The sequence below is a fragment of the Corallococcus sp. AB038B genome (assembly GCF_003668955.1).
Taxonomy (GTDB): domain Bacteria; phylum Myxococcota; class Myxococcia; order Myxococcales; family Myxococcaceae; genus Corallococcus; species Corallococcus exiguus.
Genome location: NZ_RAWO01000004.1, coordinates 513599 through 571203, shown reverse-complemented (window position 1 = coordinate 571203; position 57605 = coordinate 513599). Strand labels below are relative to the sequence as shown.

Sequence of the window (57605 nt, the reverse complement as noted above, 5' to 3'; positions counted from 1 at the left end):
GCTCGCCCGTCGTGCTCAACGGGCATGAGGGGAGCGTGAACTCCGCCACGTTCAGCCCGGATGGCCAGTGGGTGGTGACGGCTTCCGAGGACAAGACGGCGCGGGTGTGGAAGGCGGATGGGACGGGCTCTCCCGTCGTCCTCAATGGCCATACAGACCCCATCACCTCCGCGGAGTTCAGCCCGGATGGCCAGTGGGTGGTGACCTCGTCCTTCGACGGGACCGCAAGGGTGTGGAGGGCGGATGGAAGGGGCCCCTCCCGGATGCTCCAGGGGCACCAGGGCTGGGTCGCGGACGCGCGCTTCAGTCGGGACGGGCAGCGGATCATCACCGCGTCCAGCGATGGAGCCCTCCGGGTCTGGAAGGCGGGCGGGCCGGAGCTTCCCGTGGTGTTCCAGGGCCCCGGAGAGGCGGCCGACTCAGTCCGGTCCGCGAGGTTCAGCCCGGATGGGCAGCGGGTCGTCACGGCGGGTGCCGACGGAGCGACGCGCATCTGGCGCACGGAGGGGACGGGAGCCCCCGTGGTGCTCGATGGGCGCGCGGGCCCCGTCGTGTCCGCCGCGTTCAGCCCGGATGGACACCAGTTGGTGACTGTCTTCGAGAACGGGAGTGCGCGGGTGTGGCGGACGGATGGGATGGGCCCTCCGGTGATGCTGAAGGATCCGCTCAGGCCCATCGGGTCCGCGGAGTTCAGTCCGGATGGCCAGTCGGTGTTGGCCACGTCCGGGGGCGAGCCCCAGGTGTGGAGGGCGGACGGGAGCGGGACACCGCGGGTGCTGAAGTCCGACGATGCACGCTCCGCCCGGTTCAGCCGCGACGGTCAGTGGGTCGTGTCCGCGTTTGTCCGGGTCCCGAAGGTGCAGAGGACGGATGGAACCGGCACGCCCGTGATGCTCCAGGGCCATGAGCGCCGCGTCCTCTCCGCCGAGTTCAGCCAGGACAGCCACCAGGTGGTGACGGCGTCCGAGGACCAGACCGCGCGGGTGTGGAAGGCGGACGGGACGGGCACCCCGGTCGTGCTCAAGGGTCATGGGGGTGACGTCTATTCCGCGAGCTTCAGCCCGGATGGTTTGTGGGTGGTGACGGCGTCCGCGGACAAGACCGCGCGGGTGTGGAGGGCGGACGGAACGGGCACGCCGGTCGTGCTCAAGGGACACCTGAACGTCGTCAATTCCGCGAGCTTCAGCCCGGATGGGCTGTGGGTGGTGACGACCTCGGTTGATCAAACCGCGCGGGTGTGGAGGGCAGACGGAACGGGTGTGCCCCTGGTGCTCCAGGGCTGTGAGTCGGAGGTCGCATCCGCCGAGTTCAGTCCGGTCGGGCAGCAGGTCCTGACGGTGTGCGCCGATGGACAGGCACAGCTCTGGCCCCTGGATGTCTCGGAGCTCCAGCGGCGGCTTCGGGCCGTCAACAAGGACTGCCTTCCTCCGGACGTCCGTCGCAGCTACCTGGATGAAACCGAGGAGCAGGCGCGCAGCGGCTATGCGGAATGTGAGCGGGTCCAGGGACGGGATCCGCTCGTGACGCCGCCCCCGACGCTACGGCTGCTGCCCTGAAAGCCTTGCAGCGGGGTCTCCGAGCAGCACATAGCCGCGCAAGTCATTGCGTTGCATCCACTGATAACCCTGTCGCTTCGGGTCGACAGGATCCGGAGTGCCATACACCTGCGCGTCCTGCCGCGCCCGGTAGCCCGCCAGCAGCGCGTCGTTGACGCCCCGGTACGCGCTCATCAGCGCGTCCAGGGCAACACCCGCGCGGCTGCCGTTGGACAGGATCTGGAGCGCGGAGAGGACACGCGACGCACGGCTGCGCGTCATGTCCTCCGAGTCCAGGAACCCGAGCGTCCACGCCAGGTCGCTGTGGCCGATGATGCCCAGCGGTCCGCGCGGATTCGCCAGCAGGGTCTGGGGCAGCGCCGCCACGAAGGGACGCTCCCCTGCCCTGGGCAGGCTGTGCAGCACGGAGTCAGGACGGCCCGCGAACCCTCCAGCCGCGGCGATCTGCGCAAGCCATGCATGGAACGCGCTGTCCGGTGGAGTCGCCGCGCCGAAGCACGCCACGCTGAACCACATGCCTCCGGGCAGGAAGGGCGTGTCCCTCAGCATTGCTCCCGTGAGCGGTGGGCCTCCGCCCAGCGTCAGCGCGCCCTGCAGGGCCCGCTGCTCCTGGGCAGAAGCCCAGCCCTTCGAGGGCCGCCCCAACCCATGCGCCACCGTGAGCATCACCGCCGAGCGCGCAGCAGCCGCGGCCTCCAGGAGCGCGTCCGCGTCCGCGTAGTCATAGGGAACCTCCTGGACCTTCAACGCGGGCCGCTTCTGCCTCCACCGCGTCTCCATGACCTGCCGGCAGGGCTCCACCAGCAGCTGGTGTCCCGAGCTCGTGGCCGTCGTCCCGTCCCTCGCCGTGTACAGGAGCATGTCGGGGGCCTCCGGAGGCGCGCCCTGCTTCTCGGCCGCGATCACCTTCCCCGCATAGGACGTGTAGCCCGCGAGGTCCGGTTCCCCGTCGGGCAGCCCCACGTGAAGCCGTCCCACGAACGCGCCATGCGCGAGCACGTGCTGCAGCTCCATGGACACGTCGGGCAGGTCCCCGAGCAGCAGCAGGTACCTGGGACGCTCCTCCTCGGGGACGTCCTCGGCCCGGTGCACCGTCTCCTTCCAGCGCACCGCCGCGTTCGCGTCCATGCCGGGAGGAACGCGGTAGCGCATCACGGCGGCGCCCTGCTCCTGCTCGCGGTGCTGGATGAGCGGCTCGATGGCGCGAAGCATGGCGTCGCCTGCCGTGCCCAGGGGCGCGATGACACCCCAGCGCTGCGCGGGCAGGTCATTCGGGTTCGCGTCGGGCCGCTCCAGCGTCATGCCCTCGGCACGGCGCGGAAGCGGCGCGGGCCTGGGAGCATCCCGGGTGGATTCCGCGGGAAGCCCTTCCTCCAGCACCGGTCGGCGGTCGTCAGCGCGCGCGAGCAGGAGCTGGAGTGATTCATCCTTCACGGGCTCGGGCATCTTTCGGCTCCCGGTGGGACCTGCGTTCTATTGATTCACGGCCTGCGGACGCGGCGGGGTACGGCCTTTTTTCGTCCAGATTCCGGAGACTGGTCCAGGAATTGGAAAACGGGCCCATCCTCGCTCGCCCCCCTCCCTTCCAATCCCTTGCAATGACTGGAATGGGCGTATGACACCCGGCGCGGCACAACAGCTGCACTGTTGTTGTGCATGCACGGTAAAATCCTCCTCCTCGATTCGAAGCCCCCGGTTCGCGGGGCAACGGCGCGTCACCTGACGGCCGCGGGCTTCACCGTCCTCACCGCTCGCACGGATTCCCAGGCTCGCGGCCTGCTGGACACGAATCTGTTCGACGCGATCCTCATCGACCACCCCTTCGGCCGGCCCGGCATGGAAGAAGGTCTGCGCTTCGCGCGCGACCTGCGCCTGCAGGACGCGCACATTCCCATCCTGTTGATGACGGCGCTGCCCCTGGACGAGGTACGGCACTCGGCGTGGAGCAGTGGCATCACCAAGCTGCTGCCCAAGCCGCAGCTGATGCCGGTGCTCATCCTCCACCTGTCCGCGCTCGTTCCCGCCGCGGCCAACGAGGACCGGCCCCAGCCCATCCCCATGCGGTGAGCCTCCGGGCTGCCGTCATTGCCTGATTCAGTCCGAAATCTGGAAAGTGGATCCGCAAGCTGGACAAACGCGCGCGGCGGACCTGCTTCCGCCGGGCCAAGTCGTTGTAATGACTTCCTTCCTCTATCCTCGGGGCACTGGCCCCTCACTTGCTCATGCCTTCGTGTGTGCCCCGGAACCTGCTGATCGTCGATGATGAAACGGTCCTGTGCTGGGTCCTGGGCCGCTTCTTCGCCAGCGCCGGCTACAAGGTCGACTCCGCCACGGACCTGAATGAGGCCCTGGAGCACATGAAGCGCAGCCGGTACGACCTGGTCATCAGCGACCTGCGCCTGAGCGGAACGCAGTCCGAGGAAGGGCTCATCATCGCGGAGCGGGTGCGCGAGTCCTCGCCCGCCACGCGCATGGTGCTGCTGACGGCGTTCGCGACGCCAGAGCTGGGGACGCGTGCGCAGGCGCTGGGTGTGGACCTGGTGCTGAGCAAGCCCCAGCCGCTGCCGGACCTGGCGGAGCACGTCTCGCAATTGCTGGAAGCACCGCGCTAGGAAAGCGCCCGGTCGCCGTCCAGTAGAGGTCCATGAACATTCCCGCCGCCGTCGCCCCCGTGTCGCGCCGGGGGTTCCCGGCTTCTGTCGCCGCTGTCCTGTGCCTGGGGCTGTGGCTGTTGCCGTCCGCCGCGTTCGCGGACGACGCACCGGACTTCACCCAGACGGTGTTGAGCGTCCGGGTGGTGACGCCCCGTCCCATGGGCCAGCGTCGTGCCGCTCCTGCCCGCCGTCGTGGGCGTGGTGCTGGTAACGCTGGCGGAGGCCGTGTCGCGCACCGAGGAACTCCAACGGCAGAGCGGCGCCCTCAAGCGCCTTTTCGGCCGGTTTCCCCGGGAGACGGCCCTCGCGCATTCCGAAGCGCGCGGCGCGGGTGCGGCCCCGGGCGAGGCGGCGCCCAAGGCGTCCCGCTCGCTGCCGGGCGGGCCCCGGTCCTGACGCGAGCGCCCGGGCATCGTGGGAAACCACTAGCGCCTCGCACCGCCGGCCCATGGACGGGCGGCCCTGACTTGGACAACGGGCCAGGGTACGTAAGGGCAAGACGCGTGGCAGCATGAGTGGACCGACATGCCCCGCTACGCCCTCATCGCCGAACCGGATCGCCATCGTGCCGCGGGCCTGCTCGCGCTCGCGCAGCAAGAGGGACTGGAGGGGGTGGTCGCGCGGGATGGCGCGGAGGCCCAGGAGCTGGTGCGCCAGCGCGGCTCGCCCACGCTGCTGGTGACGGACCTGGCGCTGCCCCGGGTGGACGGGTTCGCGCTGCTGGCGTGGCTGCGGGGCCGCTCGGATGCGCGCCACACGGCGGTGATGGTGGTGACGGCGTTCGACGAGCTGCGCGTACGCGCCTGGCAGCTCAAGGACGCCTTGGGCATCCACGCACTGCTCAGCCGGCGCGCGGGTCCAGAGGCGATGCGCGACGGCGTGCGGCGCGCGCTCGCGGGCCAGCTCGCGGGCCACGGCCTGCTGGAACTCAACGCGGAGGAAGAGAAGCGGCGGCTCGCGCGCATCGACGATTTGAAGCTGGTGGACCCCGACCTGCCCGACAAGGAGCTCCAGGAGCTGGTGACGGAGGTGGCGCAGGCCTTCGGGGTGCCCGTCGCGCTGCTGACGCTGGTGCTGGGCGACAAGCAGTGGTTCAAGGCGCACGTGGGGCTGCCCCCGGCGCTCGCGAAGGACCGGGGCACGCCGCGCGACTGGTCCTTCTGCCACCACGTGGTGCAGGGCCGCGAGGCCCTGGTGGTGCCGGACGCCGCACGCCACCCGGTGTTCCGGGACAACCCGCTGGTGCGCGAAGGCATCGTCGGCAGCTACGCGGGCGCGCCGCTCATCACCTCCACCGGGGACGTGCTGGGCTCGCTGTGCGTCATCGACACGCGTCCGATGATGCTGGGCCCGGAGGACCTGGCGGCGCTGCGCGAGCTGGCGGGCCGCGTGGCGGAGAACCTGGAGCACACCGCGGTGCGGGGACGGGCGCCCCCCGCCTTGCCACATCCCCGAGGTGCGGCGGAGCCGGTGCTCAACGAGGCGGCGGCGCTGGCGCTGGTGCGCGAGGCAGTGAGCGCCTTGGAAGTACCGGTGCTGGTGGTGGCGCCGGGCCGCAAGCCCTTCGCCGCCAACGCGGCGCTGGCGGAGCTCCTGGGGCTGCCGGAAGAGCGGCTGGCGGGCATGGCCTTCGATTCGCTGTGCCAGTACATCGCGAGCCTGACCGCGGACTCCGGCGGCACGCTGCGTCAGCTGGAACTGGCGGCGGAGAGCTCGCGCGGGCTGCACCTGACCCTGTCGCTGGAGCGGCCCCGGCCGCGCGTGGTGCGCTGGGTGGCGAGGCCCTTCCTGGTGCCCGGTGGCATCGCGCAGCTCCTGTCGCTGATGGACCTGGGCATCGGCGCGGACCTGAAGGGCACGCGCGAGCGGCTGTTGCGCCAGGACGCGCTCACGGGGCTGGACACCCGGCGCGTGGGCGAGGAGCGGCTGGCCAAGGAGATTGGCCGCTGCCGCCGGGAGGGCCTGCCCACCAGCCTGCTCCTGGTGGACCTGATGGAGCTGGGCGCCATCAACCGCACGCGTGGCTACGACGCGGGCGACGCGGCGCTGCGCGAGCTGGCCCGGCACGCGGAAGGCCTCTGTCCTCCCCCGGGCTTCGTGGTGCGCTGGACGGGGGACACCCTCCTGCTCGCGCTGCCCGGGGCGGACGCCGTGGGCGCGGAGGCCTCGCGCCAGCAGCTCCATGACGTGCCCGGCCAGCCCGCGTGCGTGTCCATCGCCGTGACGGTGCGGGGCGAGGAGGATCCGCACGGCACCCTGGACCGCGCGCACGCCGCGCTCGTTCGAGCGAAGTCCGAGCGCAAGGCCGTCCCCCCGCACGCCTGAAGCCAGGCTGATGGGTGGGATGGCCTCCGCCTGGCGGTCCGGAGGGCCCGAGCGCCCGAGCGGTGCGTCAATGGCGTGAAAACCCCGAGGGCCCTGGCTATCGAAGGGCTTTTCCGCCCCCCGTGGCGCGAGGGTCCCCCCGATGATCCCCTTCTCCGTCCTCGACCTGTCCCCCGTCATCTCCGGGGGCGACGCCGGCCTCGCCCTCCACAACAGCCTGGACCTGGCCCGCCACGCGGAAGCCCTGGGCTACAAGCGCTTCTGGCTGGCCGAGCACCACAACATGACGGGCATCGCCAGCGCGGCCACGTCGGTGGTCATCGGGTACGTGGCGGGGGGCACGAAGACGATTCGCGTGGGCGCGGGCGGCGTCATGTTGCCCAACCACGCGCCGCTCATCATCGCGGAGCAGTTCGGCACCCTGGAGACGCTCTATCCCGGCCGCATCGACCTGGGCCTGGGCCGCGCGCCGGGGACGGATCAGCGCACCTCCGCCGCCCTGCGCCGGGGCCTGGGGGGCGCGGACAGCTTCCCCCAGGACGTGGTGGAGCTGCAGAACTACTTCAAGGACCCGGTGCCGGGGCAGGCCGTGCGCGCGGTGCCGGGCGCGGGCCTGCATGTGCCGCTGTGGCTGTTGGGCTCCAGCACCTTCAGCGCGCAGCTGGCCGCGGCCCTGGGGTTGCCCTTCGCGTTCGCGTCGCACTTCGCGCCCGCGCAGATGATGAGCGCACTGCATCTGTACCGCACGCAGTTCCGCCCGTCGGACGTGCTCCAGAAGCCGTACGCGATGATTGGCGTGAACGTCTTCGCCGCGGACACGGACCAGGAGGGGCAGCGCCTCTTCACGTCGCTGCTCCAGGCCTTCATCAACCTGCGCCGGGGCCGGCCGGGCCCGCTCCTGCCGCCGGTGGACAGCATGGACGGTCAGCTCAACGAGATGGAGCTGGCGGAGATCGAACACATGCTGGCGTGCACCGTGGTGGGCTCGCCGGACAGCGTGCGCGACGGCCTCCAGTCCCTCATCGAGCAGACCGGGGCCGACGAGCTGATGGTGACCGCGCAGATCTTCGACCACGCGGCGCGCCTGCGCTCCTACGAGATCGTCTCGCAGGTGCGCGAGCAGCTCACGGCCGCTGACACGCGGCCCGCACCGTCCCCGCAAGCCGCGCGATGAGCTGGGGGTCGTGGCTGCCGAAGACGCGGCGCGAGCCGCCCGGCAGCCCCAGCACCAGGTAGTGGGTGTCCTCCACGACGAGCAGCGCGGCCATGGACGCGAAGAGGCCCAGGGCGGTGAGGATGAGCCCCGCCTCGTAGGCGCCCTTCAGCGCCGTCACGCTGACGGACAGCCAGGACAACAGCGGCAACCCCAGCGCCCCGGCCAGGCCCACCGCGAGCAGGTAGGGCCACACCTTCGGGGTGCGGCGCGCGGTCTCCACCTGGAGCACGTCGCGCAGCGCCCAGCTCTGGCCGCCCACGACGAGCCGCTCGGCGGTGACGCGGACCTGGCCGGCCTGGAAGAGGGAGCGCTCCCCCGAGTCCAACACCGGAGCCACCGGGCGGCGCTCCACTTCACGCAAGGGGACAACGGGACGCAGCACGGTGACGACGGCCATCGGTTCACCCATGGGGGGTCTCCAACAGAGGAAAGTGCGAGCGCAGGAGGGCGCGAAGCTCATCGAGTGGGCTGCCCAGCGCGAAACATGCCCGGGCCCCCTGACACAGGGCGCGGGACACCAGGCGCTCGTCCGCGAAGGGCAGCAGGACGACAACGGGCGCGGTGGCGGCGCAGTCCCGAGCGCGCGTCATCACCGGGAGGATGGCCTCCCCGCGCTCCACGTGCGCCAGCACCAGGTCCGGCCGGGCCGCGTCCCCCGCGTCCAGGAACAGGGCGATGCCCAGGTCGCCCAGCACGTCCGCCAGCAGCGAGGCCAGGGACTCATCCGCACCGAGCAGCAAGGCCCGGGTTGTGCGCAGGGACACCACGGTCCCACGTCACAGCAAGCTACATGCCGGAACCACCGTCCCCCGGGGCCACCGAGTGATCACCCGTGGACCGTGGCAATCCGCCAGCCCCCCGTGGCGGATTGCCACGCGGGCCTAGTTCAGGGGGCTCGTGCCTGGAGCGTCGTGCGGCGGCGGGAGGACGTCCCAGGAGGAAGAGCCCGCCCGCGGCAGCTCGAACCAGAACGTGCTCCCCTTCCCGCACGTGGACGTGACACCCACCCGGCCCCCGTGCCCTTCCACCAGCTTCTTGACGGTCGCGAGCCCCAGCCCGAGCCCTTCGGCGATGGCGCTGCTTCCCTTGACGCGGAAGTACGGCTCGAACAGGGAGGGCAGGAGCTCCGGCGTGATGCCCGGCCCCGTGTCGCTGACGCTGGTGCGAATGAAGGCCCCCGTGTCCTCCACGCGGAGGGTGACCCGCCGGGTCGTCGCATCGCCCATGTACTTGATGGCGTTGCGGATCAGGTTGCCGAGCAGGCTCAGGTAGACGCCGGTGCTGCAAGCCACCAGGACCGGCGGAACGGGCTCGTGACGCAGCTCGATGCCGGACTGCTCCGTCTCCGCCGTGAAGCCGCCCAGCAGGTCGGCGATGATCGCCCGGGGTTCGGCCCGGGCACCGGGATCCGGCCGGGCTCCGGAGCGGGCGAAGTCCAGGAGCGCGCCGGTGATGGCATCCGCCCGTGAGAGGCTCCGGATGATGCGCTTGAAGGGCGCGCGAGAGGATTCCTCGGGCGTCTTGCGCAAGCCGAGCTCGGCGGCCATCCGGGCCGAGGACAGCGGGTTGCGGATGTCGTGCGCGACGCGGCCCGCGAACTGCTCCAGCTCCTCCGCTCGCGCTTCGACGAACTTCGTGTACGCGTCCGCGAGCGCGCGGCGTCCTTGCAGCTCGCGATGGAGCAACCACGCCACCACCCCGGCCAGGATGCCGCACACCGCGTGGAGGCTCGTGCTCAGCCACACGGCTTCGCGGCGCGCTTCACGGATGCGCTCCGCCAGCTCCCGTCCCCTGACCGCGTTCCATTCGATGGAGCGCGTGATGTTCTCCAAGAGGTGCCGGGCCGGGGGCTCGACGTCCTGTTCGAACAGCGCCCCCTCCGCCCCCTCCCGCCTGGCAACCGCGTCCGCGCGGGCCTGCGTGACCGCGGCTTCGAAGCGCGACCACGACTCCTGCACGTCCTGCCTCACTGCCTGCTCGCCCGGGAGCGGCGTGAGGTCCAGGTACTCGCCAATGCCCGCCCTCGCCTCCGACAAGGCCGTCTCCAGCTCCCGGTCCAGCGCCCCCCGGTGCGTAGGCTCGTTGATGAACCGGGCAAGGACCAGCTCGGCCTCCAGCACGGACCTGCGGACGAGCGCGAGGTGCTCGATGCTCGGCGCCGAGTTGTAGATGATCTCCTTGGAGAGATCGCTGATGACCGCGGACGATCGCTGGACGATCAGGGTGGTCACGAAGAAGCTGCCCACGACGGCGGCGAAGGCGACGAGGAGCAGCTTCCACGACACTTCGGTCCCGGCGGGGCGTGGCGTGGGCATGCCCATTCCATGGTCTCCCGCTGCCCCCGAGGCAACGCGGCGGAGGCTGTCCCCCGGACGTTCGTGCGGCCGCCCGGATGTCAGCCCGCGCGAGGAGAAAGCCCGCTCACCGCTCCCGCTCGCGACGGTGGATGGTGGACACATCGATGCCCAGCAGCTCCGCGGCCCGGGTCTTGTTCCCGCCGCAGTGCTGGACCATCCAGTGGATGTACTCCCCCTCCAGCTTGCGCAGGGTCCACACGCCCTCCCGAGCCTGGGCGAAGGGAGTGGCCTCCTCCGCCGAGGGCACCGGCGCATGAGGCCGCAAATCCTCCAGCGTCACCGTCTCCCGGGGGACGAGCACCACCAGCCGCTCCACCAGGTTCTCCAGCTCGCGCACATTGCCCGGCCAGGGCATGGCGCCCAGCGCGGCCACCACCTCTGGTGACAGCGACGTCACGCGGGAGCGAGGGTTGCGCGCGCGGGAGCGGGCGGTGAAGTGCTCCACCAGCTGCGGGATGTCCTCCCGGCGCTCCTTCAGTGACGGCACCCGCAGCGTGACGACGTTGAGCCGGTAGAAGAGGTCCGCGCGGAAACGCCCTTCCCGCACGCGCGCCTCCAGGTCCTGGTGCGTGGCGGCCACCACGCGTACGTCCACGGTGCGGCTGGCGTCCGAGCCCACCGCGCGCACCTCGCCGTCCTCCAGGATGCGCAACAGCCGCGCCTGAAGCTCCGTGGGCATGTCGCCAATCTCGTCCAGGAACAGCGTGCCGCCGTGCGCCTCCACGAACAGGCCGCGCCGCACGGACGTGGCCCCGGTGAAGGCGCCCTTTACATGGCCGAACAGCTCGCTCTCCAGCAGCGGTCCCGGCAGCGCGGTGCAGTTGACGGCCACGAAGGGGTTGGACGCGCGCGGGCCCTCGACGTGGAGCGCGCGGGCCACCAGCTCCTTGCCGCTGCCGCTCTCGCCCCGGAGCAGCACCGGGGCCGCCGCGTGGGCTACCCGGTCGATGAGCTCGTACAGCCCGCGCATGGGCGCGCTCTTGCCCACCAGCGCGCCCAGGCCGGAGCGCTCCTGCGACGCCTGCTTCAGCGCCCGGTGCTCCGCGCGCAGCCGGCGGTCCTCCAGCGCGCGGCCCAGGTACAGCCGCACCTCGTCCAGGCGGAAGGGCTTGGTGAAGTAGTGGTACGCGCCCCGGCGCATCGCCTCCACCGCGCTCTCCACGCCGCCGAAGGCCGTCATCAGCAGCACGGGCAGCTCCGGGTCCACCGCGCGGGCGGCGTCCAGCACGTCCAGGCCGTCCACCTTCTCCATGCGCAGGTCGGTCAGCACCGCGTCGTACACGCGCGAGCGGATGAGCGTCAGCGCCTCCTGGCCTCCGGTGGCCAGGTCCACCGTCCAGCCCGCGTCGGCCAGCGGCTCCTGGAGCATGCGCCCCATCTCCACGTGGTCGTCCACCACGAGGATGCGCGCGTCAGACGGCAAGTCGCTCGGCATTTCGTTCCTCTGGGACAGCGCGAGCCACCGGCCACAGCACGGTGACGCGGGTGCCCTGCCCCGGCGTGCTCTCCAGCTCCACCCGTCCGCCGTGGTTGCGCACGACGTGGGCCACCATCGTCAGCCCCAGCCCCGTGCCCTGCCCGCGCTTCTTCGTCGTGAAGAACGGGTCGAACACCTGGTTGAGGCGCTCCTTCGGAATCCCGCACCCGTCGTCGCGCACGGTGAGCGCGACCAGGCCCCACGTGCCTTCCTCCGGGCCCGCCAGCGCGGAGGCGGAGACCTCCACCGTGCCGCCCTCGCTGCATGCATCGCAGGCGTTGAGCGTGAGGTTGAGCAGCACCTGCTGGAGCTGATCCGAGTCCGCCGCCAGCGCCGGCACCGACTCCGGCACGTCCACGCTCAAGCTCACCCGCCGCCGCTCCGCCTCCACCTGCAACAGTTCGTGCACGCTCCGGGCAAGCGGCCCCAGCGCCACCGGCCGCACCATCGCGGGCTGCAGGCGGGAGAAGTCCAACAGCTGTCGCAGCGTGCGGCTCACCCGGTCGATCTGCTCGACGATGACGCCCAGCCCCGGCCCTTGAGGATGCGTGGGGCCCAGCTTGCTCTGCACGTACTCCGCCCGGCCGCGCACCACGCCCAGCGGCGTGCCGATTTCGTGCGCGATGCCCGCTGCCAACACGCCCACCGTGGCCAGCTTCTCCGCGCGCAACAGCTGCGTCTCCAGCGCGCGCACGTCACTTAGGTCCTCCACCACCAGGAGCGCGCGCGTCTCCTCCTTCGGGTCCTCCGCGGTCAGCGGCACCGCGTGCAGGTTGTACGTGCCCTCCTCGCCAAAGAGCGCCAGCGGTTCGCCCAGCAGGCTGAGTGGCCGATCCTCCTGTCGAGCGGACGCCACCAGCGCGGACAGCCGCTGCACCACCGGCGCCGGTGCGCTGGGGAACGCGGACGCCAGCGGCGCGCCCGTCACGTTGCCGGGCACGCGCGAGCGCAGGGCCTGGTTGACGGCGCTGATCCGCCCGTCCTCCGTCAGCGCGAGGACGCCCGTGGGCAGATGGTCCAATATCTTCCGCGTCCGGTCATGGAGCGCGGCGAGCTGGGCCGCGTGCCTGCGGCTCTCCATCAGCGCCACCGCGCGCCGCCGCGCCAGCACCACGTACACCGCGAAGGCCACCAGGAAGAACGCCACCAGCGCGCCCGCGCCCAACAGCCGCACCACCAGCGACTGCTCGTGCGAACGCAGCGCCGCGGTGGACACCAGCGTCGCCACCGCCCAGTGACTGCCGCCGCGCATACGGATGGGCGTGTAGACGGCCACCACCTCCGAGCGCCCCAGCCCCAGCCGCTCCGCTTCCTGTTCGGACAGGGGCAGCATGCCGCGCGCGCCGGCCTTCAGCCGGGACACCAGGAACGCGAAGCCCGGCACGCCCGAGTCCTTCTGGCTCGCGCGGCCGAACCACTCCGTCAGGGCCGGGTCGCTCGCGGGCGTGGGCTGGCCGTGCGTGCCCACGAGCAGCATCCGCGCCTCCAGGTCCGACGTGACGATGCGCAGCGGCGCGAAGAACGACTCCGTGTCCACCAGCACCGCCACCGCGCCCTCGGGCTTGCCGTCCGTCGCGGGCAGCGCCGTGGCCAGGATGCGCAGCCAGCCACCGTTGGCCGCGTCCAGGCTGGGCGACGTGGTGAGGTCGCCCGGCGGACGCTGCAACGCGCGGCGCGCCGTGTCGGCCATCTCCGCCACCAGCCCCTCGCGCGACACCTGCGCGTCCGGCTTGCGATCCAACAGCAGCAGCCGCTCCGCGCCGTCGCCGTCGTACGCCGCGATGGCCTTGTACTGGCCCACCGCTTCCAGCAGCGCGCGCAGCTCCCGCCGGTGCTCCGCCAGGGTCCCCGGCTGAGACATCAGCTCGCCGGCGAAGCGCAGGTTCTTGCCCACCTCCTCCAGCGAGTCCGTGACGCCGCCCACGGCCTCGTCCAACTGCTTCTGCCGGTCCCCCGCGAACTGCTCCACCAGGGTCGTCCGGCTGCGCTTCACGAGGGTCCAGACCCCCACCCCCACGCTCGCCAGCGCGGCGCACAAGAGGAGGATGGGCAGGAGCGTGGACCGCATGGGAGGCCCGCAACCTAACCCGTTGGGTGGTCCCAAGTCCTTGTTTCCAAAAGCCTTTATCCCACCAGCCCTCCGGTACTTGCCCGTTGACGGGCCGCGTCGCCGAGTGCTACCTACCGGTCGGTAGGTGAAGTGACCTACCGGTCGGTAGGTGGTTTCAGCCCGGCAGGAGCAGGCAGGCCGGCAAGGGAAGGCACGCATGACACCCACGGGGCGCAAACCGGACGAGGGCGAGCGGTACAGGGCCATCCTGGAGACGGCGGCGCGGCTCATCTGCGAGCGCGGCTACGAGGGCACGTCGATGCAGGAGATCGCCGCCGCGTGCCGGATGACCAAGGCGGGGCTCTACCACCACATCCAGAACAAAGAGCAGCTGCTCTTCGCCATCATGAACTACGGGATGGACGTGTTCGAGGAGCAGGTCCTCGGGCCCGTTCAGGACGTGGCGGATCCGGTGGAGCGGCTGCGCCAGTGCATGCGGCAGAACATCCACCTGGTGACGAGCGGCCGCAGCAAGGAGGTCATCATCATCCTCCACGAGCACGCCACGCTCACCGGTGAAGCGCGCGAGTACATCGACCGGCGCAAGAAGCGCTACGTGCGCTTCCTGGAGGACGCGTTCGCGGAGGCCAACCGCCTGGGCCGCCTGCGCGGCGTGGTGGACCCCACGGTGGCGGCGTTCTCGTTCCTGGGGATGATCCTCTGGGTCTACAAGTGGTTCAAGCCGGACGGGCGCCTCACCGAGGAGCAGATCGCCGACGGCATGGTGGAGCTGCTCTTTCCCTCCGCCGCTTCGGCCGTGAGCGCCCCGGCCCCTTCGGCTGAAGACGCGCCCGCGCTGCGCATGGTGCCGCGCGCCGCTTCCGGTTCCAGCTCCGGTTCTGGAGGAGAGCCCCAGTGAACCGCGCCCGTTGGAGTTCCCTGTCGGAGGCGGTGGCCTCCATCCCGGACGGCGCGTCGATCGCGGCTGGCGGGTTCATGCTGGGCCGCGCGCCCATGGCGTTGGTGCTGGAGCTGGTGGCGCAGGAGAAGCGCGGCCTGCAGCTCATCTCGCTGCCCAACCCGCTGCCGGCGGAGTTCCTGGTCGCGGGCGGGTGCCTCAAGCGCGTGGAGCTGCCCTTCGGCGCGCTGGTGCTGGAGAACCGCGTGCGTCCCCTGCCCTGCCTCAAGCGGGCCATCGAGGCGGGCGAGATTGAGTGGCGCGAGCACGACGGCTACCGCGTGGTGCAGCGGCTGCGCGCGGCGTCCATGGGGCTGCCCTTCATCCCCGCGCCGGACTCGGACGTGTCGGAGCTGGCGGAGGTGGACGCGCCGCGCACGGTGGAGGATCCGTTCACGGGCCGCCGCGTGCCGGTGGAGCCCGCGTACTACCCGGACGTGGCGCTCATCCACGCCCGGGCCGCGGACGACAAGGGCAACCTGCTGATCGAGGACCCCACCACGGACCTGCTCGTCGCGGGCGCCGCGAAGCGGATCATCGCCACGGTGGAGGAGCGCGTGCCGAAGCTGTCGCGCGTCACCATCCCCGCCTTCCAGGTGGAGCGCGTGGTGCTCGCCCCCGGCGGTGCGCTGCCCACGGGCTGCCTGGGCCAGTACCCGCATGACGACGCGATGCTCGCGGCCTACCTCGCAGCGGCGGATGCGGGCGACGCGAAGGGCTTCCTCATGTCGCTGCGCGCGACGCGGAGCGCGGCATGACGACGACGACGACGGTGGACGCGACGCCCGCGGAGACGGTGGTGTCGCTGCTGGCGCGGGAGATTGAAGACGGCTCGGTGGTGGCCACGGGTGTGGCGTCGCCGCTGGTCATCCTGGCCATCGCGGTGGCCCGGGCCACGCATGCGCCGGGGCTGACGTACCTGGCGTGTGTCGGTTCGTTGGACCCTGAGCTGCCGGAGCTGTACCCGTCGTCCGAGGACCTGCGCTACCTGGACGGCCGGTCCGCGGAGGTGAGCATCGCGGACCTCTTCGACCACGCTCGGCGCGGCCGGGTGGACACGGTCTTCTTTGGCGCGGCGGAGGTGGATCCGGCGGGCCGCACCAACATGACGGCGTCCGGCAGCCTGGAGAAGCCGCGGACCAAGTTCCCTGGTGTCGCGGGCGCGGCCACGCTGCGCCAGTGGGTGAAGAACCCGGTGCTGCTGGTGCCCCGGCAGTCGCGCCGCAACCTCGTCCCGCAAGTCCAGGTGGCCACGACGCGCGACCCCAGCCGTCCGGTGCGGCTCATCTCCGACCTGGGGACGTATGAGCTGGGCGGGCCCCGTGGGGCGCGGCTGTTGGCGCGTCACCCGTGGGCCACGGTGGACGGCATCTCCGAGCGGACCGGCTTCGAGTTCGCGGTGCCTGACGCCCTGCCCGTCACCTCCCTTCCGGACGCGCGCACGGTGTCGGCCATCCGCGCGCTGGACCCCCGCAACCTGCGCGACGCGCTCGTCGGCGGCTGAAACACATCTCCCCCAATCTTCAAGCCACACGGAAAAGAGGCACCGCATGGAAGCCGTCGTTCTTCGCCAGTTCGGGAGTGCAGAGAACCTGCGTCTGGAGACCGTGCCGATTCCCCGGCCGGGCAAGGGCGAGGTGCTGCTGAAGGTCCACGCGTGCGGCGTCTGCTACCACGACGTCATCAACCGCCGAGGCAACCTGCCCCGCACGCACGTGCCCGCCATCCTGGGGCACGAGGCCGCGGGCGAGGTGGTGGAAGTGGGTCCGGACACGGTGGGCTGGAAGGTGGGCGACCGCGCGGCGACGCTGCAGCGCATGTCCTGCGGTGAGTGCGCGCTGTGCCTCGCCGGCCGCAACAGCCTGTGCAAGACGGACAACCGCTTCTTCGGCGAGGAGCTCCAGGGCGGCTACGCGCAGTTCATGGTGGCCCCGGTGCGAGGCCTGGGCCGCGTGCCGTCCGACCTGCCCTGGGCGGTGGCCGCGACGGTGTGCTGCACGCTGGGCACCGCCGTGCACACGCTGCGCACGCGGGCGAAGGTGAAGGCCGGTGAGACGGTCCTCATCACCGGCGCCAGCGGCGGCGTGGGCCTGGCGGCCGTGCAGTTGGCCAAGGTGGACGGGGCGCGCGTCATCGCCATCACGTCCGGCGAGGCGAAGGTCGCGGCCCTCAAGGAGGCTGGCGCGGACGAGGTGATTGTCTCGCGCGGCCTGGACTTCGGGTCGGAGGCGCGCAAGCGCACGCAGGGCCAGGGTGTGGACGTGGCGGTGGAGATCGTCGGCAGCGCCACCTTTGATCAGACGCTCAAGGCCATGGCGCCCGGTGGACGCGTGGTGGTGGTGGGCAACCTGGAGTCCGGGGTGGTGAACCTCAACCCGGGCCTGGTCATCGTGAAGGAGCTGGAGATTCTGGGCGCCTACGCGACGACGCGCGAGGAGCTGGACGAGTCGTTGCGGCTGACGGCCAAGGGCCTCATCCGTCCCTTCGTGTCGGAAGAGGTGGCGCTGGCGGACGCGGGCCGCGCGCACTTCCGGCTGGAGAACCGGGAAGTGGCGGGCCGGCTGGTGCTGGTGCCCCCCGCGGCGTGACGCCGTCTGGATTCGTGACCTTTTGATTTTGAGGAGTTCCCCATGAAGAAGCGGGTTGGAATCGAAGCGCTGGCGGTGGCGGTCCCCCGGCGGTACGTGGACATCGAGGACCTGGCGCGGGCGCGCGGCGTGGACCCGGCGAAGTTCACCGCGGGCCTGGGCGCGAAGGAGATGGCGGTCAACGACCCGGGTGAGGACTCCGTGTCGCTGGCGGCCACGGCGGCCGCGCGGCTCATCCAGCAGCAGGGCGTGGACACGTCCAAGCTGGGCATGCTGGTGGTGGGCACGGAGACGGGCGTGGACCACTCCAAGCCCATCGCGTCGCACGTGCACGGTCTGCTGAAGCTCCCGCGCGGCATGCGCACGTTCGACTCGCAGCACGCGTGCTACGGCGGCACGGCGGGTCTGATGGCGGCGGTGGAGTGGATTGCGTCCGGCGCGGGGGCGGGCCGCTCCGCGCTGGTGGTGTGCACGGACATCGCGCGCTACGGCCTGAAGACGGCGGGCGAGCCCACGCAGGGCGGCGGCGCGGTGGCGCTGCTGGTGTCGGAGACGCCGGACCTGCTGGCGGTGGACGTGGGGCTCAACGGCGTGAGCACCGCGGACGTGTACGACTTCTGGAGGCCGGTGGGCCGGCGCGAGGCGCTGGTGGACGGGCACTACTCCATCACCTGCTACCTGGACGCCATGGCGGGCGCGTACCGGGGCTGGCGCGAGCGCGCCATGGAGCAGGGGCTGGTGCGGTGGGATTCGAAGCTGCCCAGCGAGCAGTTGGCGCGCATCCTCTACCACGTGCCCTTCTGCAAGATGGCGCGCAAGGCGCACGCCCAGGTGCGGCTGTGCGACCTGGAGGATTCCGGCAACGGTCCGGCCACGCCCGAGGCGCGCGACGAGGCGGCGAAGTCGCAGGCCAGCTATGACGCGCAGGTGGCGAAGTCGCTGGGGCTGAACGCGCGGGTAGGCAACGTCTACACGGCGTCGCTGTACCTGGCGCTCGCGGGCCAGCTGCACGCGGAGGGCGCGGCGCTGGCGGGCCAGCGGATTGGCCTCTTGTCCTACGGCAGCGGTTCCTGCGCGGAGTTCTACACCGGTGTCGTGGGTGAGAAAGCCGCGGAGCGCATGGCCCGCGCGGACCTGGACACGGTGCTGGCGAAGCGCGAGCGCGTGTCGGTGGAGGAGTACGAGCGGCTGATGAACCTGCCCTACGACGCGCCGGAGGCGATTGCTCCGGAGCCGGGCACGTTCCGGCTGGCGGAGATCCACGAGTTCCGCCGCAAGTACGCGGGGGCGTAAGGCCGCGTCCGTTGATGTGAAGTCCCACGGGCGATGCGCGCTTCGCGGCGTGCATCGCCCGTCTGCTTTTCCTTGGCACGTTGCCGAACCGGCTTGATAGGGTTTGGGGACAGCGCAGAGGCCGGGCTGCCGACGCGGAGGTTGCCATTGAATGCGGAGCGATTGCGGCGGCTGTTCGCCAGGGCCTTGAAGGCATCGCTGGCCACCCCGCTTGTGCTTGCCGGATGCCACGGCGAACGGCACGTAAAGCCGGACGTGCCCGCTGGCCGGCTGGCGACGAACTACCGACGGATCCGGTGCGTGGAGGCTCCTCCGAGGGAGGGGTACCCCTTCTTCAACGCCGTCCCCGGGATCGACAGGGCGTGGATGGTGCCTGTGCCGGACTTCGTCGAGTTGAGGCGGCATTCGTACACCTGGGAGTTCGTCGCCGACACGTCACAGCCCCGGCGACCTGATGGAGGGCAGCCAGTCCGTGTCGAGCGGAAGCGAATCCCTGGCCTCCAGTCCGTCTTCACCACGGGAAACGCTTGCGAGACGGCCGTCAACAAGGAGGCCTGTGGGGAAGCCCTCCAGTCGCAGGACAACGGAGGCATGGAAGGCTTTGGAGGTGAGTGTCTTGGCGGCGCCCTTTCGACGTGTACTGCCCATTACGTGGTGACCACCCGGGGCGATGACGTGAGGAGCTACAGGACGAGGGATTCGATCAGGCAGGTGCTGGGCACCATCGACCGGGAGGAGGAGGCCGCACTCCTGGCCTTCGCGGCCGGCCACGCTGTCTGCCCCTCCACCGAGTTCCCGTCATCGGTCGGCGTCAATCCCGACGAGGGCTTCACGATCCTGGTGGAGCAGGGCCATGATTGTGACGAGAAGCAGGAATGGTTGTCTCGGAAGCCGGTGCGGATCTCGTCCTCGGGAGAAGTGGTCGAGTACAAATCCTTCAGGGTCAAGATCGGCGATACGGGCTGCTATCCCGGCAGAAGGCCCGTGGGACTCCAGGAGGCACGGGCTGAGGACTGCGAGGACGCCCGGGGCGCCTGGTTCGCCAATGCCGCCCGGCTGGAGGCCGCGTCCGTCCATGCCTTCCTCCGGATGCGCGAGGAGTTGGCGCTGTACGGCGCGGGCTCCGACTTGCAGGACGCGGCGCTCGCCAGCGCGGAGGACGAGGTCCGGCACGCGGAGGTGACCACCCGGATCGCGCTGCGCTTCGGGGCCGTGCCTCCCGTGCCCTCCGTGGCCGACGTGCCGTTGAGGTCCTTGCGCGAGGTGCTGCTCGACAACGCCGTGGAGGGGTGCGTGCGGGAGACCTACAGCGCGCTGCTGGCCCACCATCAGGCGCTGCACGCGGAGGACGCGGAAATCCGCGAGGCCATGGCGCGAATCGCCGAGGACGAGACGCGCCACGCGGGCCTGTCCTGGGACATTGACGCGTGGGCCGCGCCCAGGTTGTCCGACGCGGAACGCTCCGCCCTTCGGGAGGCCCGGCGCCAGGCGCTGGCCGTGCTGCGCGCGGAGATGGCCGTGCCGCTGGACGCACAACTGACCGCGGAGGCCGGGCTGCCTTCACCGGCGGTGGCACTGGCGCTGTTGGACTCGCTGGAGCAGGAACTCTGGGCCTGAGCCGGGCCATGTCCCAAACCACCGGGGTCGCGTGTCCAAGTGGAGCGGGCCCGGTGGCCGCGCATCGCCCTTGAGGGAACCATGAACGTGGATCGGCTGCGGCTTCTCTTCTCCCGTGCCCTGCGGGTGTCCCTGGCCACGCCCCTGTTGCTCACGGGATGCCAGGGAGAACCCGTCGTGGAGCCTCCGCCGAGGCCAGAGCCCACGAAGCCAGAGCCCTCGAAGCCAGGGCCCTCGAAGCCCGAGCCCATCGACCTGAGCCAACACTCGGACGTCTCCTGCGTGAACGGCTTGCCCGTCCTCACCGGATTGACGATTGCCCCGGCCCCGGATGTGCTCCAACTGCGAACCATCATCCACCGGTACCCTCCCTCTTCGCCCCCGGACGCCCAGCTCATTACGTCGGAGGGCGAACCCTGCGCGACGGCGGAGGATCCCCAGGCGTGCCTGGACCAGCTCGATGCGCTGAACATCGCTCAAGGCTTCCCGCGGATTTGTGGTTACAGCATCGAGTGCTTCAAGAGCTTCCTCGTCACGACCCGCGGCGACGAGGTGACGACGTACACGACCGCGGACGCCGTCCGAGCCCTGCTCGGCGGCATCGACACCCCGGAGGAGGCCGCGCTCCTGGCCTACGCCTCGGGCTACGCCCTGTGCAGCCACCCTGCCTACGAGCGCGGGAAGGTGCGGGCCCTCCCGGACGGGACCTTCAGCGTCGTCAGCATCCAAGACTACGACTGTGAAACGAACGTGTACGAGACCCGGCACGACCTGAAGGTCACGGCGTCCGGTGTCGTGACGGAGGAAGGCACGTTCCCCCTCAAGGAGGGCACGCCCGACTGCGTCGTCGGCCGCAGGCCCGTGGGACTCCAGCGCGGCCGGGCTGGGGACTGCGAGGACGCCAGGGGCGGTTACTTCGCGAACGCAGCTCGGCTGGAAGCCGCCGCCATCCATGCCTTCCTGCGCCTGCGCGACGAGCTGGCCCTCCATGGCGCGAGCAGCGAGTTGCAGGACGCGGCACTCGCCAGCGCGGCGGACGAGGTGCGGCACACCGAAGTCACGCTGCGGTTGGCCCACCGCTTCGGCGCCACGCCGGTGCCTCCGGCCGTCACCGCCCTGCCGCTGCGGACCTTGAGCGAAGTGCTGCTCGACAACACCGTGGAGGGCTGCGTGCGAGAGACCTACGGCGCGCTGGTGGCGCACCATCAGGCGCTGCACGCGCGCGACCCCGGGATCCGCGAGGCCATGGCGTGCATCGCCGACGACGAGACCCGGCACGCGGGCCTGTCTTGGGACATCGACGCGTGGGCTACGCCGGGCCTTTCCATCGAGGCGCAGGCCCGGCTGCGTGAGGCACGGAAGCAGGCGGTCACGGTGCTGCGCGCGGAGGTGGCCGTGCCGCTCGACCCGGAGCTCTCCGCCGACGCCGGGCTACCTTCTCCAGATGTCGCCGCGGCGCTGCTCGATTCGCTGGAGCAGTCGCTCTGGGCCTGAGGCGCTCACAACCCCAGGAAGGTGAGCACCGCCGCCAGGTCCTCGTCCGACAGGGCCTCCCGGCTGTAGAGCGGCATGGTGCCGCCGACGCCGAAGAAGTTGCCATGACGCAGCTTCTCGATGACCACCAGCCGTCGGGGAATGCCGGGGAAGAGCGCGTCGTAGTCGTCCGTCACCTCCGGCAACACCGACGCGAACGTCGTCAGCCGTCCCTCTCCAGTGTGCGTGGCTCCATGGCACGTCTGGCAGGCGGCGCGGTACACGGCGCCTCCCCTTCCGGCATCACCAGCCGGCACGTCCTGGATGTCCTTCACCACCGTGAAGGGCAGCGCGGGTGCGTCCGCGTCCGGGCTGATCCGCACCAGGTATTCGTACAGGGCCCGCGCCTTGGGATCCTCCCGCGTGAGGGGGGACACGCCGCGCATGAAGCCCAGGTAGCAGAAGTTCACCGCGCTCAGCAGGTCCGTCTCGTAGCCGCCCCACCACGTCTCGCGGAACGCCACGTTCTCCAGCGGGTAGCCCGCGAGCATCCGGTCCGGATCAGGCTTGGCGCTCGTGGCGTGGCAGGTCGCGCAGGAGAAGCTGTTGAACTGACTGTCCGACAACCGGGCGTCCTGGAACAACGTCTCACCGAACTCCGCCGCGGGCGTCGCGCCGCCACAGCCCGCCATCAGCGCGCCCAGCACCCAGAGCCACCTCATGGCCGGCTCCTCAGCAGCGCCACCGAGTCCGGGAAGAGCCCCACCTGGACTGTCTTCACCACCCGCCGCTCCTCCAGCGACACGACGTGGAGCGTGCCCGGCCCCACGTGGTCGCCCTCGCAGACCACGAGCGCATGGCGCTCATCCGGCGTCAGCATCAGCTGGTGCACGTTGAGGCAGCCGCTGGGCGACAGCGGAATCTCCCCGGGCACCGCCTCCGGATGGGCTGCATCGATGATGGCGATGGAGTCCACCGACTGGTACGGCATGTAGAGCGTGCGCCCGTCGGACGTGAAGGCACCGAACATCGGCGCACCCTGCAGCCACACCGTGCGCTGGGGATCCATCGTGAGCGTCACCGGATCCAGGTACTGCACCGCGCGGCTCGCGAGCGAGCTGACCCACACCGCCCCTGTCGTGGGCGACACCGTGAGCGCATAGGGCTGGTGAAGAGGCCGCACGGCCGTGCCGGTGTTGGCCGCCACCTTCACGCGGCGCACCGGGCGGTCCGCCTGCTCCAGGTCCACGATGGCGACCTCGTCCGACCAGCAGGCGACGTAGGCACGGCGTCCGTCCGGTGACAGGCGGACCGCGTGGGGCGCGGGACAGACGGGCACCATCGCCGTGCGCGTCATCGTCCGCGCGTCGAGGATGGCCATCCGTGAATCCATCTCCGCCTCCGTGCCTCCCCGCCGCGCCACCTCCGCGATCTTCAGCAGGTCGAAGTGCGTCTGGAAGAGCGTCCGCCCGTCCGCGCTGAGGATGACGTCGCCCGGGTTGGGATCCACGCGCGCGGAGCCCACGACGGCGTGGGTGGCCGCGTCCAGCTTGAGGCAGTAGCCATCCGCCTTCCCCGAACCATGCGTCCCGTGCGGTCCGGAGCCGGAGCCGGGCACGTAGTTGGAGATGCCCACGTAGTAGAAGTCACCCTCCGGCGAGACGGCCGAGTGGTGCGGCCCCTCCAGCTCCACCGGGTTGAGCCCCACCGGGACGCGCGCCAGCTCACCCCAGGTGGGAGACTCCATCCCGTCCAGGTCCAACAGGCTGAGGGTGTCCTCCAGGTTGTTGGTGATGATCAGCCGCCCGGCGGGCCCCACGGGCGGCAGCGGCGCGGACACCGGCCATGGCGCTTCGACGCCGTACTCCAGCTCCGGCACCTGGAGCGGCCCCGTGTCCGTCTCACCACAGGCCACCGACAGGGCGAGCAGCAGCCAGGACCGAGCCCCGACAGCGCGCTTCGTCCGAGGCAGTGAGACCGTCATGACCGGCGGCTCCGCGCCAGCGCGTCCCTTCGGGAACGGCGCCCCCACACCGTCGCGAGCACCAGGAGCGCGCCCGGCACCAGCCCCGGCGACGCGGCGCAACCATCCGGGGACGCTGGCGCCACGGGCTGCTCGGAAGGGCCGGCGTCCTGCGTGGGCCCCACGCCCCCGTCCGGAGTCGCGCCGTAGAGCTGCGCCAACTGCGGCCACAGCGCCGGACACCGCTGCTGCACGGGCGTCGCGGCGGGACACAGGTGCGCGCCCTGCACATCTCCGAGCTTGAACATCGGCTCCCAGGTCGTGCCCTCGTCCGCGCTCTTCGCCAACGCCCAGCCGCCCGTCCAGCCCGAACCACAGCCATAGAGCGTCCCGTTCCGCTTCAGCGCGCAGGCGTTCCCGCTCGGCTCCGCGAGCTCCGTGAAGGGCCCGTCGTCCTGCCCACGGAAGAGGCGGGTCGTCGTGGAGACCCAGACCGTGCTCCCGTCCGGAGACGCCTCCACGCTGGAGATGCGCTCGTAGGTGTCCATCACCGACGTCAGCGTGACGCCGCCGTCCGTGCTCTTGAGCAGCCAGTCGCGACCCTGGGCGGAGATCTTCGCCCACAGCACGTCCGGTGACGCGTCGCTCACGCGCAGCAGCACCAGGTCATACGGGAGCTTCAACGCGGTGAGTGGCTGGGGCAGCCGCGTCCAGACACGCCCGCCGTCATCGCTGCGCGCCAGGAACTGGCCTTCCGTGTCCTGGCCAGACGCGTAGAGGCGCAGCGGATCCGATGCGGCGATGCGGATGGACGAGTAGCGGGAGCCCGGCGTCGGCGCCAGCGCCTGCACCCAGGACTCTCCGCCGTCCTCGGAGCGGTACAGCCCGTTGTTCAGGGACGGCCGCCCCGTGCTGACGTACAGGAACCGCTCGTCCGTCGGGTGCACCGCCAGCCCGGTGACCCACGTGTCCTTGAAATACGCGTGCGGCGCCCACGAGCAGCCGCTGTCGTCGGAGCGGATCAGCGCGCTCCCCGTGGCGGCCATGATGGCCCCGCCAGACAGCCAGAAGTAGCGCTCCGGACGCCAGATGGCGATGCCCATGCCCTCCGGGCAGATCCACCGCCAGGTCGTCCCCTGGTCGCGGGAGATGAGCGCGCCGGAAGCGTCACCCATGATCCAGTCGTCCTCGTGCCCACGGCGCACGCTGATGCTGCTCGCCTCGTCGGGCATGCCCCAGTGCGCCCCGGCCGGAGCCGCCCACAACGACAGGAGCAGCGGCAGCCTCCAGGACAGGAGGATGGATGTCTTCTTCACGGTGAGGCTCCAGCGAGGAGAGGAAACAACGAGCGGCCGCTCCCGGATCCGCTCCGGGGCACGGCCGCTCGCATGGGGGGACCGACTAGTTGGGCGCGTTGCGGTACTCGAAGTCCTCGAGCGTCATCAGGTAGTCCTTCTTGTCCTCGCGGTACCGGAAGCAGTAGCGCGTCGGGTAGAGGCCGGAGGCCTCCATCGCCGGAGGCGCCTTGATGGGGCGGCAGTCATCGGCGGGCTTGCTCTTGGCGAAGCCGCCCTCGACGACGGTCTCGAAGTACGTGATGTGGCCGTCGTAGGCGCCGTAGACGAACGCCTGCGTGAAGGGCTCGCCGTTGAAGGGCGACTCGGCGATGTCCGCCAGGTGGTTGCCCATGCGCGCGGACACGCCCTTCTGGTTCTCGAAGCCCGTCGGGTAGAAGGGCGCCGGCGGATCCTTGATGGCCTTCGCGTAGTCGTTGCAGTCCGTGTAGACGCCGCACGGGCCGGTGCGGATGAAGTTACGCGTCACGAAGTCCTGCATGAAGAAGTGCAGGTCGAAGTGCCCCTTGTCGAACGCGCCGATGGGGCCGTGGCCCCGGCCCTGCCAGTTGAACATGATCCACTGGAAGGGGACGTCCTTCATCTTGGGGAACCAGAGCACGCGCTCGTGGCCGCCGTTGCACTCCTTCTCCGGGTCCGTCACGCCGTCGTTGTTCATGTCCCAGCACGTCTGCCCGTCGTTCGTCGGCAGGTGGGGCAGCATGGGCAGCGTGTCCATGGCGGCCTGGTCCACGGTGACGCCAATGGCCTTCACGGAGCCGTCCGCGTTCTTGTGGATGATGGACTGCACGTAACCGTCGCCAAACGACACGCGGTTCTCCATCAGGTCGCACGTGCCGCGGTACGCGCCGTCCTTCAACCGCTTGGACAGCTCCTTCTCGGAGACCTTCTGGACCTTGTTGTCGACACAGGCGTCGACGGTCTCCCCTTCATCGGAACAGCCGGCCATGCCCAGCAGGGCCGCACCCAGGATCCACGGACTCAGACGATGAAACACGGTTGCACTCCTTGTGAACGAAACGAGATGAACGAAGCAGAAGCCCTGGCTCAGGCGCGCAGGGCGGACGACAGCGAGCCCACGAGCGCATCGAGCCCGTGGCTGAACAGGGTGTAGTGATTGCCTTCCAGCTCCACGAGCTGGCCGCCCGAGGTGAGCCGCAGCCACGCCTCCGCGTTCTGCCGCGAGGCGCCTCCGGGCTGCGCGCCCCGGCAGAACCAGACGCGGCCGGCGTAGGGCCGGGCCTGGTACGCGGTGAGGGCGCGCATGTTCGCCTTGAACACCTCCGCGTGCGCCCCCAGCGTCGCGCGGTCGAGCTCCGGAGCAATGGCCTCCTGCGCCCGCAGGTCCTCCACCACGCGCTCCAGCACCGCGTCCGCGGGCAGGGCCCGCAGCGCGCCAGCGTCCACCGAAACGCGGCGGGCTGACAGGGCGCCCAGGTCCTCGGCGAAGCGCGCCATCAGCGCCGCCTCGTCCATGGCGTCCCCGCCCTGCCCCGCTGGCGGGACGAGCACGTCGATGAGCGCGAGCGTGGAGACGGTGTCCCCCGCCGCCTGGAGCTGGCGCGCCATCTCGTAGGCGACGACGCCGCCCATGGACCACCCGCCCAGGTGATACGGGCCGCGCGGCTGCACGTCGCGCAGCGCCTCCAGGTACGCGGCGGCCATGGCCTCGATGGACCGGGCCGGCGCGCCGGGCGGCACCTGGATCCCGAAGACGGGCTGATCCGTCCCCAGCTTCCGCGCCAGCTCCGCGTAGCAGAGGACGCTGCCTCCCACCGGGTGCACGAGGAAGAGCGGAGGACGCGTGCCCGCAGGCTGGATGGGCACCAGCGCGCCACGCCCCTCGCGCCGCGGCGCTTCCGGCCCGGCCAGGGACTCGGCGAGCAGCGCGATGGTGGGCATCTCGAAGAGGGTCGCCAGCGGCAGCTCCCGGCCCAGCTCCTGACGCAGCCGCGCCATCAGCCGCACCGCGAGCAGCGAGTTGCCTCCCACCTCGAAGAAGTTGTCGTGGACGCCCACGGGCCCCGGCAAGAGCCCTTCCCAGAGGCCGGCCAGCGTCTTCTCCAGCTCGGTGCGCGGCGGCACCTTGACGCCGGTCTGCTTCGGCTGCTGCGTGCCCTCCAGGGCCGGCAGCGCGCCGCGGTCCACCTTCCCGTTCGCGCTGAGCGGCAGCGAGTCCAGCGTCACGAAGGTCTGCGGCACCATGTACTCCGGCAGCTTCGTCCGCAGCGCCTCGCGCAGCGCGTCCAGCGCCGGGGGCGCCTCCGCGTCCAACACCACGTAGGCCACGAGCCGCTTGTTGCCCCGCTTCTCTCCCACGGCGGACGCGACGGCGGCGCGCACGCCCGGGTGCTGGAGCAGCGCGTTTTCAATCTCGCCCAGCTCGATGCGGAAGCCCTGGACCTTGACCTGGAAGTCCTCACGGCCCAGGAACTCGATGTCGCCGGACGGCAGGAAGCGGCCCAGGTCTCCCGTGCGGTACAGCCGCTCGCCCGTCAGCGGGTGGCGGATGAAGCTTCCGCGGGTCTTCTCCTCGTCCCGCCAGTAGCCGCGCGCGACGCCCACTCCGCCGATGAAGATCTGCCCCGTCACCCAGGTGGGGCACGGCATCAGCGCATCGTCGAGCACCAGCATCTGCTGGTTCAGCATCGCCTTGCCGTAGGGGATGCTGGGCCAGGCGGGGTCCACGTCGCCAATGGGGTACACGATGGACCAGATGGCCGCCTCGGTGGCGCCGCCCATGCTGTAGACGGCGGCATTCGGCGCCACTGCGTGGATGCGCTCCGGCAGCGACACCGGGATCCAGTCGCCGCTCATCATCACCGTCTTCAGCTGGGGCCACGTCTCGCCCAGGCCCGCCAGGTGGTCGGCCATCATCTCCATCAGCGCCGGGACGCTGTTCCACACCGTCACGCGGTGCTCGCGCACCAGGTGGAGCCAGCGGCCGGGCTCGCGCAGCTCGCCGGGCTCAGGGATGACCAGCGCGCCACCCGCGGCCAGCAGGCCGAAGACGTCCCACACCGACAGGTCGAAGTTCATCGCGGACAGCGCGAAGCCCCGGCTGTCCGCGCCGACGCCGTAGCGCGTGTTGACGTCCAGCAGCGTGTTGAGCGCCGACCGGTGTTCAATCATCACGCCCTTGGGGTGCCCCGTGGAGCCGGACGTGTAGATGACGTAGGCCAGGTCGTCCGGACGCTGCACGCTCGGCAGCGCGTCCGCGGACGGCCGCTGCGCCTCCGGTCCGTCGATGGCCAGCACCGCGCTGGGGTCCACGCCCGCCAGCTCCAGCTTCAGCCAGGACTGCGTGAGCACCTGCCGGGCTCCCGTGTTCTCCAGGAGGTAGCGCAGGCGCGCCGGAGGCAGGTGCGAGTCAATGGGCACATACGCGGCGCCGGACTTGAGGACGCCCAGCGCGGCGACGACCTGCTCCCAGCCCTTCTCCATCACCAGGGCCACGAGCGCGTTGGGCTTTGCCCCCTGCTCGCGCAGCCAGTGCGCGACGCGGTTGGAGGCGGCGTCCAGCTCCGCATAGGTGAGCGTGCGGCGCGAGGTGATGACCGCGGGCCGGTCCGGCTGGAGCGCGGCGGCCCTCACGAACGGCTCGTGCATCAGGCCCTGCGCCACGGGCGCGGCCGTCGCGTTGGCCTCCCGGCGGACGTCCAACTGCTCCGGAGGCACCAGCAACCGGGTGCGCTCCGTCCATGCCGCGGGCTCCGCCGCCAGCCGCGTCACCAGGCCCGAGTAGGCCTGGAACATGGCGTCGATCATCCCCGCCGGGAACAGCTCCTCCACCACGTCCCAGTTGAGGACGAGTCCACCGCCGTCCTCCACCACCTGGTGATCCAGGAACACCTGGGGCGTGCGGATGCTGCTGTGGATCTCCTCGCCGCCCGTGCCCATGGTGAGCAGGTGCTGGGCCAGGCCGGCCGGAGCGGCGTCGCCTTCGCGCGAGTGGAAGTTGATGGTGCTCGCGTAGACGACGGGCATGCGGGCGCGCCGCATGTCGCCGTCGCGCCGGTTGAGTTCACGCAGCACGCGCACGCCGCTGAACGACGCGTGGTCCAGGTCGTTCCACAGCTGCTGCTGGAGCCGCTGCGCTCGCGAGGAGATGGACTCCGCGCGCTCCACCTGCACCTCCAGCAGCGTGGTGGCGCTGAAGTTGCCGAGCACGCGGTCCACATGCGGGTGCAGCGGCACGCGGTTGAAGAACAGCACGTTGAGCGTGAAGGCGCGGCTGCGGCCCCAGGTGGCCAGGACCTCGGAGTAGGCCGCGCACATCACCATGGAGGGCGTGACGCCCGCCTCGCGCGCCAGCTCCTTGAAGCGCGCCCACTGCGCCTTGGGCAGCCGGAACGAGCGGTGCGTGAAGCGCGGCAGCTCCAGCGTGCCCGGGTGGCGGGCCATGGGGAGCTCCGGCGCGGGCGGCAGCTTGGGGACGCGGTCGAGCCAGTACTTCTCCGCGGCGGCGTACGCGGGGCCAGACTCCAACGCCTGCACGCCCAGCACATAGTCGCGGAAGGTGATGTCGATGGGCCGCAGCGCCCCGGCGCCCTCGCGGTACACGGCGGACCATTCCTTGAAGAGCAGCGACGTGCTCCACGCGTCCACCACCAGGGCGTCGAAGCCCAGGTGCAGCCGCGTGCGCTCGCCGTCCAGCCGCGTGGCCCGGACATCGAACAGCGGGAAGCGGTCCGTCTGGAAGACCTGGGTGGCCATCTCCGTGCGCAGCGCCGCGAGCGCGCGCTCGACCTGGGACGCGTCCTGGCCCCGCAGGTCCACCGTGCGGATGACGAAGGAAGGCACCGTGGGCAGCACCCGCTGCTGCCCGTCCGGCGTCACCACCGCGCGCAGCATGTCGTGGCGCTGGATGACGACGTCCAGGCTCGAGCCCAGCCGCTCCAGGTCCACGCCCAGCAGGTCCACCTCCAGGAAGAAGTAGGTGGACACGCCGCCCAGCTCGAAGGAGCGGGTGCGGCCCAGCAGGTACGCCTGCTGGAGGTCGGTCATGCCGAAGGGCTGGTGGCGCCCTTCCCCGTCATGCACGAGCACCTCCACCGGGGCCGGCTCCGCGCTCGCGGTCCGCGCAGGCTCCGCCGCGCTGCTCGCGGGAGGAGCCTCCAGCGACAGCTGTCCGAGGATCTCCGAGCAAAGGGCCTTGAGGCTCGCGCCCGCCAGCAGCCCGCCGAGCGACAGCGCCACGTTCAGCTCGTTGGCGACCGCGCTCTTGAGTTCCAACGCCATCAGCGAGTCGAAGCCCGCGTGCGCCAGCGGCGCGTCCACGTCCACATCCGCGGCGGACGCGCGCAGGATGACGGCGACCTGGGCACGCAGCCACTCCACGAGCCGGGGCGTGCGCTGCGCCACCGGCAGGCGCGCGAGCACATCCCGCAGGCCCGACGAAGCGGGACGGGCGGCGCTCGCCGACGGCGTGACTTCCGCGCGCGTCACCTTCTGGAGCGCCTGCACCGTCGTGCGCTTGAGCAGCGCTCCTTCGGCGCGCAGGAAGACGCGGCCCTGCGCGTCCGCCACGTCCACGTCCGCGACAATCGTCGTGTCCCCGTCCTTCCAGGGGCGCAGCCGCACGTGGGCCCGGGTCGCGGTCGCCGGAGTGGCGGGACCGACGACGAAGCGGGCGACCTCGACGATCATGTAGATGGCGTCCTCGGGCACGTCGCCCGGCAGGCACGCGAAGACCGCCTGGAAGAGCGCGTCCACCAGGCCCGGATGGACGCGGTAGCCCTCCGCCTCCTTCGCGTCGGGCGCGCGCATCGTCGCGAGCGCCTCGCCCTCACGGAAGCGGACCTGCTCAATCCACCGCGCCGAGTGCCCGAGCACCAACTGGCGCTTCTCCATGCGCGCGTAGAACTCCGCGCCGTCCAGCGTCCGCGTGCAGCGCGCGAGGATGGCGTCCGGGGACTCCAGGCCCTTCTCCTCCTGGGCCTCCGCGAGCCGTCCCTCCACGTGCACCGCCCAGGCGCTGGAGTCCTCCGAAGCCCCCGGCGGCAGGCTGTGGAGCGCGAAGCCACGCTCGCCCTTCGCGTCCGGTGGCTCCACCACCAGGTGCGCGACGCGCGTCTCGTCGTCGTCCATGAGGAGCCCGCGCCGGACCGACAGTCCCTCCACACGGCAGGCTCCGGCTCCCGGCGTCAGCGCGTGCCAGGACTGGAGCGCGGCCTCCAGGAAGACGCCCACGTTCACCACCCGCATCCCGCCCATCCGGCAGTCCGCCAGACACGGGTGCTGGGCCGCGTCGTACCGCACGCGGAACTGGGCCGCGGGCAGCGGCGACGGCAGCCGGTTCCCCAGCAGCGTCGTCGAGGCGGTCTCCTCCCGCACCGGAGCCGAGGACCGGGCCGCCGTACCGGGCGCGGGGGCTGCGTACCAGTACCGCTTCCGGTCGAAGGTGTACGTCGGCAGCGGGACCCGGCGCGGCTCGAGCCCCGCGTGCAGGTGGTCCCACTCCAGGTCGGCGCCGCGCGTGTACAGGGCGCCCGCGCTCTCCAGCATGGAGCGCTGGGCGGACAGCCCCTTGCGCATCGACGGCAGGAAGGCGCGGTCCCCCGAGGGCGCGTAGCGCTTCACCATGCCGATGAGGTGGGGCGCGGGGCCGACCTCCACGAAGGTGTCGAAGCCGTTCTCGAACAGCCACTCCATGCTGGCCTGGAAGCGCACGGCCTCGCGGGCGTGGTCGCGGAAGTAGCGCGGCCCCAGCGTGCCGGCGTCCACGGGACGGCCGGTCAGATTGGAGATGAGCGGGAGGGACGGCTCATGGAACGTGAGCCCGGACGCGGCCTGCTCCAGCGCGTCCAGCATCGGATCCAGCAGCGGCGAGTGGAACGCCTGCGAGACGTTGATGCGCTTGTGCTTGTGGCCCTGCGCCATCAGCGCCTGGAGCACCTGCTCCACGGCGTCCACCTGGCCGGAGATGACGATGTTGTCCGGCGCGTTCACCGCGGCCACGGACACGCGGTCGGCCTTGCCCTCCAACGCCGCCCGCACCTGGGCCTCGCTGGCGAAGACGGACGCCATCGCGCCTGACGCCGGGAGCGCCTGCATGAGCGCGCCGCGCACGGCGAGCAGCGCCACGGCGGCCTCGGGCTCGAAGACGCCCGCGACGCAGGCCGCGACGTACTCACCCACGCTGTGGCCCAGCACCGCGGCAGGCACGACGCCCCAGCTGCGCCAGAGCATGGCGAGCGCGTACTCCACGGAGAAGAGCGCGGCCTGGGTGTAGCGGGTCTGATCCAACAGCCCCGCCGTGAAGCCCTCCCCGCGCAGGAGCGTGAGCAGGGGCACGTCCCAGTGGGACTTCAGCGCCTCCGCGCAGCGATCCAACGCCTGCCGGAACACCGGCTGCGAGGCGTGCAGCTCCACCGCCATGCCCGGGAACTGGCTGCCCTGGCCGGTGAAGAGGAAGGCCACCTTCGGCCCCTGCCCCACCTGCGCGCGGCCCAGGGACGCCCCCGCCGGCAGCTCCCCCGCCGCGATGGCGGACAGCGCGTGCTGGAGCGACTCCAGGTCGTCCACGGGCAGCGCCACGCGCTCCGCGAACCGGGCCCGGCCGGTGTTCACGCTGAAGCACACGTCCTCCAGGAGCAGGTCGCGCTTCGCCGCCAGGTGCGTCGCGTGCCGGCCCGCCAGCCGCGCCAGCACCGCCGGACTGCGCGCGGACAGGGTGAAGAGCTGCGTGCCGGGCTCGAAGGTCCGCGCCGGGCGCACCACGGCCGGGGCCTCCTCCACCACCAGGTGGGCGTTGGTCCCGCTCGCGCCGAACGAGCTCACCCCCGCGATGCGCGGACGCTCCGCGCGCGGCCACGCCTGCGGCCGGGTGGAGATGGCCACCGGCAGCGCCTCCAGGTCGATCTCCGGGTTCAGCTCCCGGAACTGGACCTGGGGCGGCAGCTCCTCGTTCTGGAGCGCGAGGATGACCTTCATGAGGCCCGCGGCCCCCGCCGCCGGCTCCAGGTGCCCGATGTTGGCCTTGATGGACCCGATGTGGATGCGGTCGCCTTCCGCGCGACCCTCGCCCAGCGCCGCGCCCAGCGCGCGCACCTCTATCGGGTCGCCGAGCGGCGTCCCCGTGCCATGCGTCTCCACATAGCTGACGCGGTCCGCCCCCACTCGCGCGGCCTTGAGCGCACCGCGGATGACGTCCTGCTGCGCCGCGGGGTTGGGCACCGTGAGGCCACCACTGCGGCCGTCCTGGTTGACGCACGAACCGCGGATCAGCGCGTGGATGTGGTCCTTCGCCGCCACCGCGTCCGACAGGCGCTTGAGCACGAAGACGACACAGCCCTCGCCGCGGGTGTAGCCGTTGGCGTCGCGGTCGAACGTCTTGCAGTAGCCGTCCGGCGACAGCATGCCCGCGCGCGACAGCACCACGAACCACTCCGGTGACAGCAGCACGTTGACGCCGCCTGCCAGTGCTAGCGAACACTCCCCCGCGCGCAAGCTTTGACATGCCTGGTGCAGGGCGACGGCGGAAGATGAACAGGCCGTGTCCACGGACAGGCTGGGACCGCGCAGGCCCAGCCAGTACGACAGGCGCCCGGCCGCGAACGTGGACGCGTTGCTGGTGAGGCAGTAGGCGTCCAGCTGATCAATGGGCGTCTCCTGCATCAGCTTCTGGCAGTAGTCGTAGTTGGTGATGCCCACGAACACACCGGCCATGCTCCCCTCGAGCTTGTCGAAGGGCTGCGCCGCGTTCTCCAGGGCCTCCCAGCTCACCTCCAGGAACAGGCGCTGCTGGGGATCCAACGTCGCGGCCTCGCGCGGGGAGATGCCGAACACGCCCGCGTCGAACCGGTCGACCTGCTCCAGGAACCCGCCCTTGAAGTCCTGTCCGTCCGGGGTCGCCGCGGCGCCGCGATCCTGGGGGAAGGTGCGGATGCCGTCGCCTCCGGAGCGCAGGAAGCGCCACAGCGTGGACGGGTCGTCATTGCCGCCCGGCAGGCGGCAGGACATGCCGACCACGGCGATGGGCTCGGAGCGCTGGGACTCGACGGCGTCGAGCTTCCCGCGGAACTCACGGATGCGCTCCAGGGCACGCTGGAGCAGTTCGTCGCGGTTGGATGCTTCGGTGGAAACCGGCGGGGTGCTCATGACAGGTGGTCCTTGCTGGAAATGGAGGAGGTCTCTTCGAGCTCGCGCGCCAGGAGGTCGGCGATGCTGTCGGTGCCGCCTCCCTTCGCCGGCGACAGGCCCTGGGACGCCAGGGGCTGCGGCTCACGCGGCGGGGTGGCGGGTGCCGGAGGTGGCGTGAGGAACGTGCCCAGCTGCCGGGACAGCCGCTCCACGGTGGGGTTTTCGAAGATGACGGTCACGGCGAACTTGCGGCCCAGCTGCTGCTCCAGCCGGTTGCGCAGCTGTCCGGCCATCACGGAGTCCATGCCCATCTGGAAGAAGCCACCCTTGGGGTCGAGCCGGGCGGCGTCGAACTTCAGGATGCGAGCCACCTCCGCGTGCACCAGGCTCCGCAACTTCGTGGCGCGCTCGCGCTCCGGAAGCTCCGCCCAGCCAGCCAGCTGCGGCGAGGCCGGGGCGCGGACTTCAGTGGGACGCCGGACGGGTTCCGGGGGCGTGTCACGCACCGCCGCGCGGGGCAGCTCCAGGCTGGTGGAGCGCACCGACGCGAGCATCGTGACGGGCCGCTCCTTGAACCAGAAGGACTCGCGCTCGAAGGGATAGGTCGGCAGGCGGAGGAAGTGCCCGTGGGGCGCGAGCAGCCGCTCCAGGCGCAGGCCCAGCCCCGCTGCGTGGAGCGCCGCCGCGGACGTCAGCATCGCCCCCAGCGCATCCTGGCTCCCACGGAGGCAGGACACCGCCAGCACGTCCGTCAGTCCCTGGCGCGCGGCGGCCTCCTCCACCGGCGCGGTGAGCACCGGCTCCGCGCCCAGTTCCACGAAGAGCACGTGGCCCGCGCGCAGCGACTCCTCGATGCCCGGCGACACCTGCGCGGGCCGGCGCAGGCACCGCGTCCAGGCGCCGGCGCCCAGGGACTCGCCGTCCAGCACCGTCCCGTCCGCCGAGTACAGGGGCACCGCCGTGGACCGGGGCGTCAGTCCCGCGAGCGCCGCGCTCAGCGCTCCGGCGGCCGCGTCTCCCTTCGCCAGCAGGGCGCCGCACTCACGGGCGACGCGCGCGGCGTCCTCCAGCGACAGCGCTCCCGCGACGTGGGCCGCGGCAATCTCCCCCACTCCCTGCCCGAGCACCGCGCCCGGCTCGACGCCCCACGAGCGCCACAGTTCGGCGAGCGCCACCTGCACGGCGAAGTGCTCACCCACTCCGTCCGCGCCCTGCCCCAGCTGGAGCGCGCCGCGACAGCGCTCCACGGCCTGGGCGAACACCGGACAGTCGCGGCCCAGCGCCGCGAGCCGGGCCCCTGACAACCGGGGCTCCGAGGGGAAGAAGAACACCGGGCGCCCAGGCCTTCCGGCGGTGCCCGTCCATGCGCCCGGAGGCCGGACGTCCTGCTGGAGCGCGCGCAGCTGTTGGATGGCCTCCTCGCGGGTGCGGACGACGAGCCCCACCCGGTGGTCGTGGTGCGTCCTGCGCAGCGCGGCCGTGGCGCAGACGTCCTCCAGCGTTTCATGCTGGCCGGCGCCGCTCGTCAGGTGGTCCGCCAGACGCCGGGCCACGTTCGACAGCGCCTTGCGGCTGCGGGCGGAGAGCACCAGCAGGTGGGAGCGCTCCGCGCCAGACACGGAGGGCCGTGCGGCGGCCTCGGGGCGCGCGGACTCCAGGGTGCCCAGCACGACGTGCGCGTTGGTGCCGCCCGCGCCGAACGAGCTGACCGCGCCGTAGCGGCGCTCCGCGGGGTCCGTCCACGGCGTCGACTCCGTGGGCACGTAGAGGCGCGTGCCATCCAGCGAGATGTGCGGGTTGAGCGCCTGGAAGTGCAGGTTCGCCGGGATGACGCCGTGCTTGAGCGACAGCGCGACCTTGAGGATGCCGACGATGCCGGCGCCCGCCTCCAGGTGCCCGATGTTCGTCTTGATGGAGCCGAGCGCGCAGGGCCGCCGCTCGCCCTCCGCGGCGCCGTAGATTTCGGAGAGGGCCTCCACCTCGATGGGGTCGCCCAACGACGTGCCTGTCCCGTGCGCCTCGATGAGCCCCACCTCCGAGCCGGTGAGCCGCGCGCGCTCCAGCGCCTTGCGGATGACGGCGCGCTGGGCCCCGCCGTTGGGGGCCGTGAGGCCGTTGCTGAGCCCGTCCTGGTTGACGGCCGAGCCGTGGATGACGGCCCACACCGGGTCCCCGGCCGCGATCGCGTCCGACAGGCGCTTGAGCACCACCACGCCGCAGCCCTCGCCGCGGACGTAGCCATCCGCGCGCGAGTCGAACGTCTTGCAGCGCCCATCCGGCGCCAGCGGCAGGCCCTTGGAGTGCGCCACCGACACCACGGGCGACAGCAGCAGGTTGAGCCCGCCCACGATGGCGGTGGAGCTCTCCCCGTGGCGCAGGCTCTGGCAGGCCTGGTGGACCGCGACGAGCGACGAGGAGCAGGCCGTGTCGAAGGCCATGCTCGGCCCGCGCAGGTCCAGCAGGTACGAGAGCCGGTTGGGGATGATGCAGTTGGTGCCGCCCACCAGCGAGTACGTGCCCAGCACCTGCGGCTCGGAGAGCTGGAGCTGGAGGTAGTCGTTCCCGTTGGCGCCCACGAAGACGCCGGTGTCCGTGCCCGCGAGCGCCTTCGCGCTCAGGCCCGCGTCCTCCAGCGCGTGCCACGCCACCTCCAGGAAGAGGCGCTGCTGCGGATCCATCTGCTCCGCTTCACGGGGCGAGATGCCGAAGAAGTACGGATCAAAGCGGTCGGGCGAGTCCAGGAACGCGCCGTAGCGCATGTGCATCCGCCCCGGCGTGGCCACGTCCGCGTCGTAGTAGCGAGACAGGTCCCAGCGGTCCGCGGGCACCTCGCTGACGGCGTCCACCTTGCCGCGCAGCATCTTCCAGAGCGTCTCCGGGGTCTCCCCGCCCCCCGGGATGCGGCACCCCAGGCCGATGATGGCGATGGGCTCCCGGCCCCGGGACTCCAGGGCCTCGAACCGGGCCCGGAGGTCCTTCAGCGCGTCGAGGCTGCGCTTGAGCAGCGTGGGATCATTCGCGGTGGGCAGTGGGGCCGTCATGGTCAGGACTCCTTGATGAGCTGGTGGACCTGGACGAGCTCGGCCTCCAACAGCCGCTCGAGCTCCAGGTCGGAAGGCAATGCCGCGTCGGCGGGAACGGCGGGTGCGGCGGGCACGGGCGCTGGCGGGACGACGCGCGCGGGCGCGGACCGGGCCGCTGGGGCGGACGAGGCCTGGCTCAGGACGAACCCCGTCAGCGCCTCCACCGTGGGGTGGTTCCAGAGCGCGGTGGCGGAGAGCCGGATGCCGGTGCGCGCCTCGATGCGGTTGCGCAGCTCCAGCGACATGACGGAGTCCATGCCCAGGGTGCGCAGCGGCTGGTCCACGGGGACGCGCGCCGGGGCCAGCTTGAGCACCGTGGCCACCACCTGCCGCAGCTCGTCCTCGGCGCGGGCCCGCCGCCGCGAGGGATCCAGCGCACCCAGCTCGTCGAACAGCGTCCGGGACGGAGCAACGGCCGGGCGGGCCTCGTCAGTCCGGGCGACGGCGGGCCGCGCCACGTCGAGCACGCGGACCTTCAGCCCGTCGACGTGGAACAGGGGCTCGCCCGCGTCGGTGAACGCCACCACGTCCACCAGGAACACCGGCCCCTCACCGCCCGGGCGGCGCTGCGCGTGGACGTGGAAGGCCCCCTCCGGGAGGCGGTGGAGCGCGAACCCGTCCACCCCGACGCTGATGAGCTGCCGTCCCCGGAACACCAGGCTGGGCGGCAGCGTGGCGATGGAGAGCTGGAGCGCGGAGTCGATGCAGGCCACCCGCGCCAGCTCCGGGTCCACGGAGGCCGCGGGCGGAAGGATGCGTCCCAGCGCCTGAGCCTCGCGGGACCAGACGCAGTCCACGCCACGGAAGGCGGCGCGGTACTCCAGCCCGCAGCCCGCCAGCAGTTCGTAGTACCGCACGGAGTCCAGCAGCATCGCCGCGGAGCCGCGCAGCGAGTCCCGGAGCGCCAGCGCCTCCTGCGCCCGCTCCCGGCCCACCGCCGCCGCGGGCCCCGAGTCCACCAGGGCCCGAGCGTGCGGCACCCACGTGCGGCCCTCGCCCTGGGAGAACACCTGGAGCTCGCGCTGCGCGTCGCGCACGGAGAGCACGGTCTGCACGCGCGGCGCGGGCTCGGAGCCCAATATCAGTGGCTGCGGGAAGGCGATGTCCCTCAGCGCCACGGGCGCGGTCCCCAACGCCTCCTTCGCGGCACCCAGCGCCATGGACAGGAAGACGGCGCCGGGAACCACGGCGTCACCGCCCACGCGGTGGTCGGCGAGGAAGCCGGACACGTCCGCGCCCCACTCGGCCTGCCAGTGGTGCAGCCGCGGCTCCAAGGCGGACGGGAAGTGGCTGCCCAGGAGCCCCTCGCCGCTCGGACGGCTGGCGGCGACGGGCGCACGGGCCACGGGCGCCGGCTCCAGCCAGAAGCGCTCACGCTGCCAGGGGTAGGAAGGCAGCGGCACGCCGGGGCGCCCCGCGCGGGTGATGGCGCTCCAGACGGGCTCCAGGCCTCGCGTGTAGAGCGCCGCCACGGAGCGCAGCAGCGTCTCGCGCTCGGACTCGTTGCGCCGCAGCGACGGCAGCACCTCGCCCGGCTGATCCACGTCCGCCAGCTCCTGCTCCACGGCGGGCAGCAGGATGGGATGCGGGCTCATCTCGATGAAGACGTCGTGTCCCGCCGCGCGCGCGCGCCGGACCGCCGAGGCGAAGAGGACGGGGTCGCGCAGGTTGCGCACCCAATAGCCCGCGTTGAAGTCGCGGCCGTCCGTCACCGCGTCCAGGACCGTGGAGTGGATGGGCACCGCCGACGGCGAGGGCTGCACGCCCGCCAGCACCTCCAACAGCTCGCCCTTCAGCGCGTCCATCTGCGGGCTGTGGGAGGCGACATCCACCTTGACCCACCGCCAGAAGACGCCGCGGGCCTGGAGCGCCTGGGAGATGACCTCCAGCGCCTGTGGCTGGCCCGACAGCACGGTGGAGCGGGAGCTGTTGCTCACGGCCACGGCGACCTGCGCCTCGTGGCCGCGCAGGACCTCCCGGGCCTCGTCCAGCGTCAGCTCCGCGGCGAGCATGGCGCCCTGCCCGCTCACCCGGCGGAGCAGCTGACTGCGGCGGCAGATGATCCGCGCGGCGTCCGCCAGGTTCAGCGCGCCCGCGACATACGCCGCCGCGACCTCGCCCATGCTGTGGCCAATGACCGCCTTCGGCCGCACGCCCCACGAGCGCCAGAGCGCGGCCAGCGCCGCCTCCACGGCGAAGAGCACCGGCTGCACCACGTCCACCCGGGCCATCCGCGACGCGGACTCGGACGCCTCCAGCTCCTCCAGCACGGACCAGCCGGTGAGCGCGTGGATGGCGGCGTCGCACCGCATGAGCTCCGCGCGAAACGCCGGCTCGTCACGCAAGAGCTGCCGGGCCATTCCGTGCCACTGCGAGCCCTGCCCCGGGAAGACGAACACCACCGAGGGCGCCTTCGCGAGCGCCGGAGTCACCAGCCGCTCATGGGGCTCGCCCCGGGCGAACGCGTCCAGAGCCTGGGCCAGGTCCTCACCTCCGCGCGCGACCACCGCCAGCCGCTCCGCGTGGTGCGTCCGGCGCAGCGCGGCCGTGGCGGCGACGTCCTCCACCTGCGTCCAGGGCGCCTGGCGAAGCTTCCCGGCCACGCGCGCCGCCAGCTCCCGGAGCGCCTGCGGCGTATGGGCGGACAGCGGCACCAGCGCGTCGCGGGCGACGGGAGCGGCCGCCCCCGCGCATCCCAGACGGAACAGCGTGGCGCGCGCTTCGTACAGGGCCAGCCGCTCGTCCTCGTCCCGCGTGGTGGACGGCAGGACGACAGGGGGCGGCTGCCGGCCCTCGGCGGCCTGCTGCAGGGCGCCCACCAGCACGGGGTGCGGGCTGAGCTCCACCAGCGCGTCCACGCCGTCGGCCACCAGTGACGCGAGCACCGGAGCCAGCCACACCGGCGTGCGCAGGTTCTGGCCGAAGTAGCGCCCGTCCACCTCCGGCCCCTCCATCCGCCGCCGCAGCGCGGTGGAGATCATCGGCAGACGCGCGGGTTTCGGACGGAGCCCGGCGAGCACCGTCTCCAGCTCCGGGAGGATCTCGTCGATCTGCGGGCTGTGCGCGGCGACGTTCACGCGGATCCGCGCGCACAGCTCCTTGCGGCGCTTGAGCTCCGCGAGGAGCGCGTCGAGCGCGGCCGGGTCTCCCGACAGCACGGTGGACCGGGGGCCATTGTGGCCGGCCAGCACCACCGCCCCACCCGTGGCCTCCAGGAGCCCGGTCAGCGCGTCGGGCGGCAGGTTGACCACGGCCATGCCGCCCCGGTCCGCCAGCAGCTTCTGCAGGCGGCTGTAGTGGTGGATGACGAGCGCCGCCTCCTCAAGGTCGAGGATGCCCGCGATGTGCGCGGCGGCGATCTCCCCCAGGCTGTGCCCCACGACGACGTCCGGGGTGATGCCCCAGGCGCGCCACTGCTCCGCCAGGGCCACCTGGAACGCGAAGAGGAGCGGCTGCACCACGTCCACGTCGTCGTAGCGGGCAACGCCCTCCGCCTTGAACAGCTCCTCCCGGAGCGACTGGCCGGAGTGGACCGCCAGGGCCGCGTCCACGCGCTCGAAGGCCGCGCGGAAGGCGTCCTCCGTGAGCAGCATGCGCCGGCCCATGCCCACCCACTGGCCGCCCTGCGGAGCGCAGACGAAGGCCACCTTCGGAGGCCGGCCAGGCGCCGTCCCCAGCGTCACCATCCCCGCCACGCCGGCCAGGAACCCGCTCAAGCGCGCCACCAGCTCGCCCCGGGTGCGCACGCACACAGTGAGCCGCTCCGGGCCGGAAGCCTCCGGCGCCAGCACCGCGTGGAGCGCGTCGAGCGGCACCCCGGTCCGCAGGGCATCCAGCGCGCGGCGGGCCTCGGCCTTCAGGGCCTCGGTTCCGGACGCCGCCAGCCCCAACCAGGTGAGCCGCGACGGAGGGGCCTCCTGGAGCACGACGTGGGCGTTGGTGCCGCCCCAACCGAACGCGCTGACACCCGCCACGGCCGGCCCGTCCGTCACCGGCCACGCGCGGGGCTCACGAGAGACCTCCAGCCGGAGTTCATCAAAGGGGATGAGCGGGTTGGGCCGCGTGAAGTGGAGGCTGGGCACCACCGTGCGCTGCTCGACGCACAGGCAGGCCTTGAGGAAGCCGGCGATGCCCGCGGCCCCCTCCAGGTGGCCGATGTTGGTCTTCACCGAGCCGATGACCAGCGGCGGGCCCTCGCCGCGCGCCTTCGCGAACACGGCCCCGAGCGCGCCCGCTTCAATGGGGTCACCCAGCGCCGTCCCCGTGCCGTGCGTCTCCACGTAGCCCACCGCGCCGGGCGCCACGCCCGAGCGCGCATGGACCTGCCGCAGCAGCTTCTCCTGGGCCTCCGGGTTGGGCGCCGTGAGGCCGTTGCTCGGCCCGTCGTTGTTGCTGCCCGTGGCGCGGATGACACAGCGGATGGTGTCGCCCGCGGCGAGCGCGGCGGAGAGTGGCTTGAGGACCACCACGCCCCCGCCCTCTCCGCGCCCGAAGCCGTCCGCGCTCGCGTCGAAGGCCTTGCACACGCCGTCCGGCGACAGGCCGCCGAAGCGGGACAGCGCCACCATGGTGTGCGGCGAGGCCATCACGCTGACGCCGCCGACGATGGCCGTGGTGCTCTCCCCCGCCCACAGGCTCTGGCAGGCCAGGTGGACCGCCACCAGCGACGACGAGCACGCCGTGTCGATGACGAGGCTGGGCCCCTGGAGGCCCAGCACGTATGAAAGCCGGTTGGCGATCATGTTGAGCGCCTGCCCGGTGGCCGTATGTGGCGTGATGCGCCCCGGCTCCGCGCCGCCCAGCTCCGCGTAGTCCCGCCAGATGGCGCCGACGAACACGCCCGTCGCCGTCGCGTGCAGCTCGCGCGGGACGATGCCCGCGTCCTCGAGCGCCTCCCACGCCAGCTCCAGGAACAGGCGCTGCTGCGGATCCATCTCCGTCGCCTCGCGCGGGGAGATGCCGAAGAACAGCGGATCGAACCCCGCGATGTCCGGCAGGAACCCGGCGCGGCGCGGCACCGGCGCGCGGCCCCCGCCGCGATCCGCCTGCTGCAGCCGCCCGTCCGTCCAGCGCCCGGAGGGGACCTCCGACACCGCGTCGCGCCCGGTACGCAGCAGCTCCCAGAACGCGGTGAGGTCCGGCGCGCCCGGAAGGCGGCAGGCCATGCCCACCACCGCGATGGGCTCGTCGCGGGCCACGGAAGGCCCGGCGGCCTCCACGGGAGCCGTGGCGTCCGCGTCACCCGTGGACAGGTGCCGCAAGAGCGCGTCCACGCTGGGGTGGCGCCAGAAGACCGTGGGAGACACGTCGCGTCCCGCCAGCTCCGACAGCGCCCGGCCGAGCGCCACCGCGCCCAGCGAGTCCAGCCCGTAGTGGCTGAAGGGCCGGCGGGAGTCGATCTGCTCTGGCGACAGGCCATTGCGGCGCGCCAATGCCTCCAGCAGGTGTGACCTGATCGCGGACAGCACGGACGCGTCCGTCACAGGATCAGAGATCGTCGGCGCACCCATGGCATTTCCCCCTGTCAGCCCTTCCCCAAGGGCCCGGTTTCCACATCAGCGCAAGGCAGACCCCACCCGCGCCTGAAGCCACTCAAGACACGACAAGACCGTCACCGCGAACGCGGACTCGCGCGCCAGCGCGAAGGGCCTGGGCGCGAAACATCGGATGTCTGGGAGGAAACCCTGGGACCTGGCCCAGGGCCCCCGAGCACTACGCCTGGCGCGCCGCCGCCCCGGACGGGCGGGTCCACGCGAATTCCTTCAGCGCCGGCTCCAGCTCCACGCCGCCCAGGTGGTTCGCGTAGTTCACCAGCACCTGCTGGGAGAGGGCCAGGATGACGTCGAGCGCGTTGGCGCTCGTGAAGCCCTGGGCCGTGAACCGGTTCCAGAGGTCGTCTCCCACGGTCCCCTTCTCACGGACCACCGTCCGGGTGAACTCCGCGAGCAGCTCCAGCCGCGGATCCGGCAGCGTCGTCCCCGACCGGAGCGCGGCCACGAGCGCATCCGGGACCTGGAGCTTGCGACACAAGAAGCTGTGGAAGGCCATGCAGTACGAACAGTCGTTCTCCCAGCCGATGGTCATGATGACCACCTCGCGCTCCACGGCGCCCAGGGAGGACTGGGCCAGCAGCGGCCCCATCTGCGCGAAGGCCTGCGTCACGCCGGGCGACTCCGCGATGAGCCCCAGCAGGTTCGAACGGAAACCGGCGGACTTCTCCACCGCGGCCAGCACCGGACGGGACTGCTCCGGCGCGCTCTCAATCGTATGAATCCTCAGTCGCCCCAAGACTCACCCTCCCCAAAAATGGAATGTTGGATTCAATTGACAATGCCACCGTGAGAAATCCGTTTCAACAAAGAATCACATCCATTTCAATTTTCCCTTGCGGACTTCGCACCTGATTTATGGGGATTTTATGTATGATTATTTCTCCAAAAATCACGCGTGATTTCGTGGACTTACGATTCCCTGAGAAGAATCGACAGGTCCGGCGTAACGCCGGCCTGGGGTCGCGACCTTAATGACTGGCAAGCCGCAATCATGCGGCCTCAGGAGTTCTCAATGTCCCGTCTGAACCTTGTCGACGCTTCGCACGCCACGCTCAAACCCATCAAGGAGAAGCTGGGCGCCAACCTGCCTCCGCCGGTCCGGGTGCTTGCCAATTCGCCCGCGGCGATGAGCGCCTTCTTCGCGCTGCACGGGACGCTGGGCCAGGGGCAGCTGACGCCGCGCGTCCGCGAGCAGATCGCGCTCGCGGTGGGCAACGCGCAGGGCTGCCGCTACTGCGTCTCGCACCACACCCAGCTGGGCCGCAAGACGGGCCTCTCTGATCAGGAGCTGGATCAGGCGCGTTCCGGCAAGGCGCCGGACGCCAAGGTGGAGGCGGCGCTCCAGTTCTCCCGTCAAATCGCGGCGCGCCGCGGCGCGGTGACGGACGCGGAGCTGGCGGCGGTGCGTGCCGCGGGCTGGACCGACGGTGACGTGGTGGAGATCCTGGCGCAGGTCGTCGCCACCACCTTTGGCAACTACCTCAACCACCTGGCCCAGACGGAGATCGACATCCCGCCCGTGGACCTGGTCCCAGCGGCGGTCATCGACGGAATCCACGCGTGACAGCGACCTTCGAGCCCGGGGCCCGCTTTCCCGACCTGGAGTTGCGGGACGGGACAGGCAAGCCCACGCGGCTGGGCGAGGCGATGGGCGGCGAGGCGGCGGTGGTGTTCTTCCTCCGCAACGCCGCCTGTCCCGTGTGCCGCAACCACTTGAAGACGCTGGCGAAGCGCCAGGGCGACATCGCGGCGAACCAGGCGAAGGTGATCTCGGTCATCCCGGATGGGCCCGAGGAGGCGCGGGAGCTGGCCACCTGGCTGGGAGTGCCGGTGCCGGTGCTGACCAGCGGGACGGGCACGCACGCGGAAGCGGGCCTGGAGCCGATACTCTGGGGCAAGCTGCAACCGAGCGGCACCGTGCTGCTGGCCCCCTCCCGAGAGGTCGTCTACGGGAGGCAGTCCGCCCTGCCGCCGCTGGGCTTCAACGAGAAGGAGCTGATGACCGCGCTCGCGCGTGGGGCGCATCGCCCGGTTTAGGCGACGGCGCAAGTCATCATGCGTCATCCGGGTCTTCCGGCCTTCCCCCTTCGGCGGCTTTTGCCGAAGGGGGTTAGGATGGCGGAGCCATGCCTGATGACAGCTCCCCGGACGCCGCCACCGAGCGCGCCCAGTTCCTTTCCTGGATCACCCTGCTCGTCCACCAGCACCGTGCGCGACTGGTGACGAGCGCGAGGCGCCGGGGCCTGCCTCCCGAGGACGCGCTCGATTGCGTCCAGGACGCCTTCGTCACCTTCCTGCGGATGCCGGAGGCCACGACCCTGTCGGCCCGCTCCAGCGAGGTCGAGCGCCTTCTGTCGACACTGGTGGCCCACGCCGCGCTGAATCAGCGGCGCAAGCTGGCGCGCCGGGCGCTGCCGACCGAGATCGAATTGTCCGAGGTGGCCTCCGACCTGCCTTCAGCGGACACGCTGGTGGCGGAGGCGGAGGCGCGGGTGAGCCTGGTGCGCTGTGTCCAGCAGCTGTCGCAGATGCAGCAGGCCGTGATCCGCCTCCGCCTCCTGGACGAGTGTCCGGGCGAGGAGGTCTCCACGCTGCTGGAGATCTCACCGGAGAACGCCCGCATCCTCCTGTTCCGCGCGCGCCAGCGCCTGCGGGAGTGCCTGGTGCTGGCGATGAAGGACCCGGGGCCGCCCGACATGGCCGCCGCGGAGACCTCGCCGAGGTCCCTGCAGGACACCGCCAGGGACCAGCGCCTCCGGCAGTCCTGAGCGGGCGCTACAGCACTTCCGCGCGCAGGTCGGGGAACACCTTCCCCACCTTGCCGAGCAGGTAGTCCCCGTAGGTGCCCCGGAAAGCGTGCACGCTCTGCCGGTCCCACCGCTCCGAGTGGTCGTCCGCGCCCGCGTCCTTCAACGCGGGTGAGTCGATGGCCGCGATCTCCGCCGTCCAGTCGGGGTCGAAGAAGAACGGCAGCGACAGCCGGTCACGGCCGGCGCGGTTGAGCACCCGGTGCGGCGTGGAGCGGTACACACCGCGCGTCATCCGATCGAGCATGTCGCCGATGTTGCACACGAACGCGTCCTCCACCGGCGGCGCGTCCACCCATCGCGTGTGCCCGTCCTGGCGCGTCTTCACCTGGAGCCCGCCCGCGTCGTCCTGCTTGAGGATGGTGAGCACGCCGTAGTCGGTGTGCTCGCCCACGCCCCACACCGGCAGCCCTTGCGCGTCCACCTCCGGGCCCGGCGGGTAGTTGAAGATGCGGAACAGCACCGTCGGATCCGCCATGTACCGAGCGGCGAAGAAGTCCGCCTCCAGCTCCAGACTGAGCGCGATGCCGGACATCAACGCGTGTCCCAGCGACGTCAGCGCCCCCATGTACGCCAGCACCGCGCCGCCCAGCCCGTCCGGCTCAAGGGGGAACAGGTTGGGTCCATGCAGCGGAGTGCCGGCGCGCACGCGAGGGTCGTCCGGCGACAGCTCCGTGCCGAAGTACAACCCTTCCTTGCGATCCGGCCGACCCGACGTGAGCTCCCCGCCCACGGGGAAGAAGCCCCGCCACGCCCTCCCCCCGAGCGCCATGCGCACGCGCTGCTTCTCCGCCTCCGGCCGCGCGAAGAAGTCCCGAGCCAGCGCCTCCAACCGGGCTTGAAGCCCCACGTCCACGCCATGGCCCACAACGTAGAAGAAGCCGGTGTTCCGACAGGCCGCGCCCATGCGAGCAGCGACCTCCCTCCGCGCCTGGGGGCTCGACGTGGGGTCGACGAGGGCTCGAACGTCGATGAGGGGCACGGTATCCATGGCGCGAACTCTAGCCAGAAGTGCGTTGCCCCACCCTGCGCTGAAGCAAGGCTCCAGCGAATGCTCGACGCAGGTGTCCCCACCACCGACCCAGGCGGCCCGGGGTCCCGTGAAGCGCTCCACCCGCATTGCATTCCGCGCGATTATCCGAGGGAACCGGTGGGTGGATCCGCTGACGGGAGGCCACCCCCGCCGGACGAAACGCCTCCATCGGCCAAACAGTCAGCCAGGTCGCGCGAAACATCACCCGCCACCTCCCTCACGGCGCCCCCTCCATCGTGTCCACAGGACACATCCTCTGGAGCGGGAGAAGTCAGCAGAGCCCCGCTGTCGGAATCCAAGGCGGCGGTCCCATCATGGGGACGAAGTGCAACGCCGTGTGCCCCGGTGTCATCAACGGCTGGCTCACGGAGGCCGAGGCTGCTCCGCTCGCCCTCGCAAGCCACTGTCTCCAGCGCAACGTCCAGGGGAGCGGCCGGCACGGAAGAGCCGCGAAGGTCCTCAGGGGCGCATGGAGCCTCGGGGGAGGCCTGCTCCTGGGGAGCGGAGGCGGCAGCGGGGGCGAATGCGTTCAGCACGCGCTCATCGCGAGCCTTCAGCAATGCTGGCAGCTCATGCTGAAGTGCCTGCACGTCGCGCTCGTGCACGATTGCTATCACGCGGAAGGCCCACTCGCGCAGCGCCTCTCCGCCCATGAGCGGCAGCAGTTGGGCGGCTCCTCCCAGGAATGCCCGCTGCAGGGACTGCACGAGGAGCACGTGCCCCGGACGCGCAGCCACCCGCGCCGCATGCCGCAGCAACTCGAATTCCGCCTGCGCGCAGGTTTCCCCCGACTCCCAGCGCGCCGCGTCCTGGAGCTGGAAGCACGTGCTCCCCAGCCGGTCCAGGTCGAGGTCCGAGGCCCTCGCGCAGCAGTCGGCCAGCAGCTCCACCAGCACCTGCCGCTTGAGGCTGAAGTAGCCTTCCAGCAGCCACCGGGCATCCGGGTTGCTCGCGTCATGCAGCGCCAGCCCCAGGTTCTCCAGCGTCAGTGACTCATCCAACGCCACCGCGCGCGTCTTGCGTCCGGCGCGCTGAACCACCAGGCCCCGGGCGGCCAGCCGCCGCAGCGCCTCGCGGATGGTGCCCCGGCACACCTCATAGCGGCGCGCCAGCTTCGCTTCGGAGCCGAATTGTCCGCTCGGATGCAGCAGCCCCAGCGCGATATCGCGCTCGATTTGCGCCTCCACATAGGCCACGAGTCCTCGCCGCTCCATCCCCACTCCCCTTCCTCGTCCCAGCATCGCCATCCAACCACAGGGGTCTGACATGGACGTGCGGGCCCACCCTTCTCATTGCCAGTCACCCTCCGGGCCCGGTCGGAGAAAAACTTGTCCGACAGTCGGACAGGTTTTGAGGCAACCGGCCCCGGGCGGGCGCCTTTGCCCCTGGCCTGGTATCCGCCCCACGACATCGCGGCCCGCGGCTGCGCGCCGAAACGCAGCTCGTTCTGGCTCACCACTTCGGGTTGCGGCATGGGGCGACGCTCTTCTTGCGCCCTGCTGAGTGCTCCGGTGTCGGGAAGGCGGCAGGGCCAGGCACTTACGTCGGTCCGCATGGAGGCCACTTCCCGCTACCCTCGCGGTCCATGACCTCCGCTCGCGTCCCTGGCTCCCCGCTGCGGGTGGGCCTCCTTGGCTATGGCCTGTCCGGCTCGCGCTTCCATGGACCCCTCATCGCCGCGGAGCCCGCGTTCACCCTGGCTGCCGTGGCGTCCAGCCGCGCTGACGCCGTGGCCCGCGACTGGCCAGGCGTCCGCACCGGCACCGTGGAGTCGCTGCTGGCGGCTCCAGACCTGGACGTGATCGTCGTGTGCACGCCCAATGATTCGCATGCATCGCTCGCGGGGCTGGCGCTTCGCTCGGGCAAGCATGTGGTGGTGGAGAAGCCCTTCGCTCTGGACGCGGACGAGGCCATGCGGCTGGACGCGCTCGCGAAGGAGCGCGGGCTTTGCCTCACCGTGTTCCACAATCGGCGCTGGGACGGTGACTTCCTCACCGTGCGCCAGTTGCTGGAGCAGGGACGACTGGGGACGCTCTATAGCCTGGAGAGCCACTTCGACCGCCTCCGGCCCCAGGTGAAGGATCGCTGGAAGGAGCAGGACGTGCCCGGCGGCGGGACGCTTTGGGACCTGGGCTCGCACCTCATCGACCAGGCAGTGCAGCTCTTCGGCCTGCCAGAGTCGGTGGCCGCGGACCTGGGCCGGCAACGTCCGGGCGCGAAGGGAACAGATTGGTTCCACTTGGTGCTGCGCTACGGCTCGCTACGCGTGCTGCTGCACTCCGGATCCGTGGTGCACGCGCCCTGGCCCCGCTTCGTGTTGCAGGGCGACCGGGATGCGTACGTGAAGCATGCGCTGGATCCGCAGGAGGGACAGCTCGAAGCGAGCCTGCGTCCCGGCCATCCGGACTTTGGCCGCGAACCCGCGGAGCGCCACGGCCGGTTGCTGGCCTCGGGGGAAACCGTCGCCACTGTCCCTGGTGCGTATGGCCAGTTCTACCAGCAGCTCGGCGCCGCCATCCTCCACGGCGCGCCCGTGCCCGTGACGGCGCTGAGCGCGAGCGAGACAGTGCGTGTCATCCAGGCCGCGATCCAGAGCGACCTCGAAGGCCGCCGCATTCCGCTGCCTCCTCGCGACTGAAGAATCAGAGCGTCTTCTCCAACACCAGGAACGTGGGCGACGCGTAGCCCGCGTGCGTTCCATGGGAATGGAAGACGTAGCCCTGGCGCGCGTACCACGCATGGTGCGACGTGAGCGCGAGCCGCACCGACAGCCGCACGCGCGTCTGGCCCAACGCGCGCGCTCGGGACTCCACTGCGTCCATGAGGCGCAGCGACATGCCCTGGCCTCGGTGTGATGGCAGCACCGCGAGCCGATCCAGGTACAGGTGGTCCACCTTCGGGTGGAAGAACACGCAGCCGAAGAGGATGCCGTCCGCCTCCGCGACGAAGGCGCCTCCGTCCGACAGTTCGCGCCGCACCACGGCTTCCGTCTTGTCGTGCGCGCTGGAGGGCGGATCCAGGCGGCCGCGGTATTCCTCGAAGGCGTCGCGCAGCACCTGGGTGATCCGCTCGGCGTCGGTGGGCGCGGCTTCGCGGATCCGGAAGGGCTCGGGCATTCCCGAAGTCTAGTGGAAACGTCAGGCGCGGGCGTTTCACCATCACGGTGAAACACCGTTGAAACATGTCACCAGAGACCGGGCGTGGAGCGGAATTCCCGCTCGGTCTTCAGCGCCCGCAGGGCCTCGCTCCCGAGCGGGCTGACAGCCAGGCCCTCTCGACCAAATCGCTGCGGCCGTGTCGGAGTGCCTGTCTACTATCCCGCGCGCTCGCGAGTCCGGGAACCCGTCACATCTCCTTCCCGAGCGTTCGCAAGCCCCCCTCCCAAGGAGTCTCTGGCCCATGGCTTCCACCCCTGAGCAGAAGCGCGCGCGGCTGGCGGAACTGCTGCGCGAGAAGCGCCGCCCTACGTCGAGGGTGCCGGCGTCGTTCGGTCAGGAGCGCATGTGGTTCCAGGAGCAGCTGGCGCCCGGACAGGCCGGATTGAACCTGCTCTTTTCGGTACGCCTGGAGGGCCTGCTCGATGTGCCCTCGCTGGCGGGGAGCCTGAACGAAGTGGTGCGCCGCCACGCAGTGCTGCGCACCACCTTCGTGGAACAGGACGGACGGCCATGGCAGCGCATCACACCCGAACTCGACGTGCCCCTGCCCGTGGTGCCGGTGACGGATGCCGCGGAGGCCTGGCGAAGATTGCACGAGGAGGCTCGCGCGCCGTTCGACCTGGAGCAGGGTCCACTGCTGCGCGCCGTGCTCTTCGCTGTCTCCCCCACCGAGCACCTGTTGCTGCTCGCGCTGCACCACACCGCGTCCGACGGCTGGTCCATGGGCCTGCTCGTGCACGAACTGGGCGTCCTCTACGAGGCCCTGGCTTCGGGTAGAGCGCCAGTGCTGCCCGCGTTGGCGTTGCAGTACGCGGACTTCTCCGTGTGGCAGCGGGAGGCATTGAAGGGGGAGGCGCTGGAGGCGTCGATCGACGTGTGGCGCTCGCGGCTGGATGCGCGGGCAGTCCTGTCGCTGCCCACGGATCGGCCTCGCGCAGGACTGGCGGACAGCCGGGGCGCGACCGTGTCCTCGATGCTTCCCGCCGCGCTGGTCCAGCGGCTCACGACCCTGGCGGCGCAGGAGGGCACCACCCTCTTCACGGTGTTGCTCGCGGGCTTCAAGGCGTTGCTCCTGCGCTACTCCGGGCAGGACGACCTCACGGTCGGAACGCCTGTCGCAGGACGCTCGCGCGCGGAGTTGGAGCCGCTGGTCGGGTTGTTCGTCAACACGCTCGCGCTGCGAACATCGCTCGCGGGGGATCCATCGTTCCGCTCGCTCATGGGCCGCGTGCAGGCGACGTCGGTGGAGGCCTTCGCGCACCAGGACGTGCCCTTCGAGAAGTTGGTGGAATTGCTCCAGCCTCCGCGTCATCTGGACGTACCGCCGTTCTTCCAGGTGATGTTCGTCCAGCAGAACACGCCCCTTCCAGCCGTGCGCCTGCCCGGGCTGTCGCTGGACGCGCAGTTGGTGGACAGCGGCTTCGCGCAGTTCGACCTCACCCTCTTCGCCTTCGAACAGGCGGACGGCCTGCGCCTCACCGCCGAGTACCGCACCGCCCTCTTCGATGAGGGCACGATGGTGCGCCTGATGGGGCACCTGCGCGTCCTGCTGGAGGGCGCCGTCTCCCGGCCGGATGCGCGCCTGTCGGAGCTGTCCCTCCTGGACGCGGCCGAGCGGCAGCGCGTGCTTCATGCGTGGACCGGGCCCCGGGAAGCGTTTCCTCGCGGGGTGCTGCTGCATCAACTGGTGGAAGCGCAGGTGGCTCGCACACCGGACGTGGTGGCTGTCACGTTTGGAGAGACGGCGCTCACCTATGCGCAGCTGGATGCCCGGGCCAACCAGCTCGCGTGGCACCTGCGGTCCATGGGCGTGGGGGCGGAGGTTCGCGTCGGGTTGATGCTGGAGCGGTCGCTGGAGCTGGTGGTGGCGCTGCTCGCGACGTTGAAGGCAGGAGGGGCGTACGTTCCGCTGGATCCGGCCCTGCCCGCGCAGCGGCTCGCGTGGATGTTCGAGGACGCCCGGCCCGCCGTGGTGCTCATCCAGGAGTGGCTGGTGGCGCGGCTGCCGGCCGGGGACGCCGTGCCGCTGCTCCGCCTGGATTCCCAGTGGGCGGAGGTGGCTCGGCAGCCGTCCGGCACGCCGCCTCCAGTGGCCTCCGAGGATGCGCTGGCCTACGTCATCTTCACCTCCGGCAGCACGGGACGACCGAAGGGCGCGATGAACGCGCACGCTGGCGTCGTCAACCGTCTCCTGTGGATGCAGGGGGCGCTGCCGCTGTCACCGGGCGATGCGGTGTTGCAGAAGACGCCGTTCAGCTTCGACGTGTCCGTGTGGGAGTTCTTCCTGCCGCTGATGACGGGCGCGCGGCTGGTGGTGGCTCGGCCCGGAGGACACCAGGAGCCGGACTATCTGGCGGACCTCATCGCGCGGGAGCGAATCACCGTCACGCACTTCGTGCCGTCCATGCTCCAGGCGTTCCTGGAAGCACCCGGCCTGGAGCAATGCGCGTCGCTGCGCCAGGTGGTGTGCAGCGGTGAAGCACTGCCGCTGGAGCTGGCCGAACGGTGCCTGGCGAGACTGCCCCACGTCCGGCTGCACAACCTCTATGGCCCCACCGAGGCCGCGGTGGATGTCACCGCGTACGAGTGTGTCCGCGGCGCGTTGGGGCGCTCCGTGCCCATCGGGTATCCGGTGGCGAATACGGCGATCCGGCTGCTGGACGTGACACTGCGGCCGGTGCCCCAGGGCGTTCCCGGTGAGCTGTTCATCGGGGGTGTGCAGGTGGGCCGCGGGTATCTGGGCCGCCCGCACCTGACCGCGGAGCGCTTCATCCCGGACGCGTACAGCGACACGCCCGGGGCGCGGATGTACCGCACGGGGGACCTCGCCCGGTGGCTGCCTGATGGCGCCATCGAGTACCTGGGCCGAACCGACTTCCAGGTGAAGGTGCGCGGGCTGCGAATTGAGCTGGGAGAGATTGAGGCCGCGCTGGAGCAGCACCCGGCAGTGCGCCAGGCCGTCGTCGTGGCGCTCGCGGGCGTCACAGCGAGCGACACGCGGCTGGTGGCGTATCTCGTCGGAGGGACGGACGTGGCGGGGACGGAGGCCCTTCGAGCGTTCCTCTCGGAGAGGCTCCCTGAGTACATGGTGCCCGGTGCCTTCGTCTCGCTGGAGGCCCTGCCCCTGACGTCCAGCGGCAAGGTCGACCGCAGGGCGCTGCCCGTGCCGGACGTCACCTCGGGGGTGGTTCCGGAGTACGTCGCGCCGCGCAACTCCACGGAGGAGCAGCTGGCTTCGCTCTGGGCGGAGCTGCTGCGAGTGGAGCGCGTGGGCGTGCACGATGACTTCTTCGCGCTGGGGGGACATTCGCTGCTCGCCACACAGCTCCTGTCGCGCATCCGGGCGGCGTTGCAGGTGGAGCTGCCCCTGCGTGCGGTCTTCAAGGCGCCCACGCTCGCCGCCCTGGCTTCGGCGCTGGAGGAGGCGCGAGGCCGGAGCGAGGGCCCCCAGGCGCCTCCCTTGCGCCCTGTGAGCAGGAAGGGCGAGCTCGCGCTGTCCTTCGCGCAGCAGCGCCTGTGGTTCCTGGAGCAGCTTCAGCCCGGTGGCGTTGCATACAATCTGCCCGGGACCGTGCTGCTCGAAGGTGCGCTCCATGTTCCCGCGCTGAGGCAGGCGTTGGATGCGCTGGTCGAACGCCATGAGGTGCTGCGCACCACGTTCGCCACCGGGGCCCACGGGCCGGTCCAGTGCATCGCGCCCCCGTCGCCATGCCCGTTCGAGTTCGTGGACCTGGAGGACCTGCTGCCTCCGGGCACGCGCGCAGCCCGGCTGCGGGACTTCGTCGCCGCGCAGGCGCAGCGGCCCTTCGACCTGGCGCGGGGCCCGATCTTCCGCGCGGTGCTCGTGCGGATGGAAGAGACGCGGCATGTGCTGCTCGTGCTCACGCACCACATCGCTTCGGACGGCTGGTCCAAGGGCGTGCTCGTGCGCGAGTTGGTTGCCCTCTATCGGGCCTTCGCTTCCGGCCAGCGTCCTTCGCTTCCGCCACTTCCCATCCAGTACGCCGACTTCGCCGCGTGGCAGCGCTCCTGGCTTCAGGGAGAGGTGCTCACCTCGCAGCTTGCGTGGTGGCGGGAGCAGCTCGCGGATGCACCTCCGCTCTTGATGCTTCCCACGGACCGGCCGCGCCCGGCGGCGCAGACGTTCTCGGGGGACCAACTCGCGGTGCGGCTGTCCCGGAAGCTGACGGACGGCGTGCATTCCGTGGCGAGACAGGCGGGGGCCACCCCCTTCATGGTGCTGCTGGCCGCGTACCAACTGTTGCTGTCCCGGTATGCCGGACAGGACGACGTCAGCGTGGGCGCTCCGGTCGCGGGCCGCACCCGTTCGGAGTCAGAGGGACTGATCGGATTCTTCGTCAACACGCTGGTGCTGCGTGCGCGCATCGAGCCACGCGCTTCGTTCCGGACGCTGCTCGCCCAGGTGCGCGCCACGACGCTCGGCGCCTTCGAACACCAGGACGTCCCCTTCGAGAAGCTGGTGGAGGAACTCCAGCCCGCACGCGACCCGAGCCATACGCCGTTCTTCCAGGTCACCCTCACCCTCCAGAACGCCCCCACCGCGGAGTGGCGGCTGCCGGACCTCACGCTGCGCGAACTGCCTCCTCCCTTCACGCCGTCGAAGTACGACTTCAGCCTCATCCTGGAGGAGTCGCCTGACGGCTTCACCGGCAGCCTCCAGTACAACACCGACCTCTTCGACCCGGCCTTCCTCCAGGGGTTGATGCAGGACTACGCCTCGTTGCTGGAAGCGCTTCCCGGACAACTGGAGGTCCCGGTGGCGCAACTGCCCTTGATGCCCACGGAAGTACGGCGTCAAGTGCTGGATGACTGGAGCGGCATCTCCACTGTCGGGGACTTCTCCGCTCATTCCATCACGGCCCGCTTCGAGGAACAGGTCGCTCGGGCGCCTGACGCGGTGGCGCTGGTATCCGAGTCCGGAAGCCTCACGTATGCACGGCTCGATGCGCGGGCGAACCAACTCGCGCACCACCTTCGCGCCTCTGGCATCTCCGAGGGCAGCCGCGTGGCCGTGTTGTTGCCGCGCTCGCCGGACCTCATCGTCTCGCTGCTGGCGGTGCTCAAGACCGGCGCTGCCTATGTCCCCATCGACCTGAATGCTCCGCCCGAGCGCTGGTCCCTCCTGCTTGAACAATCCGGGGCAGGAATGGTCATCACGCTGGAGGCGCTCGCGGATGACCTGCCGTCGCTGATGACGCCGCTGGTGCTGCTGGATGCGGATGCGTCCCGACTGGCTTCGCGTCCGGACAATGCGCCGCCGGAGCCGCTCGCGACTGGTGACCGGCTGGCCTACGTCCTCTTCACCTCGGGCTCCACCGGAGCGCCCAAGGGTGTCTGTGTCCCGCATCGCGCCGTGTTGCGGCTGGTGGTGGATAGCAACTTCATTCGCTTCGGCCCGGACGAGGTCCTCCTCCAGCTTGCACCGGCCGCGTTCGATGCTTCGACGCTCGAAATCTGGGGAGCACTGCTGCATGGGGCCCGGCTCGTGCTCGCGCCGCCGGGAGAGCTGTCACTCGCGCGGATCGCGGAGGTGTTGACAGGGCACGGTGTCACCACGCTGTGGCTCACGGCGGCCCTCTTTGAACAGATGGCCTTGCACCATCCGGAGGCCCTCGCTTCCGTGGCGCAGGTGCTGGCGGGAGGCGACGTGCTCCCGGCATCTCGCGTACGGGAACATCTGGCGCGGATGCGTTCGGGCTCGGTGTTGATCAACGGCTACGGCCCCACCGAGAACACCACCTTCTCCGCCACGCACCGGATGCATGCGGGCGACGTCGTGGAGACCGCCGTTCCCATCGGGCGACCGCTGCCCCACTCCACCGCCTACGTTCTGGATCCGGCGATGCGTCCGGTCCCCCCTGGCATGCCGGGAGAGCTGTACGTCGGCGGCGAGGGACTGGCGTGGGGCTACCTCCACCAGCCCGCGCTCACCGCCGAGCGCTTCGTGCCCCACCCGTTCAGCACAACGCCGGGGGCACGGCTCTACCGCACCGGCGACAGGACGCGCTGGCGCGCGGACGGTACGTTGGACTTCCTGGGGCGCACCGACTTCCAGGTGAAGCTGCGCGGCTTCCGCATCGAACCGGGTGAGGTCGAAGCAGCCCTGCGCGGACTGCCCCGCGTGCATGAAGCCGTGGCCGTGGTGCGCGAGGACATCGCCGGAGACAAGCGGCTGGTGGCCTACGTCGTTGGTGAATCCCTGGACGGAAGGGCCCTGCGCTCGGAGCTTCAGCAGCGACTTCCGGACTACCTGATCCCCAGCGTCTTCGTGGTACTGGACGCCCTGCCCCTCAACGCCAACGGCAAGCTGGACCGCTCCGCCCTTCCCGCTCCCGAGGCCCCCGTGGCTTCGGCGGACACGTACGTCGCGCCTCGCGACGCGGTGGAGCAACAGCTCGCCACCCTCTTCGCGGAGGTGCTGCACGTTCCTCGCGTGGGCATCCACGATGACTTCTTCGACCTGGGGGGCCACTCCCTGCTGGCCACGCAGGTGGTGTCGCGCGTGCGCTCGACGCTGGGCGTGGAGTTGCCCTTGGGCGACCTCTTCGCCGCGCCCACGGTGGAGACGCTCGCGGTCCGTGTGGTGACCCTGCGCTCGCGGGAGGACTCCCGCCCGGGGACGCCGCCGCTCGTGGCCGGGCCGCGCACTGGTCCCGTGCCGCTGTCCTACGCGCAGCAGCGACTGTGGTTCCTGGATCAACTCCAGCCCGGCAGCGCCTTCTACAACGTGCCCGGCATCCTGGTCCTCGATGGCGCGCTGGATGCCTCAGCGCTGGAGCGGTCCCTCCAGGCCCTGGTGCGCAGACATGAAGTCCTGCGCACCACGTTCGTGTCCGATGGGGACTCGCCGGTCCAGCGCCTCAATCCCGAAGCGACGCTGACACTGTCCATCGTCTCGCTGGAGTCCATCCCCGAGGACCACCGTGAAGCCGAGGCGCACCGTTATGCCACCTCCGAGGCCGCGCGGCCCTTCAACCTGGGCACCGGGCCGCTCGTGCGCGCCGTGTTGCTGCGGCTGGATTCACGGCGTCACTGGTTGCTGCTCACGCTCCACCACATCGTCTCCGACGGTTGGTCCATTGGCGTCTTCGCTCGCGAGCTGGACTCGCTGTACCGGGCCTTCGCTTCCGGTCAGTCCCCGGCGCTGTCTCCCCTGCCGCTCCAGTACGCGGACTTCGCCCTCTGGCAGCGCTCGTGGCTCCAGGGAGACGTGCTCCAGGCGGAGCTGGAGTGGTGGCGACGGGAACTCGACGGCGCGCCCACCGCGCTGGAGCTGCCCACCGACCGGCCTCGCCCCGTCGCACAGTCGTTCCAGGGTGCGTCGCTTCCCGTGGCGCTGCCTTCAGACGTTTCCGACGCGGTGAAGGCGCTGGCGGCCCGGGAAGGTGCCACGCCGTTCATGGTGCTGCTCGCGGGCTTCCAGTTGCTGTTGTCTCGCTACACGGGCCAGGACGACGTGCTCGTGGGCTCCGCCATCGCCAACCGCAACCGCGCGGAGACGGAGGGCCTCATCGGCTTCTTCGTGAACACGCTGGTGTTGCGTGCTCGCATCGATCCGCGGGCCTCGTTCCGGACGCTGCTGGCCCAGGTGAAGGCGACGACGCTCGCGGCGTACGCGCACCAGGACCTCCCCTTCGAGAAGGTGGTGGAGGGCATGCAGGGGGCTCGGGACCTGAGCCGGTCTCCACTGTTCCAGGTGGCGTTCACGTTCCAGAACGCGCCCGTGGACACGCTGGGCCTTCCCGGCCTCCGTCTGGAGCTGCGTAGCGGGGAGATCACCACCGCGAAGTTCGACCTGGACTTCAGCCTCCAGGAACGGGACGGCGCGTTCAGCGGCGACCTGAACTTCAGCACCGACCTCTTCGACCCCGCCACCGTCGCCCGGATGATGGCGCACTTCCAGGCTCTGCTCGGCGCGCTCACGGCCCTCCCCGATGTGCCCGTGCGAGAGCATTCGCTGCTCGACGCCGAGGAGCGCCAGCGCG

Annotated in this window: 35 protein-coding genes (1 of these 35 cut by a window edge); 18 read left to right on the top strand and 17 right to left on the bottom strand. The window is 71.1% G+C overall.

Translation table 11 applies throughout. The annotated features are described in order from the left end of the window. The coding region (locus tag D7Y04_RS21470) for a WD40 repeat domain-containing protein (protein ID WP_233601525.1) at window positions 1-1556 on the top strand (1556 nt) is incomplete at its 5' end. On the opposite strand, the gene D7Y04_RS21465 is transcribed toward D7Y04_RS21470, so the two are convergent. Continuing rightward, on the bottom strand, window positions 1539-3002 hold the full coding sequence (locus D7Y04_RS21465) for a hypothetical protein (protein WP_121760524.1): 1464 nt from the start codon (window positions 3000-3002) through the stop codon (window positions 1539-1541). The two genes, D7Y04_RS21470 and D7Y04_RS21465, sit on opposite strands and share 18 nt — an antisense overlap. Before the next feature lie 210 nt (window positions 3003-3212). Between D7Y04_RS21465 and D7Y04_RS21460 the strand changes: the two genes are divergently transcribed. From D7Y04_RS21460 to D7Y04_RS21440, 5 genes are all read left to right on the top strand, one after another. Beyond that, window positions 3213-3623, top strand: coding sequence for a response regulator transcription factor (locus tag D7Y04_RS21460; RefSeq protein ID WP_147454454.1), 411 nt, complete (start codon window positions 3213-3215; stop codon window positions 3621-3623). Window positions 3624-3778: 155 nt separating this feature from the next. After that, window positions 3779-4168 carry a response regulator gene (locus D7Y04_RS21455; protein WP_121760544.1) on the top strand — a complete coding sequence of 130 codons (390 nt, stop codon included), beginning with the start codon at window positions 3779-3781 and terminating at the stop codon, window positions 4166-4168. A gap of 213 nt (window positions 4169-4381) precedes the next feature. Beyond that, entirely contained in the window at window positions 4382-4606 is a 225-nt protein-coding gene (locus D7Y04_RS21450) for a hypothetical protein (RefSeq protein ID WP_120594364.1), read from the top strand. Window positions 4607-4735: 129 nt separating this feature from the next. Then, a complete protein-coding gene (locus D7Y04_RS21445; protein ID WP_121760523.1) occupies window positions 4736-6535 on the top strand; it encodes a diguanylate cyclase domain-containing protein in 1800 nt (599 codons plus the stop codon). Between the two features lie 142 nt (window positions 6536-6677). Beyond that, window positions 6678-7709 carry an LLM class flavin-dependent oxidoreductase gene (locus D7Y04_RS21440; RefSeq protein ID WP_121760522.1) on the top strand — a complete coding sequence of 344 codons (1032 nt, stop codon included), beginning with the start codon at window positions 6678-6680 and terminating at the stop codon, window positions 7707-7709. Here D7Y04_RS21440 and D7Y04_RS21435 read toward each other — a convergent pair. The 5 genes from D7Y04_RS21435 to D7Y04_RS21415 form a co-directional block, all read right to left on the bottom strand. Further along, entirely contained in the window at window positions 7660-8160 is a 501-nt protein-coding gene (locus D7Y04_RS21435) for a DUF6232 family protein (protein WP_121760521.1), read from the bottom strand. The genes D7Y04_RS21440 and D7Y04_RS21435 overlap by 50 nt on opposite strands. Further along, window positions 8153-8515: a DNA-binding response regulator gene (locus tag D7Y04_RS21430; protein ID WP_233601524.1), complete on the bottom strand. Its 363-nt coding sequence runs from the start codon at window positions 8513-8515 to the stop codon at window positions 8153-8155. Before D7Y04_RS21430 ends, D7Y04_RS21435 begins: the two co-directional genes overlap by 8 nt. Window positions 8516-8632: 117 nt before the next feature. Further along, complete coding sequence (locus D7Y04_RS21425) at window positions 8633-10066, bottom strand: HAMP domain-containing sensor histidine kinase (protein WP_158627573.1); 1434 nt, start codon at window positions 10064-10066, stop codon at window positions 8633-8635. A 106-nt stretch (window positions 10067-10172) separates the two neighbouring features. Beyond that, a complete protein-coding gene (locus D7Y04_RS21420; protein ID WP_370457173.1) occupies window positions 10173-11543 on the bottom strand; it encodes a sigma-54-dependent transcriptional regulator in 1371 nt (456 codons plus the stop codon). Next, a complete protein-coding gene (locus D7Y04_RS21415) occupies window positions 11521-13653 on the bottom strand; it encodes an ATP-binding protein (protein ID WP_121760519.1) in 2133 nt (710 codons plus the stop codon). The genes D7Y04_RS21420 and D7Y04_RS21415 overlap by 23 nt, the downstream gene beginning before the upstream one ends. 199 nt (window positions 13654-13852) lie before the next feature. On the opposite strand from D7Y04_RS21415, the gene D7Y04_RS21410 reads away from it, so the two are divergent. The 7 genes from D7Y04_RS21410 to D7Y04_RS21380 all read left to right on the top strand — a co-directional run bounded on the left by D7Y04_RS21410 (window position 13853) and on the right by D7Y04_RS21380 (window position 21585). Continuing rightward, window positions 13853-14554 carry a TetR/AcrR family transcriptional regulator gene (locus tag D7Y04_RS21410; protein WP_120594357.1) on the top strand — a complete coding sequence of 234 codons (702 nt, stop codon included), beginning with the start codon at window positions 13853-13855 and terminating at the stop codon, window positions 14552-14554. Beyond that, entirely contained in the window at window positions 14551-15351 is an 801-nt protein-coding gene (locus D7Y04_RS21405) for a CoA transferase subunit A (RefSeq protein ID WP_120577165.1), read from the top strand. The genes D7Y04_RS21410 and D7Y04_RS21405 overlap by 4 nt, the downstream gene beginning before the upstream one ends. Continuing rightward, window positions 15348-16097 carry a CoA-transferase subunit beta gene (locus tag D7Y04_RS21400; RefSeq protein ID WP_121760518.1) on the top strand — a complete coding sequence of 250 codons (750 nt, stop codon included), beginning with the start codon at window positions 15348-15350 and terminating at the stop codon, window positions 16095-16097. Before D7Y04_RS21405 ends, D7Y04_RS21400 begins: the two co-directional genes overlap by 4 nt. 46 nt (window positions 16098-16143) lie before the next feature. Beyond that, window positions 16144-17181 (top strand): zinc-binding dehydrogenase, encoded by a 1038-nt coding sequence (locus D7Y04_RS21395; RefSeq protein ID WP_120594355.1) that lies wholly within the window; start codon window positions 16144-16146, stop codon window positions 17179-17181. A 42-nt stretch (window positions 17182-17223) separates the two neighbouring features. Continuing rightward, entirely contained in the window at window positions 17224-18474 is a 1251-nt protein-coding gene (locus D7Y04_RS21390; protein WP_121760517.1) for a hydroxymethylglutaryl-CoA synthase family protein, read from the top strand. A gap of 711 nt (window positions 18475-19185) precedes the next feature. Further along, on the top strand, window positions 19186-20091 hold the full coding sequence (locus tag D7Y04_RS45765) for a ferritin-like domain-containing protein (RefSeq protein ID WP_233601523.1): 906 nt from the start codon (window positions 19186-19188) through the stop codon (window positions 20089-20091). Between the two features lie 81 nt (window positions 20092-20172). Beyond that, the gene (locus tag D7Y04_RS21380) at window positions 20173-21585 is read left to right on the top strand and encodes a ferritin-like domain-containing protein (RefSeq protein WP_121760515.1); all 1413 of its coding nucleotides are present in this window, start codon (window positions 20173-20175) and stop codon (window positions 21583-21585) included. Window positions 21586-21590: 5 nt separating this feature from the next. Here D7Y04_RS21380 and D7Y04_RS21375 read toward each other — a convergent pair whose 3' ends face one another. The 8 genes from D7Y04_RS21375 to D7Y04_RS21340 form a co-directional block, all read right to left on the bottom strand. Next, the gene (locus D7Y04_RS21375; protein ID WP_121760514.1) at window positions 21591-22286 is read right to left on the bottom strand and encodes a c-type cytochrome; all 696 of its coding nucleotides are present in this window, start codon (window positions 22284-22286) and stop codon (window positions 21591-21593) included. Continuing rightward, window positions 22283-23548: a hypothetical protein gene (locus D7Y04_RS21370; protein ID WP_121760542.1), complete on the bottom strand. Its 1266-nt coding sequence runs from the start codon at window positions 23546-23548 to the stop codon at window positions 22283-22285. Before D7Y04_RS21370 ends, D7Y04_RS21375 begins: the two co-directional genes overlap by 4 nt. Beyond that, on the bottom strand, window positions 23545-24843 hold the full coding sequence (locus D7Y04_RS21365) for a hypothetical protein (RefSeq protein WP_121760513.1): 1299 nt from the start codon (window positions 24841-24843) through the stop codon (window positions 23545-23547). Before D7Y04_RS21365 ends, D7Y04_RS21370 begins: the two co-directional genes overlap by 4 nt. Window positions 24844-24928: 85 nt before the next feature. Beyond that, window positions 24929-25879: a hypothetical protein gene (locus tag D7Y04_RS21360; RefSeq protein ID WP_120594351.1), complete on the bottom strand. Its 951-nt coding sequence runs from the start codon at window positions 25877-25879 to the stop codon at window positions 24929-24931. 50 nt (window positions 25880-25929) lie between these two features. After that, on the bottom strand, window positions 25930-33984 hold the full coding sequence (locus D7Y04_RS21355; protein ID WP_121760512.1) for a non-ribosomal peptide synthetase/type I polyketide synthase: 8055 nt from the start codon (window positions 33982-33984) through the stop codon (window positions 25930-25932). After that, the gene (locus D7Y04_RS21350; protein WP_121760511.1) at window positions 33981-37007 is read right to left on the bottom strand and encodes a type I polyketide synthase; all 3027 of its coding nucleotides are present in this window, start codon (window positions 37005-37007) and stop codon (window positions 33981-33983) included. Before D7Y04_RS21350 ends, D7Y04_RS21355 begins: the two co-directional genes overlap by 4 nt. A gap of 2 nt (window positions 37008-37009) precedes the next feature. Then, entirely contained in the window at window positions 37010-42559 is a 5550-nt protein-coding gene (locus tag D7Y04_RS21345; RefSeq protein WP_121760510.1) for a type I polyketide synthase, read from the bottom strand. A gap of 202 nt (window positions 42560-42761) precedes the next feature. Continuing rightward, window positions 42762-43337 carry a carboxymuconolactone decarboxylase family protein gene (locus D7Y04_RS21340; protein WP_147477171.1) on the bottom strand — a complete coding sequence of 192 codons (576 nt, stop codon included), beginning with the start codon at window positions 43335-43337 and terminating at the stop codon, window positions 42762-42764. 276 nt (window positions 43338-43613) lie between these two features. Between D7Y04_RS21340 and D7Y04_RS21335 the strand changes: the two genes are divergently transcribed. The 3 genes from D7Y04_RS21335 (at window position 43614) to D7Y04_RS21325 (ending at window position 45369) form a co-directional block, all read left to right on the top strand. Continuing rightward, a complete protein-coding gene (locus tag D7Y04_RS21335; protein WP_120553475.1) occupies window positions 43614-44165 on the top strand; it encodes a carboxymuconolactone decarboxylase family protein in 552 nt (183 codons plus the stop codon). Next, on the top strand, window positions 44162-44638 hold the full coding sequence (locus D7Y04_RS21330) for a redoxin domain-containing protein (RefSeq protein ID WP_120594346.1): 477 nt from the start codon (window positions 44162-44164) through the stop codon (window positions 44636-44638). Before D7Y04_RS21335 ends, D7Y04_RS21330 begins: the two co-directional genes overlap by 4 nt. 89 nt (window positions 44639-44727) lie before the next feature. Beyond that, on the top strand, window positions 44728-45369 hold the full coding sequence (locus D7Y04_RS21325) for an RNA polymerase sigma factor (protein ID WP_120594345.1): 642 nt from the start codon (window positions 44728-44730) through the stop codon (window positions 45367-45369). Window positions 45370-45376: 7 nt separating this feature from the next. Here the strand turns inward: D7Y04_RS21325 and D7Y04_RS21320 are convergent, their stop codons facing one another. Together D7Y04_RS21320 and D7Y04_RS21315 are read right to left on the bottom strand one after the other, a co-directional pair. After that, complete coding sequence (locus tag D7Y04_RS21320) at window positions 45377-46399, bottom strand: isopenicillin N synthase family oxygenase (RefSeq protein WP_121760508.1); 1023 nt, start codon at window positions 46397-46399, stop codon at window positions 45377-45379. Between the two features lie 143 nt (window positions 46400-46542). Then, window positions 46543-47655 carry a FadR/GntR family transcriptional regulator gene (locus D7Y04_RS21315; RefSeq protein WP_370457171.1) on the bottom strand — a complete coding sequence of 371 codons (1113 nt, stop codon included), beginning with the start codon at window positions 47653-47655 and terminating at the stop codon, window positions 46543-46545. Window positions 47656-48026: 371 nt separating this feature from the next. Between D7Y04_RS21315 and D7Y04_RS21310 the strand changes: the two genes are divergently transcribed. After that, window positions 48027-49079: an oxidoreductase gene (locus D7Y04_RS21310; protein ID WP_121760507.1), complete on the top strand. Its 1053-nt coding sequence runs from the start codon at window positions 48027-48029 to the stop codon at window positions 49077-49079. A 4-nt stretch (window positions 49080-49083) separates the two neighbouring features. On the opposite strand, the gene D7Y04_RS21305 is transcribed toward D7Y04_RS21310, so the two are convergent. Beyond that, window positions 49084-49557, bottom strand: coding sequence for a GNAT family N-acetyltransferase (locus D7Y04_RS21305; protein WP_121760506.1), 474 nt, complete (start codon window positions 49555-49557; stop codon window positions 49084-49086). 283 nt (window positions 49558-49840) lie between these two features. On the opposite strand from D7Y04_RS21305, the gene D7Y04_RS21300 reads away from it, so the two are divergent. Next, window positions 49841-57605 carry the start of a non-ribosomal peptide synthase/polyketide synthase gene (locus D7Y04_RS21300; RefSeq protein ID WP_121760505.1) on the top strand. The gene runs 24452 nt beyond the window's last position, so the window shows 7765 of its 32217 coding nt (coding positions 1-7765); its start codon is at window positions 49841-49843; its stop codon lies off the right edge, out of view.

Excerpts from the sequence above, each read along its gene's own strand:
- D7Y04_RS21355 (WP_121760512.1), bottom strand. The coding sequence starts at position 33,984 with ATGAGCACCCCGCCGGTTTCCACCGAAGCATCCAACCGCGACGAACTG.
- D7Y04_RS21345 (WP_121760510.1), bottom strand. The coding sequence starts at position 42,559 with ATGGGTGCGCCGACGATCTCTGATCCTGTGACGGACGCGTCCGTGCTG.
- D7Y04_RS21390 (WP_121760517.1), top strand. The coding sequence starts at position 17,224 with ATGAAGAAGCGGGTTGGAATCGAAGCGCTGGCGGTGGCGGTCCCCCGG.
- D7Y04_RS21465 (WP_121760524.1), bottom strand. The coding sequence starts at position 3,002 with ATGCCCGAGCCCGTGAAGGATGAATCACTCCAGCTCCTGCTCGCGCGC.
- D7Y04_RS21310 (WP_121760507.1), top strand. The coding sequence starts at position 48,027 with ATGACCTCCGCTCGCGTCCCTGGCTCCCCGCTGCGGGTGGGCCTCCTT.
- D7Y04_RS21320 (WP_121760508.1), bottom strand. The coding sequence starts at position 46,399 with ATGGATACCGTGCCCCTCATCGACGTTCGAGCCCTCGTCGACCCCACG.
- D7Y04_RS21305 (WP_121760506.1), bottom strand. The coding sequence starts at position 49,557 with ATGCCCGAGCCCTTCCGGATCCGCGAAGCCGCGCCCACCGACGCCGAG.
- D7Y04_RS21410 (WP_120594357.1), top strand. The coding sequence starts at position 13,853 with ATGACACCCACGGGGCGCAAACCGGACGAGGGCGAGCGGTACAGGGCC.
- D7Y04_RS21315 (WP_370457171.1), bottom strand. The coding sequence starts at position 47,655 with ATGGAGCGGCGAGGACTCGTGGCCTATGTGGAGGCGCAAATCGAGCGC.
- D7Y04_RS21455 (WP_121760544.1), top strand. The coding sequence starts at position 3,779 with ATGCCTTCGTGTGTGCCCCGGAACCTGCTGATCGTCGATGATGAAACG.
- D7Y04_RS21370 (WP_121760542.1), bottom strand. The coding sequence starts at position 23,548 with ATGACGGTCTCACTGCCTCGGACGAAGCGCGCTGTCGGGGCTCGGTCC.
- D7Y04_RS21350 (WP_121760511.1), bottom strand. The coding sequence starts at position 37,007 with ATGACGGCCCCACTGCCCACCGCGAATGATCCCACGCTGCTCAAGCGC.
- D7Y04_RS21400 (WP_121760518.1), top strand. The coding sequence starts at position 15,348 with ATGACGACGACGACGACGGTGGACGCGACGCCCGCGGAGACGGTGGTG.
- D7Y04_RS21425 (WP_158627573.1), bottom strand. The coding sequence starts at position 10,066 with ATGCCCACGCCACGCCCCGCCGGGACCGAAGTGTCGTGGAAGCTGCTC.
- D7Y04_RS21420 (WP_370457173.1), bottom strand. The coding sequence starts at position 11,543 with ATGCCGAGCGACTTGCCGTCTGACGCGCGCATCCTCGTGGTGGACGAC.
- D7Y04_RS21395 (WP_120594355.1), top strand. The coding sequence starts at position 16,144 with ATGGAAGCCGTCGTTCTTCGCCAGTTCGGGAGTGCAGAGAACCTGCGT.
- D7Y04_RS21435 (WP_121760521.1), bottom strand. The coding sequence starts at position 8,160 with ATGGGTGAACCGATGGCCGTCGTCACCGTGCTGCGTCCCGTTGTCCCC.
- D7Y04_RS21335 (WP_120553475.1), top strand. The coding sequence starts at position 43,614 with ATGTCCCGTCTGAACCTTGTCGACGCTTCGCACGCCACGCTCAAACCC.
- D7Y04_RS21325 (WP_120594345.1), top strand. The coding sequence starts at position 44,728 with ATGCCTGATGACAGCTCCCCGGACGCCGCCACCGAGCGCGCCCAGTTC.
- D7Y04_RS21440 (WP_121760522.1), top strand. The coding sequence starts at position 6,678 with ATGATCCCCTTCTCCGTCCTCGACCTGTCCCCCGTCATCTCCGGGGGC.
- D7Y04_RS21415 (WP_121760519.1), bottom strand. The coding sequence starts at position 13,653 with ATGCGGTCCACGCTCCTGCCCATCCTCCTCTTGTGCGCCGCGCTGGCG.
- D7Y04_RS21375 (WP_121760514.1), bottom strand. The coding sequence starts at position 22,286 with ATGAGGTGGCTCTGGGTGCTGGGCGCGCTGATGGCGGGCTGTGGCGGC.
- D7Y04_RS21380 (WP_121760515.1), top strand. The coding sequence starts at position 20,173 with ATGAACGTGGATCGGCTGCGGCTTCTCTTCTCCCGTGCCCTGCGGGTG.
- D7Y04_RS21445 (WP_121760523.1), top strand. The coding sequence starts at position 4,736 with ATGCCCCGCTACGCCCTCATCGCCGAACCGGATCGCCATCGTGCCGCG.
- D7Y04_RS21460 (WP_147454454.1), top strand. The coding sequence starts at position 3,213 with ATGCACGGTAAAATCCTCCTCCTCGATTCGAAGCCCCCGGTTCGCGGG.